Origin of the sequence: Marinifilum sp. D737 (genome assembly GCF_026672275.1) — a bacterium.
Lineage (GTDB): Bacteria > Bacteroidota > Bacteroidia > Bacteroidales > Marinifilaceae > Marinifilum.
Map to the genome: position 1 here is coordinate 1 of NZ_JANQCD010000004.1, position 57,671 is coordinate 57,671.

At 36.6% G+C, this 57,671-nt stretch carries 36 protein-coding genes (1 of these 36 running past the window's edge); 12 read left to right on the forward strand and 24 right to left on the reverse strand.

What is annotated here, in order from left to right; genetic code table 11:
- Positions 1–339: 339 nt before the first annotated feature.
- The 3 genes from asnB to NQ163_RS04185 all read left to right on the forward strand — a co-directional run bounded on the left by asnB (position 340) and on the right by NQ163_RS04185 (position 4,333).
- On the forward strand, positions 340–2,016 hold the full coding sequence (asnB, locus tag NQ163_RS04175; protein WP_268189028.1) for an asparagine synthase B: 1,677 nt from the start codon (positions 340–342) through the stop codon (positions 2,014–2,016).
- A gap of 275 nt (positions 2,017–2,291) precedes the next feature.
- Positions 2,292–2,837: a hypothetical protein gene (locus NQ163_RS04180; RefSeq protein WP_268189029.1), complete on the forward strand. Its 546-nt coding sequence runs from the start codon at positions 2,292–2,294 to the stop codon at positions 2,835–2,837.
- 845 nt (positions 2,838–3,682) lie between these two features.
- Entirely contained in the window at positions 3,683–4,333 is a 651-nt protein-coding gene (locus NQ163_RS04185) for a hypothetical protein (RefSeq protein ID WP_268189030.1), read from the forward strand.
- A 153-nt stretch (positions 4,334–4,486) separates the two neighbouring features.
- On the opposite strand, the gene NQ163_RS04190 is transcribed toward NQ163_RS04185, so the two are convergent.
- The 13 genes from NQ163_RS04190 to NQ163_RS04250 all read right to left on the reverse strand — a co-directional run bounded on the left by NQ163_RS04190 (position 4,487) and on the right by NQ163_RS04250 (position 30,963).
- Entirely contained in the window at positions 4,487–5,455 is a 969-nt protein-coding gene (locus NQ163_RS04190; RefSeq protein ID WP_268189031.1) for a glycoside hydrolase family 130 protein, read from the reverse strand.
- Between the two features lie 6 nt (positions 5,456–5,461).
- Positions 5,462–7,345 (reverse strand): sodium:solute symporter family protein, encoded by a 1,884-nt coding sequence (locus tag NQ163_RS04195; protein WP_268189032.1) that lies wholly within the window; start codon positions 7,343–7,345, stop codon positions 5,462–5,464.
- An 18-nt stretch (positions 7,346–7,363) separates the two neighbouring features.
- The gene (locus NQ163_RS04200) at positions 7,364–9,604 is read right to left on the reverse strand and encodes a GH92 family glycosyl hydrolase (protein ID WP_268189033.1); all 2,241 of its coding nucleotides are present in this window, start codon (positions 9,602–9,604) and stop codon (positions 7,364–7,366) included.
- 162 nt (positions 9,605–9,766) lie between these two features.
- Positions 9,767–11,773: a glycoside hydrolase family 97 protein gene (locus NQ163_RS04205; RefSeq protein ID WP_268189034.1), complete on the reverse strand. Its 2,007-nt coding sequence runs from the start codon at positions 11,771–11,773 to the stop codon at positions 9,767–9,769.
- Between the two features lie 3 nt (positions 11,774–11,776).
- A complete protein-coding gene (locus tag NQ163_RS04210; RefSeq protein WP_268189035.1) occupies positions 11,777–13,816 on the reverse strand; it encodes a glycosyl hydrolase family 95 catalytic domain-containing protein in 2,040 nt (679 codons plus the stop codon).
- Between the two features lies 1 nt (position 13,817).
- Positions 13,818–15,245 (reverse strand): glycoside hydrolase family 125 protein, encoded by a 1,428-nt coding sequence (locus tag NQ163_RS04215; RefSeq protein WP_268189036.1) that lies wholly within the window; start codon positions 15,243–15,245, stop codon positions 13,818–13,820.
- Positions 15,246–15,369: 124 nt separating this feature from the next.
- Positions 15,370–17,796: a beta-N-acetylhexosaminidase gene (locus NQ163_RS04220; protein WP_326493315.1), complete on the reverse strand. Its 2,427-nt coding sequence runs from the start codon at positions 17,794–17,796 to the stop codon at positions 15,370–15,372.
- Positions 17,726–19,399 (reverse strand): PNGase F N-terminal domain-containing protein, encoded by a 1,674-nt coding sequence (locus NQ163_RS04225; RefSeq protein WP_268189038.1) that lies wholly within the window; start codon positions 19,397–19,399, stop codon positions 17,726–17,728. Before NQ163_RS04225 ends, NQ163_RS04220 begins: the two co-directional genes overlap by 71 nt.
- Before the next feature lie 122 nt (positions 19,400–19,521).
- Entirely contained in the window at positions 19,522–21,816 is a 2,295-nt protein-coding gene (locus NQ163_RS04230; protein ID WP_268189039.1) for a GH92 family glycosyl hydrolase, read from the reverse strand.
- Positions 21,817–21,829: 13 nt separating this feature from the next.
- A complete protein-coding gene (locus tag NQ163_RS04235) occupies positions 21,830–24,106 on the reverse strand; it encodes a GH92 family glycosyl hydrolase (RefSeq protein WP_268189040.1) in 2,277 nt (758 codons plus the stop codon).
- 219 nt (positions 24,107–24,325) lie between these two features.
- Entirely contained in the window at positions 24,326–26,191 is a 1,866-nt protein-coding gene (locus NQ163_RS04240) for a LamG domain-containing protein (RefSeq protein WP_268189041.1), read from the reverse strand.
- A 20-nt stretch (positions 26,192–26,211) separates the two neighbouring features.
- A complete protein-coding gene (locus NQ163_RS04245) occupies positions 26,212–27,783 on the reverse strand; it encodes a SusD/RagB family nutrient-binding outer membrane lipoprotein (RefSeq protein ID WP_268189042.1) in 1,572 nt (523 codons plus the stop codon).
- Between the two features lie 18 nt (positions 27,784–27,801).
- Positions 27,802–30,963, reverse strand: coding sequence for a SusC/RagA family TonB-linked outer membrane protein (locus tag NQ163_RS04250; protein ID WP_268189043.1), 3,162 nt, complete (start codon positions 30,961–30,963; stop codon positions 27,802–27,804).
- Positions 30,964–31,358: 395 nt separating this feature from the next.
- On the opposite strand from NQ163_RS04250, the gene NQ163_RS04255 reads away from it, so the two are divergent.
- The gene (locus tag NQ163_RS04255; RefSeq protein WP_268189044.1) at positions 31,359–33,887 is read left to right on the forward strand and encodes a hypothetical protein; all 2,529 of its coding nucleotides are present in this window, start codon (positions 31,359–31,361) and stop codon (positions 33,885–33,887) included.
- Positions 33,888–33,995: 108 nt separating this feature from the next.
- On the opposite strand, the gene NQ163_RS04260 is transcribed toward NQ163_RS04255, so the two are convergent.
- From NQ163_RS04260 to NQ163_RS04270, 3 genes are read right to left on the reverse strand one after another with little or no spacing between them, the layout of a single operon-like run.
- Positions 33,996–35,093, reverse strand: coding sequence for an ROK family protein (locus NQ163_RS04260; protein WP_268189045.1), 1,098 nt, complete (start codon positions 35,091–35,093; stop codon positions 33,996–33,998).
- An 8-nt stretch (positions 35,094–35,101) separates the two neighbouring features.
- A complete protein-coding gene (locus NQ163_RS04265) occupies positions 35,102–36,256 on the reverse strand; it encodes an MFS transporter (RefSeq protein WP_120239486.1) in 1,155 nt (384 codons plus the stop codon).
- Between the two features lie 10 nt (positions 36,257–36,266).
- Positions 36,267–37,265 carry a LacI family DNA-binding transcriptional regulator gene (locus NQ163_RS04270; protein ID WP_268189046.1) on the reverse strand — a complete coding sequence of 333 codons (999 nt, stop codon included), beginning with the start codon at positions 37,263–37,265 and terminating at the stop codon, positions 36,267–36,269.
- Between the two features lie 212 nt (positions 37,266–37,477).
- Here NQ163_RS04270 and proC point away from each other — a divergent pair, with 212 nt between their 5' ends.
- Positions 37,478–38,275, forward strand: coding sequence for a pyrroline-5-carboxylate reductase (gene proC / locus NQ163_RS04275; RefSeq protein WP_268189047.1), 798 nt, complete (start codon positions 37,478–37,480; stop codon positions 38,273–38,275).
- 59 nt (positions 38,276–38,334) lie between these two features.
- Here proC and NQ163_RS04280 read toward each other — a convergent pair whose 3' ends face one another.
- Complete coding sequence (locus NQ163_RS04280; protein ID WP_268189048.1) at positions 38,335–40,398, reverse strand: T9SS type A sorting domain-containing protein; 2,064 nt, start codon at positions 40,396–40,398, stop codon at positions 38,335–38,337.
- Positions 40,399–40,594: 196 nt separating this feature from the next.
- Here NQ163_RS04280 and NQ163_RS04285 point away from each other — a divergent pair, with 196 nt between their 5' ends.
- Positions 40,595–40,975: a response regulator gene (locus tag NQ163_RS04285; protein ID WP_120239482.1), complete on the forward strand. Its 381-nt coding sequence runs from the start codon at positions 40,595–40,597 to the stop codon at positions 40,973–40,975.
- Here NQ163_RS04285 and NQ163_RS04290 read toward each other — a convergent pair.
- Genes NQ163_RS04290 through NQ163_RS04310 form a run of 5 tightly spaced genes read right to left on the reverse strand, consistent with a single transcriptional unit; the run spans position 40,972 to position 47,250 of the window.
- Complete coding sequence (locus tag NQ163_RS04290; protein ID WP_120239481.1) at positions 40,972–42,156, reverse strand: SpoIIE family protein phosphatase; 1,185 nt, start codon at positions 42,154–42,156, stop codon at positions 40,972–40,974. The two genes, NQ163_RS04285 and NQ163_RS04290, sit on opposite strands and share 4 nt — an antisense overlap.
- Complete coding sequence (locus NQ163_RS04295) at positions 42,156–44,009, reverse strand: [Fe-Fe] hydrogenase large subunit C-terminal domain-containing protein (RefSeq protein WP_268189049.1); 1,854 nt, start codon at positions 44,007–44,009, stop codon at positions 42,156–42,158. Before NQ163_RS04295 ends, NQ163_RS04290 begins: the two co-directional genes overlap by 1 nt.
- 37 nt (positions 44,010–44,046) lie before the next feature.
- The gene (locus NQ163_RS04300; RefSeq protein WP_054720008.1) at positions 44,047–44,298 is read right to left on the reverse strand and encodes an NAD(P)H-dependent oxidoreductase subunit E; all 252 of its coding nucleotides are present in this window, start codon (positions 44,296–44,298) and stop codon (positions 44,047–44,049) included.
- Between the two features lie 30 nt (positions 44,299–44,328).
- Entirely contained in the window at positions 44,329–45,513 is a 1,185-nt protein-coding gene (locus NQ163_RS04305; protein WP_268189050.1) for a SpoIIE family protein phosphatase, read from the reverse strand.
- Between the two features lie 27 nt (positions 45,514–45,540).
- On the reverse strand, positions 45,541–47,250 hold the full coding sequence (locus tag NQ163_RS04310; RefSeq protein ID WP_268189051.1) for a [Fe-Fe] hydrogenase large subunit C-terminal domain-containing protein: 1,710 nt from the start codon (positions 47,248–47,250) through the stop codon (positions 45,541–45,543).
- 409 nt (positions 47,251–47,659) lie between these two features.
- Here NQ163_RS04310 and NQ163_RS04315 point away from each other — a divergent pair, with 409 nt between their 5' ends.
- From NQ163_RS04315 to NQ163_RS04330, 4 genes are all read left to right on the forward strand, one after another.
- Positions 47,660–48,886: an outer membrane protein assembly factor BamB family protein gene (locus NQ163_RS04315; protein ID WP_268189052.1), complete on the forward strand. Its 1,227-nt coding sequence runs from the start codon at positions 47,660–47,662 to the stop codon at positions 48,884–48,886.
- A 53-nt stretch (positions 48,887–48,939) separates the two neighbouring features.
- On the forward strand, positions 48,940–50,145 hold the full coding sequence (locus NQ163_RS04320) for a hypothetical protein (RefSeq protein WP_268189053.1): 1,206 nt from the start codon (positions 48,940–48,942) through the stop codon (positions 50,143–50,145).
- 1,302 nt (positions 50,146–51,447) lie between these two features.
- Positions 51,448–51,648 (forward strand): hypothetical protein, encoded by a 201-nt coding sequence (locus tag NQ163_RS04325; RefSeq protein WP_268189054.1) that lies wholly within the window; start codon positions 51,448–51,450, stop codon positions 51,646–51,648.
- Between the two features lie 36 nt (positions 51,649–51,684).
- The gene (locus tag NQ163_RS04330; RefSeq protein ID WP_268189055.1) at positions 51,685–52,629 is read left to right on the forward strand and encodes an endonuclease/exonuclease/phosphatase family protein; all 945 of its coding nucleotides are present in this window, start codon (positions 51,685–51,687) and stop codon (positions 52,627–52,629) included.
- A gap of 186 nt (positions 52,630–52,815) precedes the next feature.
- On the opposite strand, the gene NQ163_RS04335 is transcribed toward NQ163_RS04330, so the two are convergent.
- Entirely contained in the window at positions 52,816–53,193 is a 378-nt protein-coding gene (locus NQ163_RS04335) for a RidA family protein (protein ID WP_054719985.1), read from the reverse strand.
- Positions 53,194–53,265: 72 nt separating this feature from the next.
- Here NQ163_RS04335 and NQ163_RS04340 point away from each other — a divergent pair, with 72 nt between their 5' ends.
- On the forward strand, positions 53,266–53,832 hold the full coding sequence (locus tag NQ163_RS04340) for an anthranilate synthase component II (RefSeq protein ID WP_268189056.1): 567 nt from the start codon (positions 53,266–53,268) through the stop codon (positions 53,830–53,832).
- A gap of 46 nt (positions 53,833–53,878) precedes the next feature.
- Here NQ163_RS04340 and NQ163_RS04345 read toward each other — a convergent pair whose 3' ends face one another.
- Positions 53,879–56,467: a putative LPS assembly protein LptD gene (locus NQ163_RS04345; protein WP_268189057.1), complete on the reverse strand. Its 2,589-nt coding sequence runs from the start codon at positions 56,465–56,467 to the stop codon at positions 53,879–53,881.
- Between the two features lie 212 nt (positions 56,468–56,679).
- Between NQ163_RS04345 and NQ163_RS04350 the strand changes: the two genes are divergently transcribed.
- Positions 56,680–57,671 carry the 5' portion of an N-acetylmuramoyl-L-alanine amidase family protein gene (locus NQ163_RS04350; RefSeq protein ID WP_268189058.1) on the forward strand. 163 nt of this gene lie beyond the right edge of the window, so the window shows 992 of its 1,155 coding nt (coding positions 1–992); the start codon lies at positions 56,680–56,682; the stop codon falls past the right edge of the window.

Sequence of the window (57,671 nt, forward strand, 5' to 3'; positions counted from 1 at the left end):
AATTCATCAGAAAAGCAGCAGAGCTGCGTAAGATTTATAGTTTGATCATCTAAGAGTCTACTTAGGTACAGAGTACCGTAACTTTCATTTTTGTTAGTGTTTTCCATTTAATCATGAATGTTTTTACTCCCAACACCATTTTCCAAAACTTACTTTTCTACACACAAACACCCTCTCACAAAGGGTACATTTGTATTTTTTATACAATCGCAAACGATAACGCATAATTTTTACAAGGTATTCTGATTATAAAGTTGTATTTTCAAACTGTATATCAAAATTAACCATTCGCCAAATAATCGTTTGGCGACATTTAAGTAACTATTAAACTAAATTTTTATGTGTGGATTCGTAGCAGTATTCGACTTGAAGGTAGATTCACAGGAATTGCGCCCTCAGGTACTGGAAATGTCCAAAAAAATTCGTCACAGAGGTCCCGATTGGTCAGGTATATTTTGTGATGAAAAAGCGATTTTATCGCACGAGAGACTATCGATTGTAGATCCTCAATCAGGAGGACAACCCCTTTACAGCAAAGATGGCAATTTGGTCTTGGCTGTTAATGGAGAAATCTATAATCATATGGACATTCGAAATCAGATGAACGGATCCTATGAGTTCTTGACCAAATCTGATTGCGAAGTAATTTTGGCTTTGTACAAGCAAAAGGGAGTTGATTTTATTGATGATTTGAATGGAATCTTCGCATTTGCCTTGTACGATAAGGAGAAGGATATTTACCTGGTTGGTCGAGATCATATGGGAATTATTCCATTGTATCAGGGTTGGGATCAGCATGGTAACTACTATGTGGCTTCAGAATTGAAAGCTTTAGAAGGATATTGTAACAAGATTGAAGAATTCCTTCCAGGGAAGTTCTTGTTCAGCAAGGATGGTGAAGTCAAAGAGTGGTACCAGCGCGACTGGATGGATTATGAGAACGTGAAAGACAATGAAACTGATATGGCAGCACTTCGCAAGGGATTGGAAGATGCCGTTCATCGTCAATTGATGTCTGATGTACCGTATGGTGTGCTTCTATCCGGAGGATTGGATTCATCTGTTATCTCTGCCATTGCCAAGAAATATGCTTCCAAGCGTGTAGAGTCGGGCGATGAGCAAGATGCATGGTATCCACAATTGCACTCTTTTGCGATTGGTTTGGAAGGATCACCAGATTTGGCTGCCTCACGTAAGGTGGCTGATCATATCGGTACGGTTCACCACGAAATTACATTTACCGTTCAGGAAGGTTTGGATGCTGTTCGCGATGTAATCTATCATTTGGAAACCTACGACGTAACCACCGTTCGTGCCTCTACTCCTATGTATATGATGGCTCGAGTAATTAAATCGATGGGAATTAAAATGGTACTTTCGGGTGAAGGTGCTGATGAAATGTTTGGTGGATATCTGTATTTCCACAAAGCGCCTAATGCGAAGGAATTCCATACCGAAACACTTCGTAAGCTAAGCAAGTTGCACTTGTTCGATTGCTTGCGTTCCAACAAGTCGATGGCTTCGTGGGGTGTAGAAAGTCGTGTTCCTTTTCTTGATAAAGAATTCCTTGATATTGCCATGAGAATTAATCCTGAAGATAAAATGGCAAAGGATGGTAAAATGGAGAAATGGGTTATCCGTAAAGCTTTTGAAGATTATTTGCCAGAAGAAGTGGCCTGGAGACAAAAAGAGCAATTCTCCGATGGTGTTGGATACAACTGGATTGACACTTTGCGTGATATTGCAGAGAATGAAATTAGCGATGAGCAATTGAAAAATGCGGCTTATCGATTCCCGGTTAATCCACCAATGTCGAAGGAAGAATATTACTACAGGGCAATTTTTGCCGAGCATTTTGCTTCTGATACTGCAGCGGCTTGTGTTCCATCAATTCCATCTATTGCTTGTAGTACCGCCGAAGCATTGGCATGGGACGAAGCTTTCCAGAACAATGCCGATCCATCGGGACGTGCCGTAAATTCGGTTCACAATGATGCATACGAGGAAAAGAAATAATTAATTTTCGTTTATACTTTCAGCAGGGGCTCTCCATATGGAGGGCCTCTTTTTGTATGAGCCTCACTTAATCATTAATATGGAATAGATTTTTCATGTTTTTCCCCCGATTCTCCCACTTGTATCCACGAAATTCATGCCCCGAGGCACCATTCATGTGGATAAAAGCACGATATGGCTTAAAAATTATAGTTAACAGTTACCTCTCTTTTTTTACAATAGAAATTTTACATGTATATTGTAAAAGAAATCAAACCTACTAACACTCTAAGCCTATGTACGCAAGCTCAAAACAAACCGTATTCTTTAAATACTATTTTCCATTTCTATTCATTCTAGGATTTGGGACTTCCTTCCTGGCTTCCGGATTTGTGGATACAGCACCAGATGGTGTAAAAATAGCCTTTGCAATTATGTCAGTTTGGCTCTCTATTTTCTTTATACAAGTGCCATTCAGATTAAAGAAAATTACCACCTTAGAAAAAGGCATATTGGTTAAGGGAAGAGAAAGAAAGTTGATTCCCTATTCTGATGTGGAAAGTGTTGCCAAATTCGATTTAGCTGGTCCCTGGTTCATGACCATCAAGTATTTTGACCAAAAGTCGGGAGATACAAAAAAGATTTGTTTTATGCCTTCACAATCTCAAAAAAGAACCATGGCTGACGATGCCATCACTACTTTTATTAAAGCAAGAATGAAAGAAGAGAATCCTCAATACAACGAGGACGACCAACCTTCAGCAGTAAAAAATTTCCTGATCCTGATGATGCTTAGTATGCCTATTACATTAACTGCATTTTATTTCTTTATTTTTAGCTAAGGATTTAAAATATATAATTTGATTCCTGGGATTCCGACTTTGGTTTGGGATCCTTTTTTTATGGAACAAGCATAGAACGCGGCTCACACGGATGAGATAGATATTCACGGACAGAAACCTTTGCAAGGCACATTACTTTATAAACCAAGCAAATAAAAGACAATATTACCTTATATGTTTGAGAAGGGAATGTGGATCATTCTATTAACAGGTATCAAATACCAAGATATAAGAATTAAGGTTCAAGAAATAGGTTTGTTCGTTCAATATAAAGACATATAATCTTAAGAAATCTACTAGATATTACAATATACTAATATACAACTTCAATATATAGACTTGATAACTCAATCTTAAGATATGCTACATTAATAAACAGACTTTATTATTAAATCTATTGACTCATATCATTAAAAAAGTAACTAGAATTTTTAATCTTTATTATCACACCTGTAATTTATTAACATATATTTTTAATCAATAGTCTCTATGTTTTAATAAATGCACTTCCTCATCAAATATAACATCTATAAATACTTATCAATAACCTCTATATTCCAGTAAATAGATATTGTTCACCCATAGAATGACAAACGTTTTCATTCAAAACACACAAGCCTCTTAACGAGAACGATGAGTCATTCCAAATAAAATATCACAGTAACAGAAACGACACATTCCTCTTGCTTATAATTGTTTTTTCTTTATTGTTTTCGGTTAATGAAAAATATATCTTTATTTTTGAATTGCATACCAAGTTAATCCATCATAACAATTTAATCTCTACTTGAAATGATAATGACAGTTTCAGCTTGATTGTTCGCTGAATTTTTGGAATGAGAATTATGAAGAAATTATCAAAAAAAATCAAATTGTGGCTTTCGAGAAGGGCAGTTAATAAATCCATTCATTATGAGAATATCAAAAATGGAGAAAGCCTTATTGTTGATGGAAAGAAGTATGTAAAGGTAAAACTGAAATTTGTTGACAGTTTACAATATAAGGCTGCCAAAAGAATGGATACCCTCGAGTCGGAAGCAAAAATTCTGTACCGTATGGTCAAAGATTTAAAAGAGAAGTTATCGGCAGCAGAAATTAAAATTGATTGCATGCAAGTACTTAATATTAATTTGGCAAAGGGAAACAGGGCTAAAAGGGATGAAAACAGTTTAAATCATCAAAAATTAATACATCAAATTAAACAGCTAAAAATCAAAAATAAGGAACAAAAACTTCAACTCCAGGAAATGGAAAAATTAAATCGTGAACTAAATGATGATATAAGAGAACAGACAGAAGAATTTGAAAGACTTAAAAACAAAATACTCCAATTGCCAATTCAGTATGAAACCGGGGACACACGTGAACTGAGACAGAGGATCAATGAGACAATCAATGGCCTGACTATAGACATGAACTCACTGCAAGATATCATTGTTCTGCATGAAAATCTAAACAGAAAGATGTTGGAGGATTTGCGCAAGGATGAATGGTGAAGAAATAAAATGTGGGTGAATTGGATGTAATGGAGTGCTCTGATTTGAACAGATAAATAAAGCATTGGTAAGCCAAGCTGAGGTCGGGATACCAAAAAAGGATGAAACCAATGGGGTATCATCCTTTTTATTTACTAATTTGATCTAATCTAATTATAGTGAATTCTTCTTCAAGAAATCGATAATCTCATCAACATATCCAAAGGCCATTCCAACAACCGTATCGGCAGCTCCATAATAAACTGCAACTTTGTTTTCTTCTGTTAAAGCAGCACATGGGAACACCACGTTTGGCACATCGCCAGCCAGTTCGTAAGGTGCAGCAGGTGCCAACAAATAAGGCTTAGAACGGTACAATACCTTGTCAGGATTTTCCAAATCCAACAAAGCTGCTCCCATGGAGTAACGGAAACCATTACAAGTATTGATTACCCCGTGATAGAACATCAACCAACCTTCTTCGGTGCGGATGGGTACCGAACCAGCGCCAATTTTGGTACACTGCCATGCACTATCAGTAAAATCAGCCACTTTCATTACACAACGGTGCTCTCCCCAATATTTCATATCAGGACTATATGAGATGTAAATATCACCGAAAGGTGTATGCCCATTGTCACTCGGACGACTCAACATGGCATATTTGCCATCAATTTTTTCGGGAAACAACACACCATTTCTGTTGAAAGGAAGAAATGCATTCTCGCACTGATGGAAAGTCTTAAAATCGAAGGTATATGCAATACCAATTGTTGGTCCGTGATATCCGTTGCACCATGTGATCCAGTATCGGTCTTCAATCCAACAAACACGCGGATCGTATTTGTAATCCGATTCAATCATTTCGGTATTTCCCGCTACCATTTCGATAGGCTTGTGATTGATTTCCCAATTGATACCATCTTTACTGAAACCAGCAAAAATATTCATTTGCACCGCCTTGTTATCGCAACGGAATACACCAGCAAAACCATCCTCGAAAGGTACAACGGCACTATTAAAAATACTGTTGGAACCAGGTATATCGTACCTTCCAATAACAGGATTTTGAGAATATCTCCACATCACATCCGAACATCCTTCAGGACGTTCCTCCCACGGCATATTAACTTGTTTTGTCATTTGATTTTATACTAATTCAGTTTCTTTAATTTCTTCCTCTTTTTTCACCTCGCATTTGTAATCCTCAGGATAATCTTTCAATTTCTTGTACCAGGTAAAATACAACACAACACTCGATGCGACAAATAATAGAATTACCCAGGTTAAGGACATAAACTCACCAATTACCAGGTAAATTGGTATCAACACCAACATCATTTGCCAGCCTGTACCAATGGTACAGTTCATCATATCTCTCCAAAAATCCTTATTGGGTTTCGCCTCTGGCTTTTGTTCTTTCAATTTCAGGTAAACAGGTTTCCAAAATCCCCAAGGACGAACACTATCATAGAATTTAATCAATACCTCATCAGGTTCAGGTTTGGTAACCAAACTACCAATTACAGAGGCTGCAAATGCAAACAAGAAAATAAATGGGAATGCATAAATGGGAGAAACTTCAGGAAAAGCCAATGGTGCAATTAATGATGCCAACAAACCAGCTAACATTCCTGTAAAATAACCATATCCGTTAAATCGCCACCAAATCCATTTTAACAGGTTTGATGCGGTATAACCTCCGAACAATGCACCCACCAACCATTTCATTACAGTATCGATACTTTCGGCAAAGAATCCGAAGAAAATGCCAACTGCCACCACGGCAAATGATGCCAAATACGACATTCGAATGTACTTCTTTTGCGATGCATTCGGATTGATAAATTTCTTGTAGATATCGTTTACAATGTAGGCCGGGCCTGCATTTACGTTTGCAGCAAAGGTAGACATGAAGGCTGCTACCAAACCAGCCAACAACAAACCTTTCGCTCCCACTGGAATGAAATTATTCAAAGCATAAGGCAATACCATTTCAAAGTCGATATTGTCGCCCATTTTATTGAATTCCGGTGCAAGATACACCAGTGCAAGTACAGCTAATCCCGTAATCATCAAATATCTTGGAACAAAAAGTACCAAAGAAACAATACCACTCATTTTGGCAGCATCTTTAGGTGTTTCTGTCGACAGGATTCTCTGCATATCGTAACTAGGAACAGGTCCAGCAATACTTACCAACATCCCTTTGAATATCATCATCATCATCAATACCGAGAACAATGAATAACCATCGGTTTCAATTTTGTTGTTTACTGCTGGTATCAAATGATCCCAATTCAAATCCAGATTCCAACCAAAGAATATATCTTTCCAGCCTTCAGGAATTGCTGCAGATATTTGTTCTGGACTCACCAAAGAAATGGCAATTACACCAACCATGATACAGGCGATGGTCATAATTACAAACTGTAAAACTTCGGTAAATACCACCGAGTACATTCCCCCTTTTATCACGTAAAGTGTGGTTAGCCCCATAATGATAATGGCATACATGTTCTCAGAACTAATGGTAATTCCCATTACATAGGTTTGCAGATTCCAAGGAAAAAATGTTTGGGCAAACTTCCCTACTCCAACAAACCCATATGTAATAAAACCAATTACACTCACAATGGCGAACAGTACCACAATCAGGTGAGATAATTGGGAACCTTTGTCATCTCCAAACCTGGTTTTTAACCACTCGGCACCGGTCATTACATTCGATCGGCGCAACCAAATTGCCAAAAACATCATCAGGAAAATCTGGTTCCAAACCGGCCACAACCAAGGAATCCAAACCGATTTTAAACCATATACAAACAGTATGGTAACCGTCCACATGGTTCCGGTAATATCGAACATTCCCGATGCGTTGGAAACACCAAGCATGTACCAGGGAATTTTATTTCCTCCCAAAAAGTAGTTCGATAAGTTTTTTGATGCCTTTGCGGACAACAAGTAACCAATTACAATGGTTAGAACAATGTATCCGATAATGATGGATATGTCGAGTACTGATAGATTCATTATATTCTATTTAGTTTTTTACTTGCTTGATTTTAATTCAAATTCAATTGTTCCTCCTTTTACCAAATCGTCATGATTGATAAAGTAGCTGGAATGATTTGAACCATTTCGTTTAATGCTTTTGATGTAAATATCATTTGCATTCTTCTTTTTCGTAACAATTTCCAATTTCTTTCCAGGATAAAATTCCTGGTTAAGCTCTATGGTAATTTTATCGAAGACCGGCGATGTTAGTGCGTAATCCGTATCTCCAGGGCAAACAGGATACATGCCCATCATGCTGTAAACAATCCAGGCTGAAAGTGTTCCACAATCGTCATTACCCGGAATTCCATCAGGTGCATTTTTATAGTATTCATCCACCAAGCGACGAACTTCTTTCTGTGTCCTCCACTCTTCCCCTTTAAAATAGTTGAACAGGAATGGGTAATGGATATCCGGCTCGTTGGCCATATCGTAAAGATCCTCATCGAATACTTTCTGTAGCTTGTTTACAAAATTCTTTTTACCACCCATTATTTTGGTCAGTCCTTTAATGTCATGAGGCACGCAAAAAGTATATTGCCATGATGTTCCTTCATGAAAACCCGGACATGGCTCAAAGTTTTCACCTTGCTTTGGATCGAAATTCTTTAGGAAAGTACCATCGGCAAGTTTAGGTCTCAATACGCCAAATTCTTTCGAATAGTAATTTTTATAGCCTAAAGATTGATTCAGAAACTTCTGATAATCTGCTTTCTTCCCAAGAGCTTTTGCAAACTGAGCCAGGTTCCAATCGGCAATATAATATTCCAATGCATGCGATACCGAATTATCGAATTCCTCTTCAATTGGCACATATCCTTCTGCCAGGTAATGATCGATATCAGGACGCAACTTGTTTTTTGCACCTTCAATGGTCGCCGATTTATACATTGCTTCATAAGCAGCATTTACATCAAAATCGGTTAAACCACGCAAATAAGAATCTACAATTACCGGAATTGACGGATCGCCTTCCATTACATGTGTTTCCTTTGAATTCAATTCCCATTTAGGTAGCCAGCCACTTTCCTTGTACATATCTACCATAGAGCGAACCATATCCAATTGTTCCTGTGGATAAAGCAGAGCCATTAATGGGTGAAAGTTTCGGTAGGTATCCCAAAGAGAAAACACGGTGTAGCGATTGCAATCATTGGTTTCCTTAATTTCGAAAGATTCCATTGCTGGATATTGCCCATTTACATCATTAATGATATTCGGATGAATTTGAGTATGATACAAAGCCGTGTAGAAAATGGTTTTCTGATCTTTTGTTCCTCCTTCAACCTTAACACTACCTAAAATATCGTTCCACTCTTTTTCTGCTTCTGCTCTAGTCTTCTCAAAATCAAAATCATTCGACTCTGCTTTAAGGTTTAATCGAGCATTCTCGATGCTAACATAGGAAACCCCAACTTCTACAATAATTTGTTCGTTTTCTTCTGTATCAAATGTGAAATAAGCTCCAATTTCGTTACCAAACATTTCCCGGGTAAATCCATCGTAGTATTTGTATTCACCCGAAGTTTTGCTCCAAGCTGCTTCTGCTTGTAGTTTTGGCATGTTTTTCCATACTCCAAAATTCTTTGCTGGTTTACTGAATCGGGCCACAAAATAGACAGGACGCTCCGATCCATCATTGTAACAGAAAGTACCTGTCATTCGAGAACCTTCAATTTCCTTGTTATTAACGATTCTCACCTTAGCTCCTACTTCGTTGGTTAATCCTAATCCAAGATTTAATAGAATATTTGATTCTCCTTTTGGAAAGGTATATCGACTTATGCCAGTGCGTTTTGTAGAACTCAGTTCTGCCTTGATGCTGTACTTTTCCAAATTAGTGGCATAATAGCCTGGTGTTGCCTTTTGGTTCTTCATAACAGAACCATATTGCTTGTGGTCAGCATTGACTTTTCCTCTGGTTGGCATCAATAAAATAACACCAAGTTCCGGACAGCCCACTCCACTTAAATTTACGTGAGAAAATCCGGTAAGGTATGAGTTATCCCATGAGTATGGTGTAGACCACCAACGTGCATCCTTATCGTATTTATTGATATCCGATCCGGAAACATTAAATGGAGTTACCGAAACCATTCCTCGCGGCACAATGGCCCCTGGATTTGTGGTTCCAAAATTCGTTGTCCCGATAAACGGGTTTACAAACTGTGTAAATTGTGCAAAACAATTCGTGAAAGACAGAAGGATTAGCAGGATTCCTGAGAATATCTTCATCCAGTTTAGATTTTAGGTTTGTTATAAAAAGTAATACCGAACGGGAGTTTCGCCAGCCAAGCACCTTCCCGATCGGTTCTCTAATTTATCTGTTAGCCAAATTAAGGCTTTACTGATTAAAAGCAGATTAATTCACGATTAATCTATAAAATGATTTATTAATTAGTGCTTAAGGACGATCTCAATAGCTTGTCCCCCTCCTGCAACCATTTTAACAGTCAACTCCGTGTTTGAAGTTACCTCTAATTCCGTAATGTTAATGTCTGTGGGGTTTTCGAGAGAAGCTTTTTCACCATCGGCATAAATTTTTGCCACATAAGTTTTGTCCCCTTTCAAGAATGACAAATCAATTTTCAGATCCCTGGCATGTTCATCGGTAATGCTACCAATGTACCAATTCTCATCTTTTCGGCGAGCCACAGCATAATATTCTCCAATCTCAGCTGCCAGCACTTTTGTTTCCTCAAAATCAGCAGGAAGGTTCTCAAAGAATTCAAAAGCGGGCTGACCTTCATAGTTTGAAATTAGGTCGGATGCCATTTGCAATGGACTATACAGGCAAACCCAAAGGGCCAATTGTTTGGCAAGCGTTGTATTCACTCGGCTATTTCCTTTATCATTGCTGTTCCATTTGGTGTATTCCTTCCTGTTTTTGTAAAGAATATCAAATGTACCTGGTGTATAGTCAATAGGTCCACCCAAACATCTGGTAAAAGGAAGAATCACGTAATGCTCGGGAGGATTTCCTTCGCTCCAGCCATTCCACTCCATGCCTCGTGCACCTTCGCGAGTCATCATGTTCGGATAAGTACGGCTGATTCCTGTTGCTTTAATTGGTTCGTGAGCATCGATCATTAAATTGTACCTTGCAGCCTTTTCCACAACCTTTCTGTAGTGTTGTACCATCTTCTGTCCATGATGGTAATGACCATTTGGCATTGGACCGGCATATCCAGTTTTTAGAACTCGAATACCATTATCTCTTAGCATGGAAAAAGCCTTGTCCATGCACTCCTCATAGTAAATATAGTCGCCACCAGTTTCATGATGTCCAATCAGTTCCACACCTTTTGCATTTGCATATCGAACCACCTCATCAAAGTCAAAATCAGCATAAGGAGTTTGCTGGTCAAAAGCACGTGCTTTCCCCCAGTTTTCCCAACCTGTATTCCATCCTTCTGCAAGCACTGCATGAACATTGTGATCGGCAGCAAAGTCGATATACGCCTTCATATTTTCAGTTGTAGCTCCATGCTTTGGGCCCATCGTCCAGGTTTCCACTCCCAAGTGCATGCCCCACCAAATACCAATATATTTCATTGGCTCAATCCAATCGGTATCCTCCAATACACATGGATCATTTAAATTTTGAATCAGATTTGATTCTACCAATCCTGCTGCATTCTTGCTAATGGTAATGGTTCGCCAGGGAGTCAAAAGAGAACCTTTGGCTTTTACTTTCACTCCATCAGGCCAAGGTACCAAATTGGCTTCGAAATTTGTTCCTCCTGTATTTTGCAAGGTCATTCCAGCATAGTCTGTCAGGTTTGCTTCATGAATACTTAAATAAACTCCATCATTGGTTTTGAAGGTTACAGGAGTATTGGCACCTTTTACCTCATCAATTTTAGTAGTTTGATATAGCATCTCATAGCTATCGAAATTAGCAGGAATAGACCAGGCTGTACCATTTTGAGCCAGGTTAAACTCTGTCTTTTCATCGGTAATGAAAATGCTATCAATACCTGTTTGCTCAGGAATTTTATACCTGAAACCAAGGCCATCATCATACACTTTCACTTGTAATTGAAGTTGTAATCCTTTTGAGGTAATCAAATCCAAAACCAACTGATTATAGTTGTTTTTGATTTTTTTGTTTTGACCCCACACAGCATTCCATACCTCATCAACTTCTACAGTTTTCTTATCAACGATCTTTACTTTTTCGATAGAAAGCCTGCTCTGTGTAGCTTCCAAGCCCAATTTAGATTCATTAATCAACTTAGCTTGTCCCACTGATAATTCATAGGACAGTTGACCTTGATCGTTAACGTGTAATTCATACTTCAATTCTCCATTGGGAGATTTCACCTCTACTCTATTATCCAAAGAACAGGATAAACTCATCAATCCAGCGCACAAAGCGAGGAACACTACTCTTACTCTCATAAATTAATTTTCAATCACATATGTTTTCTTATCAGAACCAATCCCTTTAATGGTCAAGCTTCTCCACTGTTTTGGAAGACATGTACTACCCTGCTCAATTCCCTTGTCGGTTATTTTTAGGCCTGCAAAACCAAAAATCACAGATTGCAGCATACCTCCCGCACCCGTTGCAAAGTATGGGTTGTTACTAAAAGCCGATTCAGCCAAAGCTCCAAAAGGAGGTCTTTTATTTGGTTCATAAGCTCTTTTAAATAACTCGAATGCCTTATCCGCTTCCCCCAACCTGGCATAAAGAACAGCCAATACGGAATGAGACATGGCTGGTCCTTCCGGTGCCATTTTTGGCTCATAATAAGCCAAGTCCCTGCGAATGTCTTCAGGCTTACTCACGATATTCAGTGGATATGCCAATAAATTCACATCGGCCTGTTTGATCACCTCCCCATTGTAGGTTCTGTTTTCTTTCATTGTTCCATTGGGGAAATAATGAAATCGCAAAGCCTGAGACACTTTACTCCACTGATTATTTGGAGACAGGCCAAGTTCCTTTGCCGCTTTCACTGCATATTCCAATGCTGTTTTTGCAGCTCCGTTGGTAAATGCATTGTCATCAGCATGATGGTAAAACTCATTGGCTCCTACCACATTATTGATGGAATATGAACCGTCCTCATTTTTAACAGATCGACTCACCCAAAAATCTGCCACCTCTTTCAATACTGGAAAACCAACTTCATTCAACCACTGTTTGTCTTTGCTTAGCCTGTAGTAGTTCCAAAAGGCAATGCCAATATCAGCAGTAATATGATGTTCGAAAGTTCCCGTTAAAGCCCAGGTTGGAGTTGCCTCCTCGCCTGTATCATCAGATTCCCAGGGAAACATGGCTCCCTCATATCCAAAGTTGGCAGCTTTCTTTTTCGCCTTTTCAAGCCTGTGAAATCTATAGTTTAAAAGTGAATGGGCAATATCCTGATTAAACACTAACAAAGGCGGATACATCCACAATTCTGTATCCCAGAAAACATGTCCGTTGTAGCCTTGAGCCGATAAGCCCATTGGCGGGATACTCAAATTTGAATCATCTCTCGAGAAAGAATACAAGTGATACAAAGCCAGGCGAACATCCTGCTGAGACTCTATATCTCCTTCAATTACAATATCACCTTGCCATAATTCTTCCCACAGTTCCTGGTGTCTTTCGATTACTGATTCTTTATTTCCCAACAGCTGAAAAACAACCATTCTTTCAGACTCACTCTTGGGATCATCAAAATTTTGAGAAGTACATACGGCCCCAGCCCAGGCAAAGCTATAGCTCTCCCCTTTTTTCAACTCCTTTGTAAAAACCAACTCATGATGATATGCTCCTTTAACGTTGTGCTTTAATTCCGGTGTTTCCTCTTCGAAAATAAATGTAGCAGAAGTAGCCATATGATGTTTTCCAAAAGGACTATCAGCTATGGTTTGAAGAACTGGCATTCTGGCATCCAAATCCTGCATTATACGAAAACCAGACTCCACATTTTTATATTCGTTAGGACAAACGATTTGTCCCCCTACCTGCACTTTCAAATTTCCGATCAATGGAGCAATTTCAACATCGATCATACCTGTATAAGGCATGCCTCGCAAAGCATAGGAAGTGAAAGAAAAATCAGCATAGTTCTTAAACCTGCAAGTGGTGGTTAAAGCTGCATTTTTCATATCCAACTTTTGAGTCCATGCGGTGCAATTGTCAGCTTTTAATGTATCCCCTTCAATAAGAATCTCAAGGTTTGCGAAATTAATTCCCAATAAAACCTTACTCACACCATATTTTGACTCTTTATCGAAAACATGATTTAAAATGATGGCTTTCGTTTTGCCTGGTTCTTTTGATGGCAACAGACCTATGCGTCCATTGGCAATGGCAACTCCCGTATAGTCAGAGTAATCATTTGTTTCAATTACCCAACCAGATCCTTGTCTGGTTTGGGCATTCACACCTATGTGAATCAATAAACAAAAAATAAAAAAGAATAAGTATCTAGAGTAAATAGTCATATTATATAAGCTTTAGTAATTCTGGCTTTTCATTGTAAATCTTCAAAATCAATTCTCCAAACAAGGTGTTTGCCCAGGCAAACCATGAACGAGTAAAATGTTCCGGCTTGTCTTTATGGAAGGTTTCATGCATAAAACCAGTACCTGCATGAGTATTCATTAACATTTTCAGACATTTCAGAATCTCCTGATCATTGTCAGAGGTCATTGCCCTCATAATGATACTCATTGGCCAAATCATGTCCACTCCCACATGCGGACCTCCAATACCTTCTGCAGCCTTTCCCACAAAGAACCAAGGATTATTTTTACTCAAAATGAATTTTCTTGTATTCTGATACAGCATTGACTGCTGATCTAATGCTCCCAAATATGGCAAAGAAAGTAAGCTTGGAATGTTCGCATCATCCATAAACAGTCGGTTGCCGAAGCCATCTACCTCAAAGGCCAGTGTTTTGCCATAAGTAAGGTGATCAGTGGAAGCATATTTCTGTAAAGCTTCCTCCACCTCTGCTGCCAATAGTAAAGCAGATGCAGACAGTTCTTTTTCAATACCCAAAGAATTTAAGATCTCTGTCAACTGCTTGAGTGAAACTACGGCAAAATAATTTGATGGTATCAAGAATGGGAAAATGGTAGCATCATCAGAAGGACGGAAGGAAGAAACAATAAGGCCAACAGGATTGATAGGGTTTCCATAACCATTTCCTGGCTGTGAGTCGGTAGGTTTGCTGGTAGTTCTTAAAAAAGAGTACGGCCCCTTATCTTCCTTTCGCTGTTGTTCTTGGAATGTTCGCACCACCGATTTCATTGCCTTTACCCAGTCAGCATCAAAACAGGTGGTATCATTGGTTTTCTTCCAATAATGATAAGCCAGCCTAATTGCATAACACAACGAATCTATTTCCCATTTTCTCTCATGCAATTCAGGCTTCATCTCCGTTTGATCACTTTCCCAATGTGATCCATCGGCACCTTTGTTAAACGCGTTAGCGTAAGGGTCAATATTAATACAATTGCTTTGTCGGTTGATGAGTCCTTGAAAAAGATCTTTCAATTTCCGATCATCATTTACAAGTGGCAGATATGGCCAAACCTGGGCTGTTGAGTCCCTTAACCACATGGCATGAATATCTCCGGTGATCACAAAAGAATCGGGTCTTCCATCTTTTTCAGAATAAGTCACCGTTGTGTCTAATGTATTTGGAAAACAATTTTCAAACATCCAGGCCAACTCTTTTTTCGCGATTGATTTTTTAACCTTAGCAATAATCGCATCAACAGCCGGACTTACAAATTTCCTTTCGGCTGCTGCTGGTCTATTTGAGATGTATTTTACTTCATTTGTTAAGCTAAATCCTTTTGTACCAATAAGACTCAGTCCACCTGTAAATAGGATTGAATTTTTTAGAAAATTTCTTCTATGCATATCTATAGGGTTATTCTCATCCCAGAGTAATTGGAGTAGGTTACACTCCAATTAATATCCAGGATTAGTTTGTGTTTTAATTTATTGCAGGCACATATTTGATAAAATCAGAAGATCATATATTCTACTCAACAATCAACTCATCGATAAAAATAAAAGTCCCTCTTCTCTCTTGTTTAGGGCAAGTGGCAATCACTTTGACAAACTCACAATTTAAAACCTCCAAATCAACAGTTAACAGCTTATTTTCCACGCCTTGCTCCTCCACACTTCTAATGGAATCCGTTATTGACCATTCTCCTGCCAACTTATAGCTTTTCCCATCCTTCGATACAAAAACTTGAATAGATTCTGGAAACAGGATGCTTGCTCCCTTATCAGTTATACAACTAAGAGAAACACTTTTTATATTAGCTGCAGTATTTAGCTTAATCGATGCATCTAAATCCTTATTTAAGAAGCCGAGCCACTTACCATTTCCCCATATTTTGCCACCTCTTTCAAGGTCAAGCAAGGTTTTGGCACCTTTTCCTGCATACTTTGAATAAGGTTGATTTTTAAGATCTATTTCACAGGCTCGTGCTTTGTGCACAATAAGCCGTTCTGTTTCCATTTCAGTTAACACCTTAGCGTTTTTTACAGAAATCGCTTTTAACACTTTTGTCGAATCCAACAAGAATGGTTCTGTATACAGATGTTCTTTTTCTATCGTAGGCTCACTTCCATCTAAGGTATAGTAGACCTCTGCTTCCAATTCAGGTTCAATTCTCACTTCAAGCATTTTGGTGAGAGTATCTAATTTCGTACTTATGATAGGACGATAAGCACTCATAGAGCAATTAGCACCTGCCTTTTGATAGTCCGCTATAAATTTATCAACAGTAGTTCTAAATCTCTCCCATGACTTATTCTCTTCTTTGGTCCAGGCATTCTCAGCCAATGCGAATATTCTTGGAAAAATCATATACTCCACCTTTTCAGGTGTCTTCATATGTTCCGTCCATACATTTGCCTGAACACCCAATACATTCTGATACAAAGAAGTATCTGAAATATGAGAAAGTGGATTTAGTTCATAAACCTGATGAAGTGGAGAAAATCCACCCCATGCAGGTAGTTCATTCTTACTTGAACTTTGATAATGGTCAAAATAATAAGATGTACCCGTTGAATTAACTGTTGGATGGCCTTCCTTTAATGCTTTTTCGAGCCCATTCATTCCACCCCAATACATGATACTTGCCGATGAAGATAAATCTCCTTCCAAAATCTCATGCCAACCAATTAATTTGCGTCCTTTAGATAAGAGGTATTTATCGAAATGATTCACGAAATGGCTCTGAAGACTTTTCTCATCGTACTTATGTTTCCGCATCAAATTCTTACAGGTCGCACATTTCTTCCAATTGCTTTTGTTTACTTCATCACCACCAATATGAATATATTCTGATGGAAAAAGCTCTATTACTTCATCCAAAACATCTTCTAACAGTTGATAAGACTCCTTATTGGCGGCACAGTATACTCCGATATTTTTTAAGCTTTTTCCTCTGCTGTCTTTACAAACCAATTGAGGATAACAATCGAAGACAATTTCCGAATGTCCAGGCAGTTCTATTTCAGGTAAAACTGTAATAAAACGATCTTGTGCATATTTTACAATTTCTTTGATCTCCTCTTGAGAATAGTATCCTCCATATTTTGGTCTGTCATCACCTTCCTTCCAGGCCTCGATATCCTTCCAGGGCTTATCTGCATCCTTCACCACTCTCCAGGCACCTATATCAGTCAGCTCCGGATGAGATTTTATTTCAATTCTCCAACCAGTTCCATCAACCAAATGCCAATGAAATACATTCAATTTATTGGCAGCCAAATAATCAATGTATTTCTTAATAAATGCGGTCGGCATAAAATGTCTTGATACATCCAGGTGCATTCCTCTCCATGCAAATCGGGGACTATCAGTTATCTGTACACAAGGAATATCACCTCTTCCCTTATCCTCAATATAGATCAGTTGCAAAAGGGTTTGCATCCCATAGAACAGGCCATTTTCAGATGATGCCAACAAAGTCACCGACTTCTCATTCACCTTCAGCTTATACCCTTCGAAAGGGATATTGTAATTTGTATCTACAGAAAGATGAATTGCATTTGGCGAGCTTTCTCCTGTCAGTTCAGATTGAACAGGTATGTTTAAATGCGGTTTAAATCTATGAACCAGTAGTTTTGCTATTTCAAGTGACTTCTCGGAATTCATCGTAATAAATGTCTTCCGATTTACCTTAAAATTCCCCTCCTGTTTTGCTAGCGAATTAGGATAAGGGATCAGGTTTATACCTTTATTTTTTCTCACATTCGATGTGCAGGACACACTGAAAATAACGGTTAGAACAACAAGGCTGAGCAGATAATAGTTTTTCATGAAGTTAGGGGATTTGAAAATGGGTATCTGAACAGATACCCGTTTACATGTACTATTTAGAGATTTCTTTATTTCCAACAAGAATACCAGATACACTCCAATGGTTAAAACCTGATCCTTCATCGTCTCCCTGATCAATCACAACCTTAATAACATGCTTCCCTGCTTTTAAATTACTAAGAGGAATATAATAAGGCGGTGTTAAGGTTGCCGGACACCAATTGGAACGACTAAGATCACTACTTGACAATCCGTTTCCAAAATTTCCTGAGGCTGGATTGGACATTCTATAGGTAGCACAATCACTTCTCCATGGAACATGCTTAAAAATCAACTCGTCATCTATCAACAACTGGTTTACCTTAGGAACAAACTCATCGCCATTGCCCCAACCACCATGACCGGTTGAGGTATATAATAACTGTAAATCCTCCACATTTTCATCTAAAGTAAATTCCACAGCCAGGGTATCATTTTTAAACATACGACCGTAATTTTGACCACTTGCCTCCATCACATTCAAAGTATAAAATAGTGGTTGAATATATTTCTCTGTCGCAGCAGTCTCTTCAAACGGAGGATAATAATTCAACTCCAAGCTCACCTTATGACCTCCCTTGTCATAATTCCCAATGAACACACCAATCCAAATTTCGTCCTCTTGCAAAGGAATTAATTCTGTTATCTCTTGTTTGTAGACAACAGAATCCTGCCAGTTGTAATTGTTGATTGGTCTCTTCTCATTAAAATGTCCCACTCCAAATGAGGTAAAGAATCTCATCAGCTCTACAGGTACGGTATAGTTATCATCACTCACTACTCCCTGGTATTCCACTCCCTTATTGTCAATATAGATAGGTAGCTCTTCTTTTCCATTTTTCAGGGCTGTTAGCATCGACTTTTTATCATCGTTCGCTATTGTAAATACACAACCTGTTCTGTCGTAGGCATCTCCATTCGACCAGTTTGTAAGTTTTACGAAAACACTACCTTCCGGGTTCACGTCAGCTAACTTAATTTTTTTCATGATCACCGTACCCTTTGAAAAACGATAGGTATGGTTGAGAATCTCTTCTTTAGGATTCGTTATACCTCCCTGAAAATTGATTTGCTCCTTATCGAATACAGGAATGGTCATATACCTTGAATTGATAATTAACTCTCGATAACGTGTCTGGCCAATTATAGGAGTATTTTCTGCAGGATATTTCATAAATCCCTTTTCCTTCTCTATGGATTTTGCCAGAATGGTACGATTCCCATTAACCACGTATTTTAACACCAATCCATTGTCGATAATTACAGATAAGGATGGCGATGCACTTACTTTTGCTTTAGTGGTGTACCAAACATCAATTCTATTTGAAAAAATAAGGAAACTGGCTTTTTTACATTCATAGCCTAAAATGGTCTCCTTCTCGTTCGTTTCTTCTGCTGTAGGTAATTCTGAAAATGGTGTGATTTGCTGAAATTGTCCCTTTTTAAGGTTCAGTACCTTCACCACACTCTTTGACTTGTAATTAATATAGAAGCTTTCAACTTTTGAAGAGTTTGATAATTGCACGATCCCATTGATCACAGTTGCAGTTACACCTCTATTGGGAACCAATTTACCATGACTGTATTGCTCATAGCTAATCTTAAGCCCCTTCTCTTTTTTCTCTGCTCCTGATACAAAAAGAGAAAAAGATAAAATGCTTACCAGGAATAGTATTCTTGCTTTCATAGGCTTGTATTACAAAATTAAGCCAAAGGAATAACAGTAAACCTGAGTAAATACCTAAGTAGGTAATCGAATCTCAAACTGGTTTAATGAATATTATTCCATTGGCTTAATAAATTAGTGGATTATTTTTGATTACTCATCGAATAAGGATAGCTGTCTTCTGATGTTCCACGCTTCTTATTCGCTTTCTTGGACATATTAAAATCAATTTTGCCACCTTTTAAGATGTCTCCATGCTTAATGTAATTCTTCTTAAAGGTTTTCCCATTTAACTTAACATCCTTTACAAAAACATTCTCTTTGGAATTGTTGGTACTGGTTATGGTAAAGGTATTTCCATTCTCCAATGTCAATGTCACTTTATCGAATATTGGAGAACCCAATACATATTCATCAGTACCCGGACACACGGGATAGAATCCCATAGCGCTAAATACATACCATGCAGAGGTTTGTCCATTGTCTTCATCTCCACAATAACCATCAGCCTGTGGTGTATACAATTTATCCATCACTTCGCGGACACGGCTTTGTGTTTTCCATGGTTCACCTGCATAATTGTACAGGTAGATCATATGCTGAATAGGCTGATTACCATGCGCATAATTCCCCATGTTCACAATTTGCATTTCGCGAATCTCATGAATGGTAAATCCGTAATAGGAATCATCGAATTTTGGTGGCATTTCGAAAACACCATCTAATGTAGAGATGAATTTATCTTTTCCTCCCATTAAATCGATCAAACCATTAATATCCTGAAAAACTGACCAAGTGTAATGCAAACTGTTTCCTTCTGTAAAGGCATCACCCCATTTTAACGGATTAAATGGTGACTGGAAAGTACCATCTTCATTCTTGCCTCGCATTAAGCCTGATTCTTTATCAAAGACATTTTTAAAATTTTGTGCTCTTTTTGCAAACAAATCAATTTCTTCCTGTGGGCGTCCTAACTCCTGGGCCAGTTTCCAAACACAAAAATCGGCGTAAGCATATTCTAATGTTCTTGCAGTATTTTCATGAATCCCAACATTGTAAGGCACATACCCTAATTTGTTGTAGTATTCTGCACCATATCTACCTACAGAAGTTACCTCCTTGTTATATCCATTTGTATTTTTGATGATTGCTTCATACAGTGTCTCGATATCATAACCTCTGATTCCTTTTAGGTAAGCATCAGAAATAAGTGATGCAGAATTGGAGCCAATCATACAACCACGGTGCCCCGGACTTGCCCATTCAGGCAACCAACCACTCTCCTTGTAAGTATTCACAAGACCTTCCATGATTTGGGCATTCAATTCAGGATACATTACTGTAAAAAATGGAAATACCGCCCGGAACGTATCCCAAAAGCCATTATCTGTAAACATGTAGCCGGGCAGTATCTCTCCATTGTAAGGACTGTAATGAATTACTTCATTTTTATCGTTTATTTCGTAAAACTTGCGTGGGAATAGCAGCACTCTGTACAAACAAGAATAGAATGTTTCCAACTGATCATCAGTTCCACCTTCTACTTTGATTTTTGCGAATTCCTTTTCCCAGGATTGTTTTGCTTCTTCCTTAAGCTGCTTGTAATTTTTATTTCCAATTTCCCTTGACAGGTTTAATTGAGCCTGTTCTTTGCTGATAAAAGATGATGCTACTTTAACATGTACCTCTTCGCCTTTTTTGGTTTTAAAGCCAATTACGGCACCAACATGATCGCCGGTAGCATTCTTTGATTTCTCATTTAATTGATCCTCATTCCAGGTATGAATAATTTCAAAATCCTTATCGAATTCAGCAACAAAATAATTGTGGAAGTTCTCAGGAACTCCACCACTATTGTTTCGGCAATATCCAATAATCTTACGTTCTTCCGGGATGATTTTAACTTCAGATCCTTCGTTGTAAGCATCTAATAAAATGTAAGAATTGTCATTTTCAGGAAAAGTAAAACGAAACATGGCAGCACGCTCTGTTGGTGTTACCTCTGTTTTTACATCATAGTCGGCCAGGTAAACTTCATATGCGTATGGTTTGGCATCTTCAGCTTTATGCGAAAACCAGGATGCTCTTTCATCTTCCTTAAATTTTAATTCACCTGTTACAGCCATTAAAGAAAAAGCTGCATAATCATTAATCCAAGGACTTGGTTGATGTGTTTGCTTGATCCCTCTTATTTTCTTTGCATCGTAAGCATAAGTCCAACCATCTCCCATTTTACCAGTCTGGGGAGTCCAAAAATTCATTCCCCATGGTAAAGCAATTGCCGGATAGGTATTCCCGTTCGAAAGTGCATGTTCCGAATCTGTTCCCATCAAGGTATTCACGAAATCAACCGTATTATTCTTCTCTTTATCGTTATTCTTGCTTGCCGACGCACTTATCGCAAGAAATAATAGTATTATAAAACTAATCTTCTTCATTCTTCACTTACTTCTAGTACACAATTGATTTTGGTCTATCTTTTATTTTAAAACCAAATTCTTTATTCGGTTTTGAGTCCATTTCAAATATCAACTCTCCTCCATTCATGATATCTTTATGAGTTATGAATGACTTGGTATAGTTCTGTCCATTTAACTTCACCGACTGGATATAAATATTCTCTTTACTATTATTATTGGCAATGATCGTAAATGATTTGTCTGCACTTAGATTAATGCTCACCTTATCAAATAAAGGTCTACCAAATACATAAGCACCATTGGAAGGATTTACAGGGTAAAATCCCATAGATGACATTACATACCAAGCTGACATTTGACCACAATCTTCATTACCACATAATCCATCAGGCTTATCAGTATATAATTCGTTAAGGATATAATCTACTTTATCGGCAGTTTTGAATTGTTCTCCTGCATATGCATACAAATAAGTAATGTGATGACTTGGTTCGTTTCCATGAGCATATTGTCCAATTAATCCGGTAATATCAGCAGAAGCTCCTTCTTCCAATTCTGAAGAAATAGAGAATAAACTGTCCAATTTTGTAAGAAATGGTTCATCGCCTCCCAATAATTGAATTAAGCCTTCAGGATCTTGTGGAACCAACCAAAGATATTGCCATGCATTTCCTTCACAATAATCATTTACCCTATGCTGTGCTGATAAAGGATCAAATGGAGTTCTCCAGCTACCATCTTTCATTCTGCCTTTCATGAACTTGTCATTTGAATCGAAATATTTTTGGTAAGCCTTAGCTCGTTCCGTGAAATACTTAGCATCATCGTGTTTACCAAGTTTTCTTGCCAACTGTGCAATTCCCCAATCACTAATCGCATATTCCATTGCACTTGCAACCGATTCGTGCATCATATCGCAAGGAATGTATCCATACTTCTGCAATTCTTTTACTCCAGGTTCGAAATCACCCATTGCAGTAGTTTTAACAGCTTCATATGCCAAATTAATATCGAAACCTGAAAATCCTTTAAGACAAGCGTCTACAACCACTGGTACCGCACTATATCCAACCATTGTATTGGTTTCGTTTCCTCTTAAATGCCATACAGGAAGCTTAGCTTGGTGCTTATAAATTTCAAGCATTGAGTTGATCATATCAGGAACTCTTTCCTGTTGTGTAATTGTATACAATGGATGAGCTGTTCTGTAGGTATCCCATAACGAGAACAGGGTGTAATTTGTACTGCTGGTATTGTTGTAAACCTCTTTGTCGGTACCTCTGTAATCACCATTTACATCATCGAAAATATTAGGTGCAATTAGGGTATGATACATGGCAGTATAAAAAACTCTTTTGTCTTTTTCACTTTGAGTTTCAATATGAATTTTTTCAAGTTCCTTGTTCCATTTGGCTTTGTTTGCAGCAAGAATCTCATCGAAACTCCAATTTGGCATTTCGGTTTTGATATTTAGCAATGCATTCTCCATACTTACAGGAGACATACCAAACTTCACCTGAACCTTCTCAAAAGATTCTGTGGAAAAATTAAGAAATGCTTTGATAGCTTTCCCTTTACCAGCATCTCCATCTAATTTTTGATCGCCATTATAAACCATGATATTTTGAACTGGCTTTGACAAAACCATTGCAAAATACTCACGTTGATCTGCAGCCCATCCTTTTGAAAAGCGATAACCTGCCACAATGGTATCATTTACTTTATGAAAGAAAGTTTCTGTTGCCTGATCTCCATTACCTTCCTTTAAATCAATAATTAATCTGGATTGCTCTGATTTTGGATAGGTAATTTGATGAATGGCAACTCTTTCGGTGGTTGTCATTTCAACACCTACATTATAAGTATCCAAAAACACTTTATAATAACCCGCTTCGGCTTTTTCAGTATCATGACTGTAATATGAAGCATAACCTGATTCCGGATTTTCCTGGGAACCTGGGTTAATTTTTAACTCTCCTACAGCTGGCATAATTAAAAACTCGCCCAAATCAGTACAACCTGTTCCACTCAAATGCAAGTGGGAAAATCCTTTAACAATACTATCTGAATAGTGATATGATGAACACCAATCCCATCCTTTATGAAAATTGCTAGGTCCAGCCTGAATTGCTCCAAAAGGCACACTGGCTCCAACAAACACATGACCATGTCCCCCTGATCCAATATATGGGTCAACATATTGAGTTAAACTATCATCATTTGTGTTACCACTTGTTAGCTGACAGGATGCAAGTGCACCCAACAAAAATGACAATCCTAGTGTTTTGATTGATTTTAATTTTTGCATTTGGTTTTACTATATGGTTTAGTAATAAGGTTGATATATAATAAGCTTATCGCTCTAATATTTCTCTAATTTAATATACCTTTTGCGAAAAGGCTACAAAACAATCCTTCTTTTTATATTAGGTAGAAGCAAACCTGTTATTCTGTTTTTTTTACCCGTAGGTTATATTGATAATGGGAGCTACCGGAAGGCAGCTCCCAACTAAATTGTAAGTAATTATTACTTAATAATATTCCAGGTAATACCTCTCATCTCTCCATGATAGTTACCGGTAACATCTTTAAACTTAACACCACCAACTTTGTTTAGTGGGAAGTAAGCATTTAGTCCAGCTTCAGTACCATCGATATCTGCATCTAAATCAGCAGCATCGCGTGCCACATCCCAAAGACGGAAATCTTTGATAGAACCATGCATTTTACCCCAGCCGTTTCCAAGCCACATTTCTCCCCAACCTGAAACTTCAGGAGCTCCTATGTCGGTTTGAACACCTTTTTCTTCGCCATCAACATATAAAGTTGTTGTTCGTGCTGTGTTATCGTGAACGATAGCAACATGCTGCCACTCTCCAGACTTGATTGAAAGAGCTTCAGCTTTTGGTCCTTGCCAACCACTACCTGCATTGGTAAAGTTCCAAAGTCCACCTGATGACAATAATGCTTCTTCAGATAACTCTTTGTAACCATACACCCAAATACCGTAGTTACCATTGTTAAAGAATTCTCCTGTTCCGTACATTCCCAATGACTTCACACGTACATCAAACTCTACAGTGTAATCACCTTGAGGAGTGTAGTTAGGTGTAATTCTGAAACCAATTGCTTTTGGATTGTCACGATCAACATAAACACCAGTTGCATCAGCTACCAAATTTTCCTGAACCAAAGCAAGTTTGCTTGTAATGAATTCAGCTTTCTCATCTAACTCAGCCTGCTTTTTAGCCGCTGTCAACAATGCTGTACCTTCATCGATCAATGATTGTAAATATTCAATTGTTCCAATAGGATAGTCACCATTATTTTCACCTTCAACAACGCTGTTCTTAAGATCTGTAGCATCAGCAATTGCAGCATTCAATCCATCGTAGTTAAGCTCGATTACTGGTGGAATTCCATCTGCTGCCCATGATACACTACCCTTAAAAGTTGCAGTATAGTTTCCAGTAACATCCTTGAAGTTAGTACCTAAATCAGCATCAAATGGGAAATACATTGCCAAACCTTCCTCAGTTCCTTCGAATGTGGCATCCTGGTTGCTTGCAATCTGATCAGCAGTTCTTGCTGTAGACCAAACTCTCACATCCTTTAGCATACCATTGATAACACGATCAGTCCAGGTTGGACCATTTCCAAGTACGAAAGATGCTACTGGAGCTGGTGAGTAAGTTTTAGTTTGAGCAGCCACTTCAACACCATTGATATAAAGCTTTTGGCTGGTAATATCATTCACAAATGAAACATGCATCCATTCTCCTGCTTTCATGGTTCCGGCTCCGGTTTCAACCTGATCCCATCCGCTACCGTTACCTACATTCAAGTGGATGTTACCATCGTTGAAGTAACGGATCACAAAACCACTATCAGGACCTGATTGCTCAGTTGCGAAAATGTTGTTTGAATATCCCTTTTGAGCTAAATCAACAACATAGATCTTAGTTTCGATTGTAAAACTCTTAGCAAATACCGGTAGGATATTATCAGAGATCTTGATATAAGTATCATTGGTCTGATCGATAATCGGTACTGCTAGTTGTACAATATTACCTTTGAATTTATTGATATAAATTTGAAGTTTATTCGCTGCATCAACGATGTCATCCTGAGAGTCTGCGCGCTCAACGGCCCAGTTCACCCAATTGATAACCTCCTGAAGCTCTTTCTTAGAACCAGGCTTGTAGTCTCCCGGGCTAATTCCTTCCTCGCTATTTGCGATTAAGCTTTCTGCCTCAGTAATTAAAGCATCTAATGAAGCGGTTTCGTAATTTCCACCTCCATTATCGTCATCATCACAAGCTGCAAAGGCAAACACCATAAGGAAAGCAGCCAGGTACGACAACATTTTTATATTTAATTTAATTGCTTTCATTTCTTAAAGATTTTGAGTTATTAGAAATTGCTACTCATTAAACCACCAACTTTATCCTTAGTGTCAGCAGTATCCCACCAAACACGAATGCCCATTTTATCCGTATCTTTCGTATTCATTGAAGATGGAATATTGGCACTATTTTGCTCGTGCTGGTTGTTTGGGTAGCGAATGCGTTTTACCCAACTGCCAACGTCTACAGTTGAACTTCCACTTACACCATCTTTTGGTAAAGTGATGTCCGGATAATCAGTTCTTCTAAAATCAGCCCATCCTTCAACTCCGTTCGGGAAGTTGGCAATCCATTTTTGAGTAATGATTTGCTTTAGCTGCTCTTCATTTGAACCACCCAGGCTTGACAAACCATTGATGTAATCTGTTGCGTCTGAAGAAGCTACACCAACATAGTCCATTGAAGCCTGAACACCACTTAAATACAAAGCATTTGCATCTTCGCTAATCCAGCCTCTCAATGCTGCTTCTGCCTTTAAGAATTGTACTTCAGAAAAGAACATTACAGGACAATACATCTTGTGTTCTCCACCATCACCAACAAAATCGATATAACCACCATTTAGATTAATGGCTGCAAAATCCTCTTTCACTTTAGCTGGAACCGTATTAAATCCATTCTCCAGTCCATAGTATTTTTCTTTGCTAACCTGCTCCTTTGTCTGGCCAACTTTCTTATCATCAATCGTTCTTTGGTAAGTAAACCATCTTGGTGTTCTTGGGTCTTCACCAATGGATGATGTATTGTATAGATAGTCAGACATGGTTTTCGACATACGAATGTTGTTCCAACTCCATCCCATTTGGTGCAAATAATCGTTCCATCCTTTGCTCCACATTGGGACTTTCACAACATCTGCATTTGATTCAAAAACTCCACCAGGTCCGTTGATCGCTGCCAACGCTTCTGTTTTCGCTTTTTCAGGATCGGCATTGGAAATTCGCATTGCCAATCTCAAACGAAGTGAGTTACCAAACTTTCTCCATTGCAAGGCATCTCCATCATAGATCAAATCATATCCATCTGAATACTTGTATTGAGCAGCATCTCCAGTAATGCTATTAACGGCATTATCCAATCGCTTGAACAAATCAGCGTACACTTCACTTTGTGGATTATAGGCTACAGATTCCCCTTTCCCAACACCAAAATAAGGAATATCACCATATGAATCAGTCATTCTTGACCAGTAGTAACATATCCAAATCTCTTTGATGGCAATGGCATCTACATAGTATGGATCTTCACCATATGTATCGCTAATAGCTATTGATTTAGGCAATTGACGGGTATAGAATTCTTTCCATTGGTTTCCAATCCATCCATCAACATATTCGTAACGAGCTGATCCAAATCCTGAAACCGTATTGGCCCAGTATTGAGAGTATAAATCAGGATATAAATTTACATTTCGCTGATAGTTAGCAAATACCTCCATTTGCATATCATGAAGAAAGAATCTTGGTTCAACTTGAGTTGCTGAATCCGAAGGAACATTCATATCTCCAAAATCATCGGAACAAGCTTGGCTAAACAGCAGTATTCCAAGCAATGCGTATATATAATTATTAAATTTCATGTTGTTCTTCTTTTGCAATTAAAAACCAAGATTAAGTGAAAATCCATAAGTACGAACAGATGGTACCGGAGCAAAATCATAAGCTTGCGCTACGAAACTAGAGCTGTAAGCACTTGCATCAGGTACAGTACCTGGTGTATTCTTGTGGAAGTAAAATAGGTTACGTCCGATCAAAGAAACCTTAGCCGATTGAATTGGATTATTTGGAATTTTATTCAAAATAGTCTTTGGTAAGTTGTATCCAATAGCAAGTTCTTTTAGCTTGATATGTGAAGCATCATAAATGAACTCCTCATCAGCCTGTGCTACTTTTCTCCAATAATCCTGGGCAGAAATCATTACATTGTTGGCACCACCATCTACAGTTACACCATCAACAAATAATGCCATTCTGTTATTCTCAAGAGTACGCTTTGCAGTACCAGTAGAAACTGCAGCTTGTTCAGAAGTAGATAGAATGTCTCCACCTTGCTGAATCGACACCAATGCGGACAAATAGAATCCTTTATACTCAGCATTCAAGTTGATTGCTCCGGTCCAATCTGCCTGAACATTTCCAAGAATGTTATGCTCTTCATTCGATAATTTCATCAAACCATTGTTATCAACAATGATATCGCCATTTTCGTTTCTGTCATATTTTGATCCTCTAATGATACCCAATCTCTTACCTGGCAATCCAACGAAACCTTCGTTGTCCTCAAACTTGTAAACAGGCATATCTTCGTAAAGCTCCTCTAATGTTCCTTTGTTTTTCGCAAAATTGAAACCTAATGTCAAATTAAAGTCTTCTGTTTTAACAGGAACAGTTGTCAACATTACCTCAATCCCTTTGTTACGAATCAAACCAGCATTGATCAAACGATATGGGTATCCTGTGGTCTGATCTGTAGATAGCTTCAAAATCTGGTTCTTAGTATCTTCCTGATAGTAAGTGAAATCTAAACCAATTCTGTTACTGAACAAACGGATATCTGTACCAATTTCCCACGAAGTAGAAATCTCAGGTTTCAAATCTTTGTTTACCAATACATCCGGCACTTTTCCTTTCGAAAGATCAAAGTCTCCACTTTCAATTTTATAGGTCTGACTGGTTTGATATGGATCAGCAGCTTTACCTACCTGTGCCAAAGATCCTCTTACTTTTGCGTAAGAAACAAATTTCGGCAAGTCGAACATCTCTGACAACAGAGCACTTAAACTTACAGATGGATAGAAATAAGAATTGTCAAATTCTGTATCCGCAGATGTTAATGTTGAAGACCAATCATTACGAGCAGTAAAATCAAGGAAAATCATGTTTTTATAAGCTACCTGACCAAATCCGTACATCGATCTTACTTCAGACTCTGTAATACTCTCAACAGCCTTAATGTTTGATCCTGCACCCAAATAGAAATCATCTTCAGACGACAATTTACCTGAGAAAGATCTTAACTGTTTGAAATGACGCTTCATGGTATTGGCACCCACATTTAAGCTAATGGTAAAGTCTTCGTTCAAATCCTTGTTATAAGACAACAGAAACTCATAGTTTTCTTCCTTGAAGTTTGACTGTGTTGGATTATAATCCGGACGATTTGGATTGATGTTATCAGCATACTGGTAACCATCTAAAGATGAGAACTGGAAAAAATCCATACCATACTTAAACTTAGCTTTTAAGTTTGATGTTAGTTTTACATTGGCAGCAATAAAACCAAAGGTTCTGTTCTTCTTATCATTGTTCACATATTGCTCCTGCAAAAAGTATGGATTTCGGTTACCAGGACTGGCATCTGAATAGATCTTCTCTACATGCTTTCCTGCAATAATATCGTAACCTGGTTTCAAATCACTAGTTCTAATATTTCGAGGCATTGTATTGAAATAGCTTACATAGCTATAGTTTCCTACCTCTGGTCTCTGCTTTCCTTCTGTCAGGAAGAAAGACAACTTACTTTCAACATTCAACCATGAGTTAATGTCATAATCAGCACGCAAATCGAATGTTGTTTTCTCAACTTTATGGTTGTCGTAGATTCCATTAATGATATCTTTTCCCAAAGACATTCTGAAAGATCCATCATCATTACCGCCTGAAAAAGAGACATTGTGCTTGTGAGCTATACCAGTTCTGGTAAAATCTTTTAACAAGTTCCCCTGGTCTTCAAAAGGAATCATTTCACCTGTCCATGATTCAACTTGCTGACCTTTCATCTCAGGTCCCCAAGATGCAGTTTCAGTAGCATAATATTCTCCATTGACACCTTGTCCAAATTTATCCTGAAGATCCAACATGTATGCTGCTTCGGAAAGCGTCATACTACCTGAATAACTAATGCCTAAACCTTTATTGCGTTTTCCTTTCTTGGTAGTTACCAAAATTACACCATTACCACCACGCTCTCCATAAAGGGCAGCAGCATTGGCACCTTTTAGTACTGAAACAGATTCAATGTCATCAGGATTCAAGTCAAAAGCACCACCGGCTCTTGAAGTACCTCCCCAAACAGAACCATCATTTGAATTTCCATTGTCAAATGGTACACCGTCAACAATCCATAATGGCTCATTATTTCCTACAAGTGAGCTTACCCCACGAATATCAATTCTGGAAGAACCACCAACACCACCTCCGGTTTGATTGATTTGTACACCAGCTACTTTTCCTTGTAAAGAGCTTACAAGATCACCGTCACCAGCTTTGGTCAAATCATCAGCTTTTACATCCTGAACCGCATAACCAAGAGCTTTCTTTTCTCTTTTAATACCTAAAGCAGTTACTACAACTTCATCAACTTGCAAAGCATCTGCTGCCATAACAACATCAATTACAGATTGAGAACCTACTGTAATTTCCTGAGTTGTCATCCCAACAAAACTAAATATCAATACACTTGATTCGTCGACAGCAATTTGAAATTTACCCTCAACATCAGTTACTGTACCAACTGTTGTACCCTTTACAACAACAGACACACCAGGTAATGACATTCCTGACTCTTCAGTTACCGTACCTGTAACAGTTTTTTGCACAGCCACTGCTGAATTGTCTTCAGATAGACTGTTAACGTTTGCATTTGCAGCAAATGGAGAGCTTAATACTGCAACAAGCAAAGCTAAACTGCTAATCTTCCTTCCAAAGCTTAATGGGTTAGTTAAGATGGAATGAAGATTACTTAAATAGCATTTCTTCATAGTTAGTAAATATTAATTATACAATGAACACAAAATCATGTGAAATTTTCTGAAGTCAATATTAGCGCAAACGTATTAATTCACGATTAATATTGAATTAATCACCAAATCAAATACATTAACCACCTTGTTTGGTATTGATTTACTGCACGTTAGATTGATTAATTCTAAGTCACTTTTTTTTGAGGTGAAAAAATGAGTTACTCCATTCTCAACATTATTCAGAAAATGAAATTTTCAAGTGAATTTAAGCTTGTAAGAGTAGCGTAAATTACCTTACAAATGGCCCTTCTACAAGTTTTTTATAACATCTTTCTTCATTCTATAATAAGATTTGAATATCTTTGATTTTCACAAAAGATTTTAATTATTAACCAACTCTCTCATATAAAATAATGCGATTAATCAATTGCTTAATTCTTCTGTTAGTTTTTATTCCTGATTTGTTTGCAGATCATGGAGTTTATTTTAAATCTAATGAAGTAAATAAAGAAAATAGAACTGGCATTGATATTACACACAATGGCAATATTTCCTATACCAATAACTTTACAATTCATTTTAATTTATCTTTTCGAGAATCTGAAACACACTATGGCGAAATCCTTTCACTTAAAGAAACCAATAATAAAAATCTAATTCAGGTTACCTATCGAATGCCAGACTTATTTGTGATATACAATAAGCGGGAAACAAAATTCCATTTAGATCTAAACAAAGAAGAAATTCAAAACAACCGATGGATTGATTTTGAACTACATATAGATGCGATTAATAATAAAATTAATCTGCAATTTGCAGACAAAAAACTGCGATCAGATATTGATTTTCCTCAGAATTCTGATTTTGCATTATCATTGGGTGTAATCAATAAATACGGATTCTTTATTGATGAAGTGCCTTCTATTTCGATAAAAGATTTAAGTGTTAGAATCGATGGAGCTCCCAGACATTTATGGCCATTCAAAAAAACAGATAATTTCCTGGTAAAAGATATTCTTTCCAGTAAAACGGCTAAAGTTTACAATCCTGATTGGGTAATTGACTATCACAATAAGTGGGAAAAAATACAAAGTTTAAATTTCTCTTCATTGCCTTCGTTATTGTACGACAAGAAAGGTGAACAAATCAATTTCATTTTCATGGATGGTACAATACAACGTTTTAATCCATTAACAAAAACGCTCTCAATTATAAATGAAAAAGTTGATGGTTTTCCTTGTTTTGAAAAAGCACAGCAAATTATTTATAACAAGAATGGAAATATAACTACTTACAGTTATAACCAGAACTTGATTTCCTCCTATGATTCGATCAACAATTCATGGAACAACAAAAAAGAGTCTACTGAGGATGATACTCCTAAACTGTGGCATCACAACAAATTACTTCATCCTAAAACAAAAAACATCACCACTGTATGTGGATATGGTTATTATTCCTATTTCAATGATATCTTATCATTTAATCCGGAAACCAATAATTGGGATAAATTAATCTTTTCTGGAGATACAATAAAACCAAGGTATCTTGCCTCTTTAGGACAGTCTGGAAAAAATTCAAACTGTTACTACATTTTTGGTGGCCTGGGAAATTCTATGGGCAAGCAAATTTTAGGAAAAGAATTTTATTACGATTTGCATAAAATTGATTTCAAAAATCAAGAAATAACCCACTTATGGGACTACAAGTGTGACGACCAATTTCAGTATTTGCCAATTAATAGCATGAAAGTTACTGCCAATGATAGTAGTTTCTATACTTTAATGTTTTCCTCATCAAAACAAAACACTTATTTAAGAGCCATTAAAGGATTTATAAACGAGGCAGGAATTGCATTTATAGGTGATAGTATCCCGTATAATTTCCTTGATATTGATTCTTTTGCTGACCTTTACTACTGGAATAGCGAAAATAAACTCATCGCAATTACCTCTCATAAAAAAGAAGATTTGAGCCATGAGGTTAATATTTATACAATCAGTTACGAACCAGGGAACCAAGACAATTTTGATATTAACGGAGTAGGATTACCTCTCTCGGTTAAAATATTTTACTCTTTACTTGTGATTTGTATCATTCTTCTAGGATTATTTATAGTCAGGAAAGTTAGAAAGGATCGTAGAACAACTGAAATACAAACAACTTACACTTCAACAGAAATATTTGAAGCTCCAATATCTGATTATGAAGCTCCAAAGCAAAATGCCATTATCTTATTTGGAGGTTTTCAGGTTTTTGATAACAAAGGAAAAGATATTACCTATAGATTTAGTCCTACCCTAAAAGAACTATTTCTCTTAATCCTTTTAAATACTATTAATGAAGGAAAAGGAATATCATCCAAAAGAATACAAGAATATTTATGGCCTGATAAATCGGAAAGCAACGCAAAAAACAACAGAGGTGTTAACATCAAAAAACTGAGAGGTATTCTTGAGGATTTACCAGGGACTGAAGTTGTTTTTGATAACAATTATTGGAAAATCGTTCTTCCTGAAAATATTTTCTGCGATTTCGAACACGTTCGAAATGCAATAAAATTGATACGAGAACAAGGCAATATTGAAAATTTAGCTGAAATCATCATTATTCTTCAAAGAGGTTCAATGCTTCAAGATATCTTCCCGGAATGGTTAGATTCATTCAAAGATTCAAATACAGGATTGATTGTAAGCACTTTGGAAGAGATCCTTAAAGATGAAAATCTTGACAAAGTAATTAGTCTTGCCATATCTAATGTAATATTCCAATTTGATCAGATGAATGAAACTGCTCTAAAAACAAAGTGTCATTTGTTGGCATCGCAAGGAAAGCATAGCCTGGCAATAGAAACATTTGAGCACTACAGGAAACTATATCTAAAATTCTACAACGAAGAATATCAATATACATTCAAAGATATTGTATCAAAGGAAAACTAATCAAATAAAAAGCCTGACACATAAAGCGTCAGGCTTTTCTAATCTAATCTTTAACAATGAAAAATCCGGAAAGAGCACTATTAAATTCTCAATCCGGATATCACACTACTACAAATTTTTCAATGCAAATGCATAAGCTCCAATACCTATGGCTTTGCTTGCTCCAAGTTTACTGGAACACACAGCCAAACGAGGGTTTGGATCATATTTTATTGTCTTATCCGTTCCTGGAATTTTAATATCTGTTGAATGATTTGCCGCAAACTCTGCAAATTCATCTTCATTATCGATATTGTATACTTTCTGAACCAATCGTGGTAAAGCATCTCCATTTGAAGTATAACATTTGCCGTTCATTTCTTCCAATGCTGCTGGCATATACAAATCATGAGCACCTGTAAGACCTCCACCAATAACAGCTATTCCATCTGTAATTGTCAATAAATTAGCTAAACTATCGCCCAAACATTTTCCAAAAATTTTAAATGATTCCAATGCTGCAGCATTATCCGGATTTGTTTGATCCATAGCAACATCGTATACATCTTTTGGCATTAAATCTTTAGGATATTCGCTTTTTGCACGAGAAAGAAATTCTCTTTGTATAGCCCTTGTACTAATTCCCTCTTCAGCAAATCGTTCTGGATAAATACGACTACTTGTTAGCCAAACCTCAGTAGCTATTGAGTTATCACCAATTAGCAATTCATCATTATGTACCAAACCACCACCAAAGCCAGTGCCCAAAGTAACCCCAACAAGATTCTTATATCGTTTTGGACTTCCTGCCTGTACCAATTTGTTATTAACCTCTGGCAAAACACCACCTAGAGCTTCTCCATATGCAAATAAATCACCATCGTTGTTAATAAATACGGGAATATTGAACTTCTCCCGTAACATTGGTCCCAATGCTACACCTCCCCTAAATGCAGGCAAATTAGGTAAATCACCGATAATCCCATTTCTATAATCAGCCGGACCGGGAAAAGCAAAACTAATTGCAACCGGATTTTCACTCAATTTATTGGACACTTCTTGAAATCCATCTACAATGGTCTGCAAACACAAATCTAAATTGTCAGCATTTGATGGTTTTCTAATAGGTTCAACTACCTCTTCCCCACTTTTCATAGCCGAGAAAACAAAATTTGTTCCTCCTGCATCAAGAGTCATTACAACTCTTTCATCTCTCCAAATATTCATTCTTATTATTACTTTCTTTTATAAAATGATAAACCGAAAATATATCCGATACAAACCAATGTTACCACAAAACCAGCCATTAATGAAAAGATATCTGCTACAGCACCAAAAATCAATGGTACAAATGCACCTCCAATAATTGCTGTTACCATTAAACCCGAAATTTCATTGCTACGCTCAGGCATTGCATCGATTGTGATAGAAAATACCAAAGGAAAAATATTTGCAAACCCTAATCCGATAAGGAAAATAGAAACAAATCCAATAACTGCAGTTGGAGCGATATATAATCCTAAAATACCAAGCATGGCTATTACAGTTGTCACCTTCAAAAATCTTGTTGGAGACATCCAGTTTAGAATAACTCCTCCTAAAAATCTACCTGTCATTAAAGCCAGAAAGAAAAACAAAGTTCCCCATAGCCCTAATTCCTTAATGTCATAATTGAACTGATGCGCTAAATAATTTGGCAATTTTGCACTCATACTAACTTCAGCTCCTACATAAAGAAAAATAGCCAATACCATAAAAAACACATATGGATTTTTAAGCAAAGCTAATACAGAACCAAATGAAGCAGGAGTTGCTGCATCATCCTTTTGTTCATCAATCTTAACCACATACAAATAGATTACTGCAATTAATAGAACCACAGAGTAAATTGGGAATAAAATTTTCCAATCTAAATTCCAATATTTAGCTGCCATAAGAGGGATTAATGCTCCGGACAAGGATCCTATTGCCTTAAAAAATTGTCCAAAAGATAAATTTCTGGAGTATTTTCCTTCTGGTGACACATCACGCATTATTGGATTTCCAGCAACTTGCAGTAAAGTAGCACCTGTTCCTAGCAGTAATAATGCTCCTAATAATAATCCAAACGAGGAAAAATCTCCCAAAATTGGTAAAATCAAACCAATTAATGCAATTACCATTCCCAGCAACAATACAAACTTTCTACTTTTTCTATCTTGAAATAATGCCATTGGTACAGATAGTAATCCAAACATGATGAATCCCATGAATGTAACCAAGCCAGCCATAAAATTTGTCAGCTCATAATCTGCTTGTAACTGACTGGTTAGAGGTCCAACAACATCACCAAAGCCCATACAAAGAAAGGCTAGGAAAATCGGTCCTGATTTTAAATAATTGTTCTTCATAAATAGTTAATTATAAACGTTCTATTAATTTTGGTTCTAATACAATTCTTTTGCTTATGTGTTCTTTTTCATACATCACTTCCCCAAGAATATCCACAGTATAATTGGCTATCTTTTCAATAGGTTGAGCAACCGAAGTAACTTTTGGTTGGGAATAATCGAACAAATCCAGATTATCGAAACTCACAAACCTTACATCCTCAATTTTTTCCTTGTGAAAAATATTCATTGCCCAAATCGCATGAGCAGTAATCTGGTTATTGGTGAATACAACAGCGTCTACTTGTTCATCAATCAAATACTGCAATTGGGCTTTGGTACTCTCTTTTAGATTATTGTTATCAACAATTCGAATCAAACGATCATCAATGTCAATTTTATTTTCGCTTAAGGCTTCGCGGTAACCATCGATTCGAAGTTCCAGAGAATAAACATTTGGCGTAATAGAAAGTAATCCTATTTTTTTAGATCCATGCCTGATTGCATTTTGGACTGCATCCTTCATTGCATTTTTATTCTCAACAAGAATATAGTTTCCTAAAAAATCAGGATGTTCCCTGTCGAAAAACACCATTGGAAAACGTTGCGCCGCCAATGTGTTTAACATCGCCAAATTTTCGAAAGAAGAAGCCAGAATAAGTCCATCAACCTGTCGGTTCACAAACATATTTAGCAGTAAATCTTCTTTTTCCTGGGTTTCATCGGTACTTCCAATAATTAAATGATATCCTTTATCTGCTAACAAATCTTCTATCAGGCGTCCAATTTTGGCATAAAACGGGTTAGATATATCGGGAACCAAATAACCAATGGTGTTGGTTTTCCCTTTTTTCAAACTTTTAGCAATCTGATTGGGCTGATAGTTTACCTCGCGAACATATGCCAGTATCTTTTCTTGCGTTTTCTTACTGATATTTTTTTCATCCCCTTTATTATTTAAAACAAAGGAAACTGTTGTTTTTGAATAACCTAGCTCCTGGGCTATATCCTTTATAGATTTCTTTTTCAAGTTTTTTGCTCTTTACTAAACCGTTTTACTAAATCGATTTATCAAAAGTATGACATTTTTTGAAAGAATGAAAATTTTTATCCAAATCTAATGTCAATTAAATAGAAATCCCTTGAATATAAGATAAGCTTGTTTAAATAAATTGTATTTTTACCTATTGTCATGCGTATTTTCACACCTTCTGCCTGATTAAATCAAATAAAAATAGACAGATGAAAAACGAAAAGATTTGTGTTATTGGATGTGGTAACCTTGGTAAATCAATCGCCAAAGGATTATTGGAACATGAAGATTTTAATTCTGAAAATGTTATTGCAACCAGAAGAAAGCTCAAACTGATAGAAGATTTAAAACCACATGGTGCAGAAATTACCTCAGATAATCTTTATGCAGTTAGGAACGCTAACATCATTTTAGTGGCCGTTAAACCCTATAATGTCGATAAGATCATTAATGAGATTAAACCTGAAATAAAAGAAGGCAAACATATATTGGTTTCATTGGCTACTGGTTTAGGTACTAATGAAATATCTGAGATGCTGGATGATAAAATACCTGTATTTAGAGCGATGCCAAATATTGCTGCAGATATTGGAGAATCTGTCACCTGTATTTGTGGAAAGAATTCCTCTGTAGAACATACTCAAAAGGTAAAATTTATTTTCGATGCAATAGGTGAAAGTTTAATCATTAATGAAGAATTAATGGAGGCTGCTACAATACTGGGGGCCTGTGGTATTGCATTTGTTTTTCGTTTTATTCGTGCTATGATTCAGGGAGGTATTCAAATTGGATTTGATGCAAACACAGCCAACCAAATTGTTTCTCAAACCGTAAAAGGTGCTGCCAAAATGTTACAGGAAAATAGCAATCATCCTGAATCGGAAATTGACAAGGTTACAACACCAAAAGGTTGTACAATTGTTGGATTAAATGAAATGGAACATCAAGGATTCTCCTCTTCACTAATTAGAGGAATTGTTACTTCATTCGAGAAAATAGAAAAGTAACACAAAATCTATTCTTGTAGTAAAAAATAAAGCCATTCTGTATGAGAATGGCTTTTCAGTTATTTTACAAGGAGTAATTTTCGTTTTAATATCTCACCATCCACATTCATCCTAAGAATGTATATTCCGGCTGAAAGTCCCTTTAGGTTAAACTCCAAAGTATTACTAAAACTTGATACAATTCCAGTCTTAACTTCCATACCTGTATTTGAATATACACTCCAACTTATTTCACTATATATAATTTTGCTAAGGTCAACCGTAAATTTATCTACAGATGGGTTTGGATAAACCGACAAAAGCTTGTCATAATTCATTTCAATTTGTTTTGAAACACTTGTACTTCCACAATCATTTGTACCTGTCAAACTCACAGTATATTCTCCATAGTTAAGATATTCATGGCTTGGACTAACTTCATCTGAGGTATTGGCATCTCCTAAATTCCAGGTAAAAGAATCAAAATCAACTGATTGATTAATCAATGTTAATTTTTTATTTTGTATTGAGTAATCAAAACTAAGCTTTGTTAAATCAATAACTTTTACATCTCTACTAATTTCAATATCCACACCATTTGACCTATAGCTAAGCTGTATTGTCTTATTTCCCACTGTATTGTAGGATACATCATGAGGCCCAGCTCCAGCAGCTTGACTTGGTGTAGCACCTTCACCAAAGTCCCACAACATATTTTCTACTCCTTCATTAACGATTGCTTCAACGGTAAAATCATTGCCTACACATTTGCTACTGGCATTAATTTTAAAAGATGGATCATATCCATTTAAAGTTTCTACTCCCACATTCAATGGATCCAACCAATGTTTTAACTGTTGGTTGATATTAGAGTAATTAGCCCAGCTCGATGAAAATTTTGCAAAGTAATCATTAACAGAATTGCTGCAATTTGCATCTCCACCTGTTAAATCACCAATAATTCTATGGTTTTGATCAAAAAGAGGTGAACCAGATGAACCTCCTTCAGTAGTTCCTACTTCCCAATCTAAAATTTGCCAGCTTGTATTCTCATCAAAAGTGTATCGAGCATCCGAATATGTAGCGCTTACAGGAGGATCAATATCAATCGAAATCTTTTTAACATCTCCACTTGGATGATGAATGCATGTTGTATTCACTGGAATTGTTCCTGATCTATCCCATCCTGCATAATAAGGAGAATAAGATAAAGGTGGTTGTACAGATAGCTCTAACAGAGTAAAATCTAAATTTGATGTTGTTGCTCTTAAAGTTGATCCGGAAATTGATTGAGATCTCTCACCATCATTTGTTCCACATGCAGAATTTTCGTAATTAAAATAGAAAATTGCTGCATCAGCAACTTCCTGTTCGTGCATTACATGATAAGCAGTTAACAAATAAGGCGTTCCATCCTGTCTGGTATTATTAATTAAAGCTCCAGATGCGATCCACCCATTGTATAAAATGTGACAAACCGATCTTTTTTCAGTTTGCCAACCATTTCCTTCAGGACAACTTATATCCACATTACATTCTCCAGATGCCTTTACATTACTCCCTTTTAGCAAATTGAAAACATTTTTATAATCATGTAGAATTGTTTCTATAGACAATTCAGCAGAAAATTCAACTTCTGAAGGTTCTATATATTCAATCGTGAGCTCATCACCCATTAAGGGTTCAATAGAAAATTTGCCTGATTTCTTATTATTTTCATAAGTATAGGAACCTAAAACCTTAGTGGTATGATTATTATAAACAAATAATTGAGCTCCAAATGGTATTCTGAACTCTGAAAACTCCAGACCCAAAGAATAAGCTCCTTCGGATTTTACCGAAAACCGCCAAACTTTTCTACCATCGCTTAACTCTTCCCAAACTCCATCCTTTTTAATACTATAATCAACATCGAATGAATAGGCATACTGAGCATGCTTTAACCTTACTCCATACTTACCATCACTTTCTATGACAGATTTCGATATTGTATTAAATTTTGGAAGTTTAACCAACTTTGGCTCAAAATTAGCCTTCGCATCTTTAAATAATGGCTCTCCACCATGAGAAATTTGTGCTTTTACAGCCATTGAGAGAAATAATAGACTTAATCCAAGTCCTGTTCTGATTAGTTTAAATATCATGAGATTTATTATAGAGATTCTCAAAAATAACAATTATGCTGATAAAGTCAATCCGCAAAAGCATATAGTCACCCTAATTAATACCCATATTCGATAATTATCTTAAAAGAATATTATCAGGATAAAAGAGGTCACACTTTATTCCAAAAAATTAATTAAATTTGATTAACAAATATTGAAAACCTAATTACACTCTATGAGCACAGACACTTTTAACTGGTCTAAAAAAACCATTCTAATTGCTGAAGATGTTGAATCAAATTATCTGTTTTTGGAAGAGGTAATTGGAAGAACAGGGGCTAATATTCTCTGGGCCACGAATGGCCAAAATGCCATTGAAATGTTTACACAAAACGATATTGATCTAATTCTTATGGACATACAAATGCCATTACTAAATGGATTTGATGCCACTAGAGCAATAAAGAAAATAGACCCTAAAGTTCCTGTTATTTCACAAACCGCATATGCAATGGCTGAAGACAGGGGAAAAAGCATCGCCGCGGGTTGCGACGATTACATTTCAAAGCCAATTTCAGGTCAGAAGTTATTAAGTCTTATAAATAAGTACCTTTAAATAAAAGTTAAGCTTACATCTTTTAAAAACTTTTCTTCGAGTAGACTTACAATCTTTTTTACTACGGTTCTTCTAATTTCAAGCTCTACAGGCAAACTAGGATCTTGATGAGCAAAATTAATACGAGTACCCGATATAATTGAAATTTTATCGCTCTGCAACAAATAATGTACAATTTGATCTGCCGGTCCATCTCCCAGATCATAATCGATGGTATATTCTTCCAAAATACGTGCAACTTTTCCTATGGTAAGAATTCCTTCGGTAACCAAGTTAATTCCTTCCATATATGAAGCTGGTGGTAATTCAGGATCTGTAATTTTCATACCTGCTGCAAATTTCAAACTCAATTCTCGAGCAAGTATTTCAGCAGTAGTACCTCCACATATAATTTTCTTCCCTTTAAAGTGATAAACACGCATTGCATATTCAGAATCTTTATCCTCTTCAAATGGTGGTCCGGTGCATATTAATAGCTTTCTTGGCTCTCTGTAATAAATTACACCTGCACTGGTATCATCTTTGGGTTCATCATTATCATTTCGGGAAGCTTTCTTCACCAATTGCAATCCTAAATTTCTAGCAGATATGAATGGAGTTGTTCTTACAATATTCTTCACGTAATTCAAAGCATTCTCATGTCCCCAACCAAATGGCAACTCTCTACTTCCCATCCCCGATTGCATGATACCATCAGACCAAAACAAAACCCTATCCTCTTTTCGTGCGGTAAACGAACAAGTTCTTAACTGTTTTCCTTGATTTTCCTCACTATCAAGAGTTATGGTTCTCCAACCTGGATCATAAACCTCTGCTCCCCGCATAACAACACAACAAGGATTATCAAACTCTATAATCTTAGTTGTTCCATCATATTCGATATCAATTACAGTAAAAGTAGAATAACTAACCTTACGAACACTGCAAACAGGAAGCGTATTCATTATAATCTCGGCAATAGATATTACATCCTTATGCTCCGCAGTAAAATTCATTGCCATGGAAGCCGTAAGTGTGGCCAATACATTGGCTTTTACACCACTCCCCATTCCATCACTTAACACTGCAATTGTTCTGTTTTCTTCTTTTATTCTTCTAGAAAGAAAAACATCACCACAAATCATATCTCCATGATGGAATAATTGTTGACAATCTATGTCGATGTGAAATTTATCTTCCATTATTCTGTACTTTCTTTATCACCTGGAGTGTGAGATTTGATAATCGAATTCATTAATTTCTCAGTCTTAGAGGCACTTTCCCCTAGTAAAAATGCAATTTGCTGAACCGTTTGCAGGTTTTCTTTGATTACAGCTCTTGCCCTACCGATCACCTCTTCTTTTCTCACCTCCGGAGCATATAAGTCACGGATAATCCCACCAACAATTTTGTTTTTCTTAATTGTAAACACCGATACATTAAAAAGCGCATTGCCATAATGCACATCTTTATTCAAAATATCTTCACCATTAAGAATAACTGTTGAAAACAACTTATGGAATGGTATCAATTTCGTTAAGTCCGCATCAACCAAACCAGGAATTATTTCACTTAGCATTCTTGCTTCATCACCCAATAAATTCACGAAACTGGTGTTGGATTCAATAACCTTCAGATTTTCATCCACTATTACAACTCCCGAAGGTAATTTTTGCAGCATGGCAGATACTGTTTCCGAAGCTTCTTGTGCAATGACTCTTTCTTCATTGGCTATCCTCTCCGATTCTTTTAGCGCGGTTTTGGTCTGTGAAAGTTTAGAGTTTGTAATATTGAGTTCTTTGATCACAGAATTCATATTCTTGATCGTATAAGAAGAACACATCTCAAAATTTGCCAAACCTTGACATTTCGCAATCGCAAATTCCCGGCACGACTCATAACCGCATGAACCACAACCTAACTGATCCTCAACCTTCTCCTTTCCCATTTCTACAAGAACGTCATATACTTCCTCTTCCGATGGAATGGGAAGATTTTGTCCTCTGGATTTAAAACCTCGATTAAGATCTAAATTCTTGTATTCATCAATCTCTTTCTGCCATTGTTCCTCGTCAAAAGTCTTTAATCTCTTTCGCACATATCTAATAACCTGAGATCTTCTTGAAAACTTACGCCCTCCGGCAGAAGCTCCCGGTCCCATGATACATCCTTCACAATAAAATAAATCCAAATGCTGATTTAAATTGTGCTGAGTTTTAAATTCATTAATGGAACGCAAAAAGTTATTTCTTCCTTCAGTACTAATAATTCCTCCATTTAACATGCTAACATCAATATCAGCAGCCTGGAACAAACCATGACTAATTGGAAACAGTCCTCCCAAACGAGCAAATGGAGGATCAAATTCAGAAAACTCTACTGAATTTTCTGTTATGTCATATTCTTTAAATAATTTTCGGAGTTCAACAAAACTGAGTACTGCATGAATATCTCCATCCGAACCATTAAAAAACTTCACATCATTTTTACTTGCAACGCATGGCGATAAAGAAACAACCTTTGTATTCTTTCCATATTTCTTACGTACAACCTTTGCCATTGCAACATTTGGAGGTACAATAGGAGCAAGATTTTCAACCAAATCGGGATGGAAATTCTCCACCTGATTTACGAGTGCCGGACACTTGGTTGATATGTAGTATTTCCCATGGAAATTATCGAAAAGCTTCTTGTATTTATATGCAACCAAATCTGCACCAAATGCAGCTTCAACCACGTAATCGAAACCCAAAGCTCGAATCATTCCTACAAAGTTTCTATAATCCAGAATATCATCGAATTCACCAGAAATACTTGGATCACAAATTGCAACAACCGGATCGTTACCGCTCAGTAACATTTTAACCTGATCTTCGGAATTGCGATATTCAATTGCAGCTTGAGCACATACAGTCACACAATTTCCGCACCCAATACATCTGTTTTCAATGATATGGGCATAATCATTCTCAATTTTTATCGCTTTGGCAGGACAAACACGAATGCAAGTATAACTAAGGTTACACTTGTCCTTATTGGTTAGGATTAAAGGCATAATACGGGAGTTTTAGGGTTGGAAACTAAAGCATGAATTAAACAAGGCCAAAAACCCCATTTAATATTTCAATTACGCCTTCCGGATCAATTTCTTCGTATAATTCATCATCAATTTTAAGAATTGGTCCTTTAGCACAATTGCCCGTACAAAGTTCTCCATGAAAGAAAACCTTATCTTTTAATTTATTCTCTTCCAAGTAGGTATTAATTGCTTTAAGAGCTTTACCATTCCCTCTTGAAAAGCATGAGCTTCCCAAGCAAATGGTGATTTCAATTTTCTCAGCCATCTAGTTTGTTGTTTTGTTTTCTAGTACAGTTTAAATATAGCTAAGATCTACTTCTTTTAAAAACTTTTCCTCCAGCAAGGCAACGATATTCTTAACAACGGTTCTTCTAATTTCCAATTCAACAGGAAGTTTAGGATCCTGATGTGCAACATTGATCTTGGTTCCATTAATGATAAATATCTTGTCACTCTCGAGTAGGAGTTTAACAATTCTATCGGCAGGACCATTTCTTAGAACCGTATTTTGGTTGTAATTACTCAGGATTCGATGCACCTTTCCCAATGTCAAAATCCCTTCGGTTACCAAATCTACCCCTTCGATAAAGGAAACCGGAGGCAATTCGCTATCGCAAATATTTAAATCAACTTCTATTGGTTTTTGCAACTCTCTTGATACAATGCCAGCAGTTGTTCCTCCGCATACAATTTTTGTTCCCTCAAACTCACTCATTTGCTTTACCAGTTGCACATCTTTCGATTTTTCGTAAGGAGGTCCCGTACAAATCATCAAATTACGAGGTTCGCGGTAATATAAAACTGCGCATGATGTATCATCCTTAGGCTGATTACTATTGTTTGCACATGCCCTTTCCACAATATCATTTCCCAAGCGACGAGCCGAAATGTATGGCTGCTTTCTAATCAAAGCTTTTGCAAACTGATCCACATTTCCCATTCCCCAACCAAATGGCAAACGTTTGGATCCCATCCCCGAATTCGTTACGCCATCGGAACAGAATATAATTCGATCTTCCTTTTGTGCTTTAAATCGATATGAGTAAAGTATTTTGCCCTTATTAGCCTCTCCTTCCGGATGCAATTCTTCACATTCAGGCTTATAAGATTCCAAGCCCCTTAATATCAAACAATCGGGATTATCATAGCTAATAATCCTGGTATCACCATCACACTCAATCTCTACAATGGTAAAGGTCGAATATCCAGCTTTTCGCTTGCTACAAACAGGCAAAGTTTTCATGATTACTTCTGCTGCCTTTCGGATATCCTTGTTCACCTTCATGTAATTCAAAATCATTGATGATGTTAGTGTAGCCAATACATTGGCTTTTACACCACTCCCCAATCCATCCGAAAGAACAAGTATGGTTCGGCCTTCATCTTTCAGCTTTCGCGACATAAAAACATCACCACAAATCGATTGGCCTACCTGATTTCTCTGCTGACATTCAACCTCTATGTAAAAATTATCTTGCATATCCGTTCAGCTTTAGCTTTGTTTTTTTTATTCTGCTGGCTTATAAAATTCCACAATCGAATTCAGCATTTCCTCGGTTTCCGATGCATTCTCTCCAAGTAAGTATGCAATCTTCTGTACCGTTTCCAGGTTTTTTCGGTTTACAGTTTTTGCTCGATTCACAACCTCTTCCCTTTGGATGTATGGTTGAGACATATCTCTAACAATTGCCCCAACAATTTTATGCTTATGGATACTAAAAATACTTACATGCAGCATTTTATTGTCATGTTTTATGTCTCGTTCCAAATTATCTACCCCTGTTGCTAAGGCAGATGCAAACAGCTTATGAAATGGAATTATCTTTTTCAAATCAGCATCAACCAAACCAGGTATGGTTTCATAAACTTCTTCTATTTCTTCGCCTAGTATTCCAGCAAAACTTTGATTGGCCTCTATAATTTTCAACTCATCGTTTACAATTACAACACCCGATGGAATTTTACGTAGTAAGGCCGAGGATTTATCCTGTGCAATTTTCCTCATATACGATACGCACATATTTGGTTCTGAACGATCCTCCAAGTATGCCTCTGCAAATTCTCTACATGAATTGTATCCACATCCCCCACAATTGATTTCATCTTTATCAGAATACTTCCCAATCATGGTTAAAGCCTCTTTTATACTATTTTCGGAATGCTCATATTTTGGAATTGGAGAAATGGAATCGAAATTACGCTGTATAGAAAAATCGGTATTCAAAACAGCTGCATCATCCGAGTCCAATTTATTAATTACCTCCAGGCGTTTAATTGCCGTTGAATACTCTTTCTCAGCACCAGGTCCATTTACGCATCCTCCCTCGCAAGCCAACAACTCCAAAAACAGTTTGTTGGTTTTTCCATATTTGTTTAAATCGCTTAATACATTTTTAATGTTTCCAATGCCCGAGAAAGTCATGTAAACCGCATCGGTTGCGCTAACGTTTTGCTTTATTCCCATGATCATACCTCCATCAATTGGATACAAGATGCCACGTCCCGCTTTGCCAGGAATAAAACTATTATTCACCTTATCTTCAGGAAACAAATATGGATCCAGATTTTCCTCTTCCAACCAATTCTTCAAATCAGTAAAAGTTAAGGATGCATCCAATAAGTCTGGAAATTCATCACTTTCTGCTTTCTTGGCAATACAGGGCCCTATAAAAACAACTTTTGAATCAGGAAATTGTTCCTTTAAGTACTTGGCATGAGTTAACAAGGGAGATAAAAATGGTGTAATATTCTGCTTAAATATCGGATAATGCTTACAAATCATTTCTACTACCGAAGGACAAGCAGATGAAATATAAACTCCATTCTCACCACCATCTACATAACTGGCTACATGTTTTGAAACCTCCTGTGCTCCAAGTGCCGTTTCCGAAACTTCGGCAAAGCCTAATTCCTTAAGTGCGGAAATAAACTGATCATCTTTTAGGTTCGGAAATTCGGTTACAAAAGAGGGGGCTATGGAAACAATGATATGATCTCCTCGATTAATCATTGCCTTCACTCGCTTCACATCGTCGCGTACTTTTTTTGCATTTACAGGGCATATTTGTGTACAAGTACCACAATAAATACAATCGTTATGAAGGATCTGGGCTGAATTATTCACTACTTTAATTGCCTTTAAAGTACATTCCCGTATGCACTTGTAACAATCCTGACAATCGTTCTGTTCTGTATAAACTGGCTTTAATACATCCATAAGATCTAATTGTAATCACGTATCTCATTTAGCTTCTGCAAAGTTCAATATTTATGTTACCGATAAGTCTAAATACTATCTGTTTGGGAACACATCTAAACAATTCATACCTATTTTAAATAAGGGAACTCACTGACTTTCTTTTTTATACAACATGCATCAAATTCTTATTCTAAATAACAAGTAAACTATAGCTTAAAATTGATTCATTTACGGACAGAAATTGTTCATTACCGAACAACTTTATACTGAAACTGAAGAGCTACACTTTTATTAATTGACTTAAAACTTGCCACTTCTAGCCTTCGGCTTGGTATTTGATACATCATTTTCTTAATAAATATGATTTTCAATCCCTTATCGTACTTTAAGACAAACCTTAAGACTAATATCAAATCAGAATAATCAAATGAAAAAGACGAAACTATTATTTACCATTTGCGCATTGCTGTTTTCTGCGCTACTAAATCATGCACACTCTCAAGAAGCTCCAAATCAGGAATGGAATCAATTTAGAGGTGCACAAAGGAGTGGATCTACCGACAATGTTGATCTTACAAGTTTTACTGACAAGGAGCCCAAACTGGTTTGGAAGAAAAAACTAGGTGATGGTTTCTCCGAAATAACCATTTCAGGAGGCAATATCTACACCATGATTAGCGAAAGAAAGGACAGCATTACTGGTGATGAATTTATTGCAGCATTCGATGAAAAAACAGGCAATGAAGTATGGAGAACTAGAGTTGACAACATGTTCTTCGATACTTTTGGCGATGGACCTAGATCTACTCCTGCAATTGGAGAAAAGAACGTGTACAGCCTAAGCAGTTACGGGAAATTAAGTGCCAATTCGAAAAAAGATGGAAATACAATTTGGCAAGTAGATTTTATGAAAGAATATGGAAGTAAAATTCCACGTTGGGGATTTAGCTCATCTCCAGTAATTGTAGGAAATAATGTTATTGTTGAAGTAGGTGGTACCGATTCAAGAGCATTTATGGCTTTCGACAAAAAAACAGGTAAAGAAGTCTGGAAAAAAGGAGAAGGCATAGCAACTTACAACTCACCTGTGCATGGTAAAATTAACGATAAGGAATGCATTATTTTTGCAAACGGCAGAAAAGTATACTCTCTTACTACTGCTGGTGATACGCTTTGGACATACAACTCTCCTATTAGCAATCCTACAGGAATGCCAATTGTTTTTGATGGCAACAAGATATTTATTTCAGCCGTTAGAAATCCTGGTTTTATCGTTCTTGAAGTAAACAACAATAAAGCAAATGAGATATCGCGTGGCACTAGTATGAAAAACGACTACAGCTCATCTATTTATCACGATGGCTATGTATATGGTTTCCATGTGGCGGCTCTTCAATGCATCTCGGTTAAAACTGGTGAGAAAAAATGGACCAAGAGAGGTTATGGCAAAGGAAGTTTAATACGAATTGGCGATCAGCTTTTGGTACTTTCCGATAAAGGAAAACTAATACAGGTAAAAGCTACTCCTGAGGCGTATATTGAGTTGGGTAACATCCAAGCCATTAATGGAAAATCGTGGACTGCACCTTCTTTTGCCAATGGAAAAATCTATTTAAGAAATCTAACTGAAATGGCTTGTTACGAATTGAAATAATTCGGAAATTGAGTCTATTAAATCAAAAAAACAATCAATAAAAACATACCCACATGAAACTGAAAAAACTACAAGCATTCTTCCTCTTTGCTTTGTTTTTAACGCCAGGCATTCTTGTAGCTCAAACTGCCGAAGAAATCATAACCAAGCACATTGAAGCTCACGGAGGAGTAGAAAAATGGGAAAAGGTAGAAGCCCTAAAAATAAAAGGTCGTTTTACCGCTTTTAGTCTTGAAAAAGACTTTACAAGCTACAAAACAAAATGCGGAGCCTATTATTCGGATTTGTATTTAGGCGAGCAACATGTTTTCGAAGGATTTAATGGGAAGTGTGGTTGGACCATTGATCCTTGGCAAGAGATTGAATATGCCAGAAATATCAATTCAAGCGAAACCAATGTTTTCAAACAAAAAGCAGAATTCTTTACTCCTTTCTTAAACTATAAAAAGAAAGGTCATAAAGTTGAATACATCGGGAAAGAAAATGTTGATGGGGAGGAGATGTTTGTGCTAAAACTTACGCGTGAAGATGGTAAATCGGAAAAATGGTACCTAAACACCAAAACCTACTTGGAGTACAAGTGTGAAGCACCTTGGGTTGATTTTGCACAGCCCGTGCCAGCCGAAATGTATTTCGATGATTTTAGAGAAGTGGATGGCATCACTGTTCCTTTCTTTATTGAACGTACCTTTTGGCAACGCGACAGAATTACTCAAATCGAAAGTGTCGAGCTTAACCCGAAGATCGATAAATCATTATTTACAATGCCTAAACGCAAAGAAATTTCGAAATTGACTTTTATGGAAGGCGACTGGGATGTAAAACTTGAGTTTATGGGACGTCGTGGTACCTATCGAGAAAGAGGAACTACTGAATCTTGCATTAAATTTGCTTCTACCAACATGCTGCAAGAGCAAATTAGCTACGAAAATGGTTTCCCAAACAACTTAAGCATTAACTTCACCTACGATGCTGGAACCAAGAAATACAGAATTGCCGCATTCAACGATTTTACATCAACATTCGACATGTTCCAAGGTGAATTAAAAGACAATGTATTGGTAATGGAAGATACACAGATAAGCTACTCCAATAAACCAAATGCTACGAGAATGTGCCGTCAATTTACCTATACAAAAATAGACAACAACCAATTTACGGTTGAAAACAAAGTATCAACCGACGAAGGCAAAACATGGAAACCACAGGCCAGGTTAACCTATACAAGAAAAGTTGAAGATACTTTAAGCAAGAAATAATTACGGCGGGATCTTTATGAAATCCTCATTCTCTTCGGAGTTTGAGGATTTTTTTTATAAAAGAAAAACCCCGAGTTACCAAGTCGGGGTTTGGATTCAGCACTCAATCAACCATGCCAAAAATGCTGAACCACAGAGCATCATCCTTTAAGCCATTCATCATTAACCACTCATTCCGTAGGCTCATCCTTTTTACTATTAGCCGTAACCGGAAATTTATACCGTTTCATTATCTCATCATTACCTTCGTAAATATATTTTGCAACTATTATATACTGCGCCAAACTTTCGTACAACACATTTAAAGTTTCTATTCGTTATTCTGTTGCTCTGTTGCTCTGTTGCTCTACCACACTTTTGGTTTGACTTGAAAAAACGAATAAAACTGCATCGGAGCAGTTGCAAAGTCTTGTAGCAATAGTCGTATTATAATATTATTTAAGTATGTTTTATTTACAATATGAATTTAAACACTCTTATTATTATGTCCAAATTATTCTTCAACTATTTTTAAACATTAATCTTTATTTTGCAATCACCACAAGTTCTTTTCTTCCTAATTTTCTTTATTTTTAAACATTACACCCTATAAGCACTGGCATTTTACCCTTGCTTAACCACAACAAAATAATCCTATATTATAATTACTATTTATACAGAATCATGATTATATTTTCAAGCTTGAGTTAAATTTTATAGCAATTTCTTAATGCTTTACATTATATATCTCATGATTTTTAATACTTGTATAGATTCTTTTGGCTACAAGTAAACTTTTACCTTAAGTATTTTAAAATTCATTGCCATGATATTGCTTTCTGCCAATCTTAAAAAAATATGACACACCCAACGATTTACACTCTCTCCTAAATGATTGCAACAATCGGCTTCCATACCGTCTCTCTGCCATCCTTTTAGTATTTAGTGATAAGGTGTACTCATATTCAGTTGCTCGGTTGAAGAATTCCATTGGAGCTACTTGGTTTTTAATTTGAGTTTCACTTATTTGATTCCTTTATAAACAATCTGAATCTAAAACAAATCATAATTTGGATTTATTATAGAATCTACATGACAAAATAATGTTTAATTTTAAAGGTTATTTATTGCTAACAGCTATATATATAAATGAAAAGTCTCTATTCATCGTCTAAAATTTGGAAGTGGTTATCAAGCCCAGAGTTACTTGCATTTTTCTCTCTCCTAAGTTTAATTGCTTTATTAAGAAACCCTATTAAAAATTACTTCCCTAAAAGGACGACATAATTAAAATACACATCACATTATCTTAACATTTCGACAATGAACATTATCTACACCATACTAATTGGCATTCTTCACATTTTTGCCTTGATAGATGCCATTAAAAATGCAAGTGAGAGAAATGGAGCCTTCAGGTTATTATTGGCTTTCTTCCCACCTCTTTTGGGCCCAATCATTTATTTTCTGACCAAAAAGAAGAACAAAAGAGAGTTCATGAAAGGCAAAAGAAGATTTTCCTAACAACCTGATTTCGATAAAAAAAAACATTACCAAACGATGAAAGAAAAACATACCATTGCATTTTATAACCTTGAGAACTTTTTCGACACTCAAGATGATCCGAAAAAGAACGACAATGATTATTTGCCTAATGGCAGCAACCATTGGACAGAGAATCGCTATGTAAGCAAACTTGAACACATTACAGCAGCCATTGCATCTATACAAGACAACAGCTTGCCAATTGCCATTGGCGTTGCCGAAATTGAGAATGCTACAGTTTTAAAAGATCTGATTTATCAGCCTATATTCAAAGGAGAATATGGCTTTGTGCATTTCGACAGTCCCGACAGAAGAGGAATTGATGTAGCCCTACTCTATAATCAAAAAGAAGTAGAAATTTTAGCTTCCGAAAATATACCAGTTAGGCTGAATGGCAATTCTCACTTTGCCACAAGAGACATTTTGTATGTAAAAACCAAAATAGAAGGTGATATCATTCATTTTTTTGTGAATCATTGGCCATCAAGAGGCGAAGGTATTTTGGCATCGAACCCAAAACGCATTGCAGCTGCCGAATGTTTGCATCAAAAGGCAAAAGTCATTCTTAGCGAGGATGTGGATGCAAAAATTGTAATCATGGGTGATTTTAACGATTTGCCAGTTAGCAAATCCATTAGTAAACATTTACATGCCAAATCGCATAAAAATATTGGCACATACGAGTTTTACAATCTTGCTACAATTCCTTACGAAAAGAAACTGGGCAGTTTGTTTGCCAAAAAACATTGGCTGATGTTCGATCAAATCATTATCAGCAAAGGAATGCTAAAGGGAGAAGGAATTAAAATAACAAGCCCTCGCCTAACCATTCATGGCAATAAAAGCTTGTTATATTTCGACCAGGAAGCCGGAATATACAAACCCAACCGAACTTATTCTTATCACACTTATCATGGTGGTACATCTGATCATTTGCCGGTTTATGTGGCATTAGATTAAAATTAATACCAATTATTAATTTACATGCGCTATTTGTTCGCATCACTCAATTTGCCTAATTATTTATATATCGGCATTTCAATTTAATATTTCACAGTTTTGCTTTGGCTAAGTCTGAAATTAAATGGCATAAAAAAAGGCTGCCAATCGTTGATTGGCAGCCTTTGTATATCTTGACAAATTGAATTACTTCACAGCAATGGTTTCAATTTCAACCAAAGCACCCAGAGGAAGATCCTTAACAGCAAAGGCTGCACGTGCAGGACAATCTTCTTTGTAATACTCGCCATAAACTTCATTCATTACAGCAAAGTTTGAAATATCACTCAACAAACAAGTTGATTTAACCACATCTTTAAAGCTATAACCAGCTTCTTCCAAGATGTAACCGATGTTTTTCATTACTTGCTCCGTTTGTTCTTTAACACCACCTTCAACAAATTTACCGGTAGCAACATCAACAGGTAGCTGTCCTGAGATGTATAAAGTTCCGTTTGCTTCTACTGCCTGGCTGTATGGTCCGATTGCCTTAGGCGCTTTTTCTGAATTAATACACTTTTTCATTTCAGTTAATAATTAGTATTTGTTAAAAATTCATTTATTTTGCGGTCGCAAAGTTAAAAGAAAAAAGTATTAATGAGAATAGCTATTATAGATAATTACGATTCATTCACTTATAATTTATCTCATATCGTTGAGCAATACTGCGACAAGTGCATTGTTATGAGAAACAATCAGGTTGATTGGGAAGAATTAGACACATGCGATCGTATTATTTTTTCTCCGGGTCCTGGATTACCATCGGAGGTGAAGGTTATGGGAGAAATTCTGGAGAAATATGCCGGGCAAAAAGCTATTTTGGGAGTTTGCTTGGGAATGCAGTACATTGCCGAATATTACGGTGCCAACATTTACAATTTACCTGAAATTATTCACGGTATACCTAAAGCAACTCACATTACAGAACCTTCTGAAATTCTTTTCAATAACGTTCCAAACACATTTAAATCAGGCCGATATCACTCCTGGGCTGTTTCACGAGAACAATTTCCAAATTGCTTAAGCATCACCTCTACCGATGAAAATGAGGTTGTTATGTCGATACGACACAAAGATTTGGATTTATGCGGCGTACAATTTCATCCGGAATCCATAATGACGGAAAGAGGAAATTTAATGCTGAAAAACTGGATTCTTGGATAAAAAAAGAGCCGCAATATTGCGACTCCAACTTTATACTTTATAATTTCTAGAACTGAACATCCTGCCAAGATTGTTTCTTCTCATATTTCAAATCTTGTAATATTGATGAATCAACATTGATTATGAAATTGTAAGATGTATAAGTTCCAAATGGAATAGCATTGAAAGACATTTTCCAACAGTGCAAATCTCTTGTAATTGTAAATTGAGTTGCTGTAACCTCATTCTCATCAAAATCATATCCCGAAGAAAAACTAACCTTCCATTTTGGAGTCAGGCTAAACTGTCCGTTTATACCCAAATTCTGAGAAATATTTTTTCTATTTCTTGGTTTTGAATAAGTCCATCCGTAATCAATAGAAAACGACCATGGAATATCAAAATCTACATATCGAGGGTCGCGCCATTTCTCTGACTGACTATCATCATTTTCTCCACTATTACCTTTGGTATTGGGATTCAAATCCTTTGAAGAAAGACTGAAACCAACATCAATAGAAGCTTGTGTTAAACGCGGGCCAAATTCATCAATCTTTTGAGTCCCATTGGCATTCAATTTATAGGGATCAACAGTACCATTGAATTTCAGATCTAATTTTTTATTAAATATCTTGGTTCTCCCTGACATCCTTATATTTGACCAATTCAAGGAGTCGGCAAACATATTATATGAAGTCGAAAATTTCAAACTCTCCAGAATTTTCACCTTCTTCATATCCTCAAGACCAGTAGAATCATTAGCGGTTCTAATTTTCGCTTCAATGTTATTATCCAAACTCAAATTAATTGATCCTGATTCCTGAGCACCTGTTGGTGTACTATATATTCCTCCTTCAAAAATAGAATACTCAACATCTTTTTCTTTATTTGGATCGTAATAAGTCCTATAATATTTACTTCTTGGAACTCCAATTTCCGGCGTATAACTTACACTAACAGAAGGTGTCATTACGTGACGAATGGCTGCCACTTTTGATGTCTCCTTAAAAGTATACATACCATAAATCTTAGGACTTAAGGAAAGAGAAGCTCCTGTAGAATAGTTATGAGCATACCTGAATCCCTGTATGGTATCAATACGCACATCTCCATCTCCTCCATCTGCTTCCGGATCCCATGATTTTCTAATGGATCTTGTATACAACACACCTCGATAATTTAAGGTTGGAGAAAGTGTTAAATCTTTCGCCAATTTAAAATTGGTGGTAATTGGAATGCTATGTTCGTAACCATTAACCCAATCTTTTTGCAATGAAGAACTCATCAAGTCACTTTCCTTCAAACCACTTTTAGTTCTATTCTCCAATTTGGATGAGTAACTAATCCCTACTTTATCGTACCAACGTAAATTTGAACTCTTCCCCTTCTTTCTAAAAGGATAAATCTGAGTCATATTTAAAGACATACTAGGCAAGGTAAGCGAAATGGTAGTGTCGCGACTGTTTTGCGCATGGCGTAAACTTGCATTCAAACTAAACGGACTATCCGCCCATTTTTTACTATATGTAATACTCGATTGCTTTTGGTTATTGGTAATCTCCCTTATGGATGTAGAGTTATTTCTATCGTTATTGGAGGTTGAAACATTAACCGAAGCAGAAAAAGTTCTGTATGGATTTGCCTTCGCATCTTGTGTATGATTCCAACGAATTGCAAAGTCTGTCGTTTCATAGTAATCAGGAAGACCTTTGTCTCCATACTTATTAAAATGATACTCAGTCTGCAAAGTTCCGCTATATCGATATCTGTTTTTATACTTCGATTGCACATAGGTTCCCCAAGAACCATTAGAGAAAATATCACCAGTAACCGACAAATCCAAATAATCATTTATTGCCCAATAGTATCCTCCTCCACGAAGATTAAATCCTCTGCGTTGTTCCTCACCATAACTAGGCATAATAATACCAGAAGAATAAGAAGAACTAAATGGAAACAAGGCAAATGGCAAACCAATTGGCAACGGCACATCTTCCAACACCAAATGCAAAGGCCCTGAAACAATTTTATCATCCTTTATCATTTTGGCCTTTGTCATCTTCACATAAAAATGAGGATGCTCATGATCACAAGTCGTATATTTACCATTTCTCAAGTAAAATATCTTATCATCAATTTTCTTGGTGATCTGGCTATGAACAAATCCACCTTCTTGTTCTGTAATTACTTCATTAACCAGGCCCTTACCTGTATCAAAATTATATTTCAACTCTTTACAGGTAAACTCTTCAGATCCATCTTTAAACTCAGGTGTAAAAACATAATTGCCTGTCGAATCCTGAATACCATAAGCATATGCCTGCTTCTTTTCTAAATCCAGTTCGATATAATAAGCTTTCAATTCGGTTTGCCCATATTTTACAAACGCATTTTTAGTAAGGAAAACCTGCTGCCCGGTTAGCGAAAAAATAATAGTATCATCGCAATTGTATTGAACCACCGTTTCGAAAAGTGGTTTTTTCTCTTGAGTTGAATCAACCGCCAAACTATCCTGAACAAGCTTTAAGGTATCCTTTTGTAGTCTAACATCCTCTTTTAAAATCTTTTCTAGCGCATAAGAACTAAAGTTGGCATGTAACTTGCCATTAGAATTTTTGTAATTAAAATTCTCAATAGCAAATATGTTCAGTGGCATTATCGTTCCAATGAAAAGAATAAAAACCTTTTGTAGTAATTTCAATTGCAATTTATATCTGTTATTTTTGTGAAAAGTTCTGATTTAATTTCGTTCTGCTAGTTAAACTGCAGTTTGTGCTTAAGTCGCCAAAAATACAAATAAAAGTACTATAATCCCTAATCGAAACGAACTTGAAAACATTTTTTAAGTTCTTTTATGAAATTTGCCTAATGAACATTAACTCCTATAAAATCATAACACGATTATTTACAAGAACATCACTTGCATTAACTCTATTGCTAACTACATTTAGTTTTGCAAATAGAATATATGCCCAAGACCAATCTTACCATATTAAAACGGTAGTGATTGATGCCGGCCATGGAGGAAAAGATCCTGGAGCATTGGGTAAATCATCTCGTGAAAAAGATATCGTTTTAAATATCTCGCTGAAACTTGGTGGATATATAAAGAAATATTTCCCAAATGTAAATGTTGTATATACTAGAAAGACGGATGTATTTATTCCTTTAAATAAAAGATCGGAGATTGCAAACAAGCACAAAGCAGATCTGTTTATTTCCATTCATGCCAATGCAAATAACAATTCCAGGATTAGGGGAACAGAAACCTACACACTAGGATTGCACAAAACAAAAGAGAACCTTGAAGTAGCGATGAAAGAGAACGCTGTTATGCAATACGAAGACGATTGGTCTACCAAATATGAAGGTTTCGATCCAAACAATCCCGCATCGTATATTATTTTTAATTTGATGCAAGGTGTAAATCGTGACAAAAGCATTAGTATGGCAGAACTAACCGAGCATCAATTTAAAAACAGAGTGGGCCGTCACTCCAGAGGTGTTAGAGAAGCTGGTTTTTGGGTGCTAAAGCAAGTTAGTATGCCTTCTATTTTGGTTGAAGTAGGCTTTATTTCGAATCCAACGGAAGAAAAGTTTCTAAAAACTACAAAAGGACAAGATTATTTGGCTAGTGCGATCTTTAGAGCTTTTAGAGCTTATAAAGATAAAGTAGAACAAACCAGCGTAGTTCTTCATAAGCAAAAGGAAAATGAAAAGAAAATCGAAAATGAAATTAATACAATAGGAAACACTACAGAACAAGTTGAGTATTGTATTCAATTAAAATCATCTATTAAACAGATTCCTTTAAACTCTAGAGTTTTTAAAAATTTAAAAAACATCACGGAACGAAAAAT

Coding starts and splice junctions, on each gene's coding strand:
- asnB (WP_268189028.1), top strand. CDS start 340: ATGTGTGGATTCGTAGCAGTATTCGACTTGAAGGTAGATTCACAGGAA.
- NQ163_RS04180 (WP_268189029.1), top strand. CDS start 2,292: ATGTACGCAAGCTCAAAACAAACCGTATTCTTTAAATACTATTTTCCA.
- NQ163_RS04185 (WP_268189030.1), top strand. CDS start 3,683: ATGAAGAAATTATCAAAAAAAATCAAATTGTGGCTTTCGAGAAGGGCA.
- NQ163_RS04190 (WP_268189031.1), bottom strand. CDS start 5,455: ATGACAAAACAAGTTAATATGCCGTGGGAGGAACGTCCTGAAGGATGT.
- NQ163_RS04195 (WP_268189032.1), bottom strand. CDS start 7,345: ATGAATCTATCAGTACTCGACATATCCATCATTATCGGATACATTGTT.
- NQ163_RS04200 (WP_268189033.1), bottom strand. CDS start 9,604: ATGAAGATATTCTCAGGAATCCTGCTAATCCTTCTGTCTTTCACGAAT.
- NQ163_RS04205 (WP_268189034.1), bottom strand. CDS start 11,773: ATGAGAGTAAGAGTAGTGTTCCTCGCTTTGTGCGCTGGATTGATGAGT.
- NQ163_RS04210 (WP_268189035.1), bottom strand. CDS start 13,816: ATGACTATTTACTCTAGATACTTATTCTTTTTTATTTTTTGTTTATTG.
- NQ163_RS04215 (WP_268189036.1), bottom strand. CDS start 15,245: ATGCATAGAAGAAATTTTCTAAAAAATTCAATCCTATTTACAGGTGGA.
- NQ163_RS04220 (WP_326493315.1), bottom strand. CDS start 17,796: ATGAAGGATCAGGTTTTAACCATTGGAGTGTATCTGGTATTCTTGTTG.
- NQ163_RS04225 (WP_268189038.1), bottom strand. CDS start 19,399: ATGAAAGCAAGAATACTATTCCTGGTAAGCATTTTATCTTTTTCTCTT.
- NQ163_RS04230 (WP_268189039.1), bottom strand. CDS start 21,816: ATGAAGAAGATTAGTTTTATAATACTATTATTTCTTGCGATAAGTGCG.
- NQ163_RS04235 (WP_268189040.1), bottom strand. CDS start 24,106: ATGCAAAAATTAAAATCAATCAAAACACTAGGATTGTCATTTTTGTTG.
- NQ163_RS04240 (WP_268189041.1), bottom strand. CDS start 26,191: ATGAAAGCAATTAAATTAAATATAAAAATGTTGTCGTACCTGGCTGCT.
- NQ163_RS04245 (WP_268189042.1), bottom strand. CDS start 27,783: ATGAAATTTAATAATTATATATACGCATTGCTTGGAATACTGCTGTTT.
- NQ163_RS04250 (WP_268189043.1), bottom strand. CDS start 30,963: ATGAAGAAATGCTATTTAAGTAATCTTCATTCCATCTTAACTAACCCA.
- NQ163_RS04255 (WP_268189044.1), top strand. CDS start 31,359: ATGCGATTAATCAATTGCTTAATTCTTCTGTTAGTTTTTATTCCTGAT.
- NQ163_RS04260 (WP_268189045.1), bottom strand. CDS start 35,093: ATGAATATTTGGAGAGATGAAAGAGTTGTAATGACTCTTGATGCAGGA.
- NQ163_RS04265 (WP_120239486.1), bottom strand. CDS start 36,256: ATGAAGAACAATTATTTAAAATCAGGACCGATTTTCCTAGCCTTTCTT.
- proC (WP_268189047.1), top strand. CDS start 37,478: ATGAAAAACGAAAAGATTTGTGTTATTGGATGTGGTAACCTTGGTAAA.
- NQ163_RS04280 (WP_268189048.1), bottom strand. CDS start 40,398: ATGATATTTAAACTAATCAGAACAGGACTTGGATTAAGTCTATTATTT.
- NQ163_RS04285 (WP_120239482.1), top strand. CDS start 40,595: ATGAGCACAGACACTTTTAACTGGTCTAAAAAAACCATTCTAATTGCT.
- NQ163_RS04290 (WP_120239481.1), bottom strand. CDS start 42,156: ATGGAAGATAAATTTCACATCGACATAGATTGTCAACAATTATTCCAT.
- NQ163_RS04295 (WP_268189049.1), bottom strand. CDS start 44,009: ATGCCTTTAATCCTAACCAATAAGGACAAGTGTAACCTTAGTTATACT.
- NQ163_RS04300 (WP_054720008.1), bottom strand. CDS start 44,298: ATGGCTGAGAAAATTGAAATCACCATTTGCTTGGGAAGCTCATGCTTT.
- NQ163_RS04305 (WP_268189050.1), bottom strand. CDS start 45,513: ATGCAAGATAATTTTTACATAGAGGTTGAATGTCAGCAGAGAAATCAG.
- NQ163_RS04310 (WP_268189051.1), bottom strand. CDS start 47,250: ATGGATGTATTAAAGCCAGTTTATACAGAACAGAACGATTGTCAGGAT.
- NQ163_RS04315 (WP_268189052.1), top strand. CDS start 47,660: ATGAAAAAGACGAAACTATTATTTACCATTTGCGCATTGCTGTTTTCT.
- NQ163_RS04320 (WP_268189053.1), top strand. CDS start 48,940: ATGAAACTGAAAAAACTACAAGCATTCTTCCTCTTTGCTTTGTTTTTA.
- NQ163_RS04325 (WP_268189054.1), top strand. CDS start 51,448: ATGAACATTATCTACACCATACTAATTGGCATTCTTCACATTTTTGCC.
- NQ163_RS04330 (WP_268189055.1), top strand. CDS start 51,685: ATGAAAGAAAAACATACCATTGCATTTTATAACCTTGAGAACTTTTTC.
- NQ163_RS04335 (WP_054719985.1), bottom strand. CDS start 53,193: ATGAAAAAGTGTATTAATTCAGAAAAAGCGCCTAAGGCAATCGGACCA.
- NQ163_RS04340 (WP_268189056.1), top strand. CDS start 53,266: ATGAGAATAGCTATTATAGATAATTACGATTCATTCACTTATAATTTA.
- NQ163_RS04345 (WP_268189057.1), bottom strand. CDS start 56,467: ATGCCACTGAACATATTTGCTATTGAGAATTTTAATTACAAAAATTCT.